This window comes from Catenulispora sp. GAS73 (assembly GCF_041262085.1).
In the GTDB taxonomy this organism is placed as follows: domain Bacteria; phylum Actinomycetota; class Actinomycetes; order Streptomycetales; family Catenulisporaceae; genus Catenulispora.
This window is the reverse complement of record NZ_JBGCCM010000037.1, coordinates 1-57,671: the sequence shown is the minus strand read 5'-3', so window position 1 is coordinate 57,671 and position 57,671 is coordinate 1. Positions and strand designations below refer to the sequence as shown.

The window sequence follows — 57,671 nt, the reverse complement described above, 5'->3', positions numbered from 1 at the left end:
CCACGGCGCCCAGCTCCGGGGCCGGCACCCCCACCTCCTCCTCGACCAAGCCCGGCTCCGCCGCGACCCCCGGCGCCCCGCAGCCGACCACCGCCCCGACCTCGCCGCAGCAGTCGGCACCGTCGAACCGGCCGTCTAGCGCCCCGTCGGGCACCACGGCCCCGCCGGTGAAGCCGACGCCGACCACCGCCCCGACGGGCACCACCGCGCCGCCCGACAAGGCCCCCACCACGGCCCCGTCCTCGGCGCCGACCACCACCCCGAGCCCGAGCTCCTCGGTCACCTGGTGGAACCCGCTGAGCTGGCTGGGCACCCAGGTCAACGACGTGTTCAACCCGCCGGCCTCGTCCACGACCAACTCCACGGTGAACAAGCTGGCCGCCGCCCCGGCCGCGGCCCCGAGCACGACCCCGACGACGTCCCCGACCCCGCTGCTGTCCATCGGCCTGGGCGACTCCTCGTCGAGCCCGTCGAGCCCGACCACGGCGCCGAGCTCGAAGCCGACCTCGGACCCGACCACGCCGGTGGTGCCGCAGCCGACGTCGAGCGGGTCGACGAAGCCTTCGGCGCCGAGCACGTCTTCGAGCTCAGCACCGTCGACGTCGAGTTCGAGCCCGTCGGGCGGGGCGACGACGGTCACGGTCGGTGGGAAGTCCTACGCACTGGCCCCCGCTTCCGGGACGGTTTGTGCCGCGGCTGCGGATCAGACCGCCATGCGCGAGGTGGAATGGCACTTGCACGCCTCGTCGCTGACTCTGAACAACCAGAAGTTCGAGGGCTTCCGGCAGATCAACACGGGGGACGGCAAGACGGTGACCGTCATGGTCATCCACGCCGACTCGATCGAGTTGACGGACATGGTGACCTACAACGAGGACGGTACCCACAAGGTCTACTCCAACGGCGGCGCGGGCAAGACGGTCACTTTGACCAATGTCACCCTGCACGTGCTTAAGCAGATGGGGACCATGGTCGCGCCGATCCCGTTCGGTCCGGTCACGCTGGGCCCTCAGGGAGAAGCCGGGACCGACCTCGCCAGCCAGACGGTGATGTTGCTGCTCCAGGCGAATCTGCCGCTTCCGTTCCCGACCATCTTCACGAATGTCGACGTCGACCAGTACACGCTGACGTCCGACACGCTCAACATCCCCGGCTTCAACATCTCGCAGGCCTCCTGAACCGTCTGCGCCCGTCGGGCGAAAGTGATCGTCGAGCCCGTGCCCGCCCTCCCGGCGGGCACGGGCGTCTGCTTTGATGAGAACTCCGACACCGCCGTCGGATCACCAGTCCGCACCCCGGGCTCGCGAGAAAGGGTCGGCGCCGAGATGGGCGAGTTCGTACGCGTGGAGACTGAGGGTGCGGTGGGCGTGATCCGCCTGGACCGCCCGAAGATGAACGCGCTGAACGTTCAGGTGCAGCGGGAGCTGCACGAGGCCGCCGATCAGGTGAGCGCCGACGAGGCCGTCCGGGCCGTGGTGATCTGGGGCGGCGAGCGGGTCTTCGCGGCCGGTGCGGACATCAAGGAGATGCAGGACATGTCCTACGCGGACATGGCGCGGCACTCCGTGCGGCTCCAGAACGCCTTCAAGGCGTTGGCGGGCATCCCCAAGCCGGTCATCGCCGCCATCACCGGCTACGCCCTGGGCGGCGGGTGCGAGCTGGCGCTGACCGCCGACTTCCGGGTCGCGGCCGAGGACGCCAAGCTCGGCCAGCCGGAGATCCTGCTCGGCCTGATCCCCGGCGCCGGGGGTACGCAGCGGCTCCCGCGCCTGGTCGGCCCGGCCAAGGCCAAGGACCTCATCTTCTCCGGGCGCCAGGTGGACGCCGCCGAGGCGCTGGCCATCGGGCTGGTGGACCGCGTGGTGCCGGCGGCCGAGGTGTACAAGACTGCTGTGGAGTGGGCGGGCACTTTCGCCGGGGGCCCGGCGTTGGCCCTGAAGGCGGCCAAGGAGGCCGTGGACCACGGGCTGGAGGTGGACTTGGACACCGGTCTGGAGATCGAGCGCCTGCAGTTCACCGGCACCTTCGCCACCGACGACCGGACCGAGGGCATGCGGGCTTTCGTCGCCAAGGAGAAGCCGGGCTTCGCCGGACGTTGAATGAGGGAGGGGCCCCGCCGGGGTCCCCGGTGAGCCAAGGAGGCGTCACGGCCATGGAACAGCTCCCGCAGGCGGCCCAGGCCCGGATGGACGAGATCCGGAGCTCCGGCACCTGGGGCTCGGCCCTGACCACCAACGAGTTCGCCGCCGTGCGCGCCGCCGGCTTCGAACCGGTGGGCCAGGTGCTCGGTTCGTGCGTGTACCACCTGGGCTACACCGGCGCCTACAACTGCCCCGGGGCGTGGATGGGCGGTGCGGGGTACACCTCGACCTCCACGGGCCGCTATTCGGCCTACGCGCCGCTGACACAGTCCCTGTACGAGGCGCGCCGGCTGGCCCTGGACCGGATGAGCACCGAGTGCACGATGCTCGGCGGCGACGGGGTGGTCGGCGTGCGGCTGACGATCCGGCGCTTCCCGGCCGGCGGGCTGGAGTTCTCGGCGATCGGCACCGCGGTGCGCGCCCCGAACAGCGCCGTGAAGCTGCGACACCCGTTCACCTCCCACGTCACCGGCCAGGAGTTCGCCAAGCTGGTGATGAACGGCTGGATCCCGGTGTCGCTGGTGCTCGGGATCGCCATCGGCACCCGGCACGACGACTGGTGGACCCGCATGTCATCCCGCCGCTGGGCCGGCAACCAGGAGGTGGCCGGCTACACGGACCTGGTGAACCAGACCCGCCACGCCTCCCGGGAGGAGCTGGCCCGGCACGTGCGCGGTGTGCACGCCGACGGCGTCGTGGTGTCCTCCGTGGAGCTGGAGATCCGGGAGCGCGAGTGCCCGGTCACCGACGGCCAGCGGGACCACATCTGCGAGGCGACCGCGATCGGCACCGCCATAGCGGCGTTCAAGACCAGCGGCCAGCCGGCCCGGACCGGCTCGCTGGCGATCATGTCGCTGGACCCGGAGCGGCGCGCGGCCGCCCGGCGCGAGACTTCTGTGCGATACCTGTGACTCCCTTCAACGAGGGCTGGAGAGGCAGAGATAATGGCTGACAAGATCGCCCACACCGCCGCCGGCGTGCCCGAGGACGCCATGCGGCGCCTGGCCGAGCTCAAGCCCGGGGCGCCCGGCTCGATCTTCACCTCGGACCTGTCGGTGAACGAGTTCCTGCTGGTCAAGGAGGCCGGCTTCCGGCCCCTGGGGCTGGTGCTGGGCTCCTCGATCTACCACGTGGGCCTGCAGGTCGCGCGCTGGGGCAAGAGCCAGGAGCTCGACGTCCTGAGCCAGGCCATGTACCACGCCCGCGAGCTGGCGATGACCCGGATGGAGGCCGAGGCGGACGCGCTCGGCGCGGACGGGATCGTGGGCGTCCGCCTGGAGGTGGAGTTCAAGGAGTTCGGCGCCGACGTCGCGGAGTTCATCGCGATCGGCACCGCGGTCAAGGACGACGGCACCGGCCAGCACGGGGACGTCACCTGGCGCAACAACAAGAACCAGCCCTTCACCTCGGACCTGTCCGGCCAGGACTTCTGGACCCTGATCCGCGCCGGCTACGCGCCGCTGGGGATGGTCATGGGCTCGTGCGTCTACCACATCGCGCACCAGCGCTTCGGCGCCGCGCTGGGCAACATCGGCAAGAACGTGGAGCTGGAGCAGTTCACCCAGGCCCTGTACGACGCCCGCGAGCTGGCCATGGCCCGCATGCAGGCCGAGGCGGAGGCGCTGCACGCGGAGGGCATCGTCGGCGTCCAGCTGCGCAACCACAGCCACACCTGGGGCTCGCACACCACGGAGTTCTTCGCCCTGGGCACCGCGGTCCGCCCGCTGCGCCCGGACCACCAGATCGAGCGCCCGACGATGGTGCTGAGCCTGGACTAGAGACCCGCAGACGCACCGAAAGAGTGGTTGAGTAAGCGCTATGACCACTGACAACCTCCCGGAGCCGGCGGCCGGCGACGAGAACGACGTCTCCGCCGAGCTGATCGCGGCCTCACTGCGCGCCGACACCGCGGACCTGGAGATCTACGCGCGCGTGCTGTCCACGAACCTGATCGACACCCTCCCGCCCGGCGCGGTGAAGCTGGAGCGCAAGCGCAGCCTGTCCGACCGCGCCGCCGGCCGCGAGGGGCGCGTGGAGTCGGTCGACGTGACGCTGGGCGAGCAGCGCATGACCCTGCGCCTGGGCAAGCACGGCCCGGTCGGCGAGGTGTGCAAGGAGGTCCGCGGCATCGTCCTGTCCCGCCAACAGGTCGCCATGGACGTCTGGATCCAGACGCTGTCCACGGCCATCGCCGAGACCGCGCGCTCGAACGCCCGCGCCCGCGAAGTGCTGCAACGCTTCGTCCTGGGGGAGTGAGACCCGAACCGCGAAGCCGGCGAGCGCGGCCCGGAACCTCTCAGCGAGATCACGAGTCGGCAACGGCGCGCCCTTCGAACTGGCGCGCCAACCCGCTGATTCGGCAAAGTGGCGAACCACGTGTGCCCGCCGGCAGCGTGAACCGCCCGCCACACGGAAGCACGGACCGCCCATGACAACGCCGCCCGACGCGGGGAGCGACCCCGACCGTCCCGGCGAACGGCGCGGCCTGGAGAGCTACCCGGAGTTCTTCGCCTACCCGATCGATCCCGACGTACACGAGACCGCGCTGATACCCCGCGTCCCGAACGGCGGGGCGCCGCCGTATCAGAAGCCTGGAACCGCGGGAACCCCGGAATCCGGGGCGGGCGAAGAGATCCGGCCCGGGGCCGGGTCAGCGGCCGTGTATCCGGAGACTTATATAGAGGACAAGGCCTCGGGCTACCCGGCGCCGGCTCCGCACGCGCAGAATCCGGCGCCGGCACCGAACGCACAGGCTCAGATTCCGCCGATGCGGGCGCCGGATGCGCCGCCGCCGCAGGTTTCCCACGAGCCGCGCGAGCCAGCTCGGCGCCCGCTCGCTGCGGCAACGGATTCGCTGGCTGGCTACGAGCCGACTCCGCAAGTATCGGCCCAGGCCCCGCCGCGCGCGCAAAGCCAGCCGGCGCCAACGCTTCCGCCGCCGCGCACGCCGACTTTGCCGCCGGACTCGCACGCGCCGGCCCACACTTCGCCGCCGGCTCCCTACGAGCCGCAGGGGTCGGCCCCAACTCCGCCGCCCGCGCAATCCCAGTCGGCGCCAACGCGCCCGCCTTTGTTCTCACGCACATCGGTACCGCCCCATCCGCCGTATGCGCAGACCCCGGCCTCCGCGCAGCCGACGCCGACGTCCTACGAGCCGCAGGGATCGCCCTCAACTCCGCCGCCGTACCCGCAAACCCAGTCGGCGCCAACCTTCCCGCCGCAGGCGTCGCCCTCAACGCCGCCGCGCGCGCAAACGCAGTCGGCCCCGACCTTCCCGCCGCCGCATGCGCAGACCCCGGCGCCCGCGCAGCCGACCCTCCCGCCGCAGGCGTCGCCCTCGACTCCGCCGCCGCGCGCGCAAACGCAGTCGGCGCCAACCCTTCCGCCGCCGTATGCGCACACCCTCGCGCCCGCGCAGCCCACGCTTCCGCCGCAGGCGTCCTACGAGCCGCTGGGGTCGCCCTCAACTCCGCCGCCGTACCCGCAAACGCAGTCGGCGCCAACCCTTCCGCCGCCGCACACGCCGCCCCCGCGCGACCCGGCCCAGCCCTCACCGCCGCCCAAACCCCGCCCCCGCAGCAGGGGGCGCCGCCGCGCCAAGCGCAGCCTCCTGGCGTCCCTCTGGCCGTTCCAGGCCTTCGCCCGTCCCGCCGCGTCCCCGAACTCCGGCCACATCCGTTCTCGCTCCACCACCGCGACCGTGTGGCGGAAGTTGCGTGCCGATCGTGCGGCGGTCGTCGGGGGCTGGACCGTCGTGCTGCTGGTGCTGCTGGCGGTGTTCGCGCCGGTGGTCACCGGGGCGTTCGGGGTGGGGCCGAACACGTTGCATCCCGAGCTCACCGATGCCACGTTCGGGCCGCACGGTTCGTTCGGGGGCATCAGTTGGGCGCATCCGCTCGGGGTGGATCAGCGGATGGGGCGCGACATCATGGCGCGGCTGTTGTTCGGCGCCCGCGTGAGTCTGCTCATCGCCGGGGGTGCGACGCTGCTCAGCGTCGCGCTCGGGGTGGGGCTCGGGGTGGTCTCCGGGTACCTCGGCGGGCTGGTGGACCTGATCGTCATGCGGGTCGCCGACGTCTTCCTGGCGTTCCCGCTGATGCTCTTCGCCCTCGGGCTCACCGGTGCCTTGTCCGATCAGGCCTTCGGCCTGTCCGGCAACTCGTTGCGCATCGCCATCATGATCTTCGTGATGGGGTTCTTCAACTGGCCCTACATCGCGCGCATCGTGCGTGCGGAGGTGCTCTCGCTGCGTGAGCGCGAGTTCGTCGACGCCGCTCGGGCGATGGGGGCCACCACCCGTTGGATCGTGTGGCGGGAGTTGATGCCCAATCTGCTCGCGCCGATCCTCGTCTACACCACGCTGCTCATTCCGGCGAACATCATCTTCGAAGCCGGATTGTCCGCGTTGGGCATAGGTCTGGACCCGCCCGCCGCCTCGTGGGGCCAGATGCTGACCGACGCGGTCTCGACCGTGTACACCGACCCGGAGTATCTGATCGTGCCAGGCATGGCAGTATTCATCACCGTGCTGGCGTTCAACCTGTTCGGCGACGGGTTGCGGAACGCCACCGATCCCACTGCGCAGTGACGCTCGCGGCACGACGCCGGCCCTCGCCGGCCATGAAGAAGGAAACCGCTGTGATACCTAAGTTCGCGATCCGCGCGGGGGCCCTTGCCGCGGCGCTCGCCCTGGCCCTGTCCGCCTGCGGCTCCAGCGGCGGCGGGGCCGGGGCCTCGGCCCTGGGACCGGGCTTCGACCTGGCGAGCAAGCAGGTGCTCAACCCGTCGACCAAGACCGGCGGCACCATCAACCTGATCTCCTCGCAGTCGTTCGACTCGATCGACCCCGGGGTCACCTACGCCGCGCAGACCTGGAACCTGTTCCGGCTGTTCGCCCGGCCGATGATGGCCTACGAGCACACCCCCGGCGGCAACCAGATCGTCGGCGACCTGGCCACCGGCCCCGGGCGGCAGAGCAACGGCGGCAAGACCTGGACCTACACCCTGCGCGACAACGCCACGTTCGAGGACGGCACGCCGATCACCTCCACCGACGTGCGCTGGGCGATCGAGCGCGCCAACTGGTCCTACCTGGTCGGCAACGGCCCGACCTACTTCCACAACATCCTCACTCCGCCGAACGACCCGCGGTTCACGAACCTGGACGTCTACAAGTCCGGGGACAAGATGTTCGACAAGATCATCGAGACGCCCAACGCGCAGACCATCACCTTCAACCTCCCGCAGGCCTTCGGCGAGTTCGACTACGTCATGACCCTGCTCCAGACCGCCCCGGTCGAGCACGCCCTGGACGCCAAGGACACCGGCGTGACCTACGGCAAGAAGCCGATCTCCACCGGCGCCTACAAGATCCTCAGCTATGACCCGGGCAAGGAGCTCAAGCTCGTCCCGAACCCGGCCTACAACCAGGTCTCCGACCCCAACAAGATGCACGTGGCCCTGGCCGACGTCGTCGACGTGCAGCTCGGCGTGGACTCCGCCGAGCGCGACCAGCGGCTGCTGGACGGCCAGGCCGACGCCGACGTCGGCTCGGCGCTGACCGTGGCCAACCACGCCAAGGTCCTGCAGGACAGCGTCCTGAAGTCGCAGACCGACGACGCCGCGGACTCCTCGATCGCCTACTCCTCGATCAACACCCAGCTGATCACGGACGTCTCCTGCCGGCAGGCGATCGAGTACGCGGTGGACAAGAACACCGTGCTGAACCAGCTCGGCGGCCAGTGGGGCGGCACCGTGGCCACCAACCTGCTCACCAGCGGCATCCCGGGCGCGGTCCAGTTCCCGTCGTACACCTACGACCCGGGCAAGGCGAAGAGCCTGCTGGCGCAGTGCAAGGCGAGCTCGCCGGGGCTGTTCGACAGCAGCGGCACGCTGAACTTCAAGATCGCCGCGCAGACGAACGCCCCCGACCTGCAGAACGCCGCGACCGCGATCCAGTCCTCGCTGGCCGGCGTGGGCATCAGCACCCAGGTCACGCTGTTCCCGTTCGGCCAGTACAGCCAGTACTGCGGCAACGAGGCCTACTCCAAGGCGCACCGGCTGGGCATGTGCCTGGCCAACTGGGGCCCGGACTGGCTCACCGGCTACGGCATGCTCGACCAGCTGGTCACCGCCAACGGCATCTCGGCCACCGGCAGCCAGAACTACGCGTTCCTGGACGACCCGGTGGTCAACTCCCTGGAGAAGGAAGCGCTGTCCAGCTTCGAGCCGAGCACCCAGCAGCAGGACTGGGTCAAGATCGACCATCGCGTGATGGACCTGGCCGCGGTGGTGCCGCTGATGGACCGGCACGTCATGCGCTTCCGCTCGGCCCGGCTGACCAACGTGATGATCAACCAGGCCGGCTCCGGCGGCTACGACCTGTCGGTCCTGGGCGTGAAGTCGTGAAATGACCTGCCCGAGTGTGAAACGACCTGCTCCGCGCGCCCAGGCGCCGACTGGCGCCTGCCCGGTACACCGGGGCCCCGGGCGCGCGGCGAAACCACAGTGAAACGAGGGGAGCGCGCGGCGGCATGACGACCTTCCTGATCCGCCGGGCCGTCACCGCCGTGATGCTCATGCTCGGCGTGGTCCTGGTGACCTTCCTGGTCTTCTACGTCGTACCCGGGCTGGGCGGGCGCACCACCGACCAGCTGGCCGCGCAGTTCGCCAGCCGCGACCCCTCGCCGGAGCAGCTGGCGCGCATCGAGCACCGGCTGGGCCTGGACCAGCCGCTGTACGTTCAGTTCTGGGACTATCTCAGGGCCCTGGTGGCCGGCGAGGATCTGCCGCCGGGATCGGGCGCCGCGCACTGCTCGGCGCCCTGTCTGGGCTACTCCTGGCGGCTGCACGAGTCGGTGCTGGCGCTGATCCTGGACCGGCTGCCGGTGACGGTCTCCATCGCGGTCGGCGCGGCGGTGCTGTGGCTGGTCCTCGGCGTCGCCTCCGGCGCCCTGGCGGCCGTGGCCCGCGGCGGTTTCGCCGACCGGGCGATCCGGGTGGCCGCGCTGCTCGGGGTCTGCATGCCGGTGGTGTTCATCGGTCCGCTGGCGCGGGCCAAACTCACCTGGCTGTTCCCCTCGGTGACCTACTATTCGTTCCTGCACAACCCTTTTGTGTGGGCCGACCACCTGGCCCTGCCGTGGGTGACGCTGTCGATGGGCTACTTCGCGCTCTACACGCGGCTCACCCGTTCGGGCATGATCGAGGCCTTGTCCGGCCAGTTCATCCGGACCGCGCAAGCCAAGGGCCTGAGCCGCCCGCGGGTGCTGTGGCAGGCGCTGCGGACCACGTTCCCGACCGTGGCGACCGTCTTCGCCATGGACCTGGGCCTGCTGCTGGGCGGCGCGGTGCTGGCCGAGAAGATCTACGGGCTGCACGGCATCGGGGACCTGGCGCAGAACGGCGTGGACGGCCAGGACCTGCCGGTGGTGCTGGGCGTCACGTTGTTCTCAGGGGTGTTCATCGTTGTCGCCAACTTCGTGGTCGACGCCGCCTATGCTGTCCTGGATCCGCGCGTCCGTCTGGACTGACGCCGGCGGCCCCGGGCAGGTCCGCGGCTACCTTAGGCGGGTGATCACTTCCCCTCTAAGGCACCGTCTGTCAAGGGGCAAACGCCTAAGGATGCGGTTTGTCGCGGGTAACACCCCGTTAACCGCAGGGGTGGTTACCGCCCACTCCCAAGGTGGCGATGGCGCCCTCTGATGCCCCGAAATGGCTCGGTGACCGGCCGATCCAGGATTGATCACAGTTCGGACAAGGCTGCCTCAACCCCCTAGCCAAGCCGGGCACCGAGGCGCCACTCTCCTGTGGAGGGCCCCGGCCCGACAGTGCAATGTGCAATACCACCGGCGTGACGTTAGCGCGGCCGCCGGGCGTGACGCGATCACGACTCCGCCCTGCCTGACTCTCCGGTGCGCTCACAAGGCCTTCCGAGTCAGACGACCACCGAGGATTCACATGACAACGCTGCCAGGGGACGCCTCCACCCTGCACGACGACTTCGGCGAACCGAGCACGCCGGAACCCGGAACTCCGGCGGCGAAGGCGATCGAGGGCCGTTCGCTCACGAAGATCGCCTGGACTCGGTTGAAGCGGGACAGGGTGGCCATGACGGCCGGTTGCGTCGTCGTCTTCATGTGCCTGCTGGGCCTGTTCTCCGCGCTCATCTACCCGCACCTGGGCGGCGGGCCCCAACTGCCGCACTCCGACCTCATCGACGGCAACACCACGCTCCCCACCGGCACCGCCGGCGGCGTCAGCGCCCAGCACTGGCTCGGCGTGGACCCGACCTTCGGCCGGGACATCGCCGCGCGCATCGTCGAGGGTGCCAAGTGGTCGCTGCTGATCTCCTTCGCCTCGACCGTGCTGACCGTGATCCTCGGCCTGGTCGCGGGCCTGCTGGCCGGTTACTTCGGCGGCTGGGTGGACAGTGCGGTGAACTGGCTGATGGCCGTGTTCCTGGCCTTCCCGGTCGTGCTGTTCGGTATCGCGCTGGTCTCCGGCATGCCGACCACGGCCTTCGGCCTGGACAACCTGTGGCTGCACGTGGTGCTGCTGATCCTGATCATCGGCGGATTCGGCTGGGCCTACTTCGGCCGCATCGTCCGCGGCCAGGTGCTCACGCTGCGCGAGAAGGAGTTCGTCGACGCCTCCCGGAGCCTGGGCGCCAGTGAGCTGCGGATCGTCTTCAAAGAGATCATGCCGAACCTGGTCGCCCCGATCCTGGTCTTCACCTCGCTGCAGATCCCGGCCAACATCCTGGCCGAGGCGGCGTTCTCCTTCCTCGGCGTCGGTATCCCGCTGCCGCACGCCTCCTGGGGCGGCATGCTCAACGACGCGCTCAACTACTACGAATACGACCCGGCATACCTGTTCATCCCAGGTATCGCGATCTTCGTCACCGTCCTGGCCTTCAACCTGTTCGGCGACGGCGTCCGCGACGCGTTCGACCCCAAGGCCGGCCGCTGAGCGACATCAAGCACGACCCAGCAACGCAAAGCAATTCATCCACGAAAGGGGATCAGCAACCGATGTCTAATCGGCGATCCAAGGTGGCATTCGCAGCCACCAGCGTTGTGCTGACGATAGCCGTCGCCGCTTGCGGTTCGTCCAGCAGCAGCCCGTCAAGCACGAAGACCAGCGGCGGGGTGGCTCCCACCACCGCCGGAGGCGACCAGGGCAACGTCGCGGCCGCGTTCAACGCCGCGACCAAGGGCGTCGTGAACGCCTCCACCACCAAGGGCGGCACGCTGAACCTGCTGGCCACGGCGGACTTCGACAACCTGGACCCCACGCGTACCTACTACGCGTACTCCTGGGACTTCCAGCGGTTCTTCACCCGCAGCCTGATGGGCTTCGACTCCAAGCCCGGCGCGGACGGCACGAAGGCCGTGCCGGACCTGGCGACCGGCAAGGGCGTGGTGAGCAACGGCGGCAAGACCATCACCTACACCCTCAAGGACGGCGTCAAGTTCCAGGACGGGACCGCGATCACGTCCAAGGACATCAAGTACGGCGTCGAGCGCAACTTCGCGCAGGACATCCTGCCGGGCGGCCCGACCTACCTGCACGACATGCTCGACGAGGGCCAGAACTACCCCGGCCCGTACAAGGACACCGACCCGAACAAGCTGGGTCTGAAGTCGGTCCAGACGCCGGACGACAAGACGATCGTCTTCAACCTGTCCGCGCCGTACTCGGACTGGGACTACATCATGACCCTGCCGTCCGCGGCCCCGGTCGAGGAGAAGTTCGACCAGGACCCGAACACCGGCGGCGCGAAGTACGCCAACCACGTGCAGTCGACCGGCCCGTACGAGATCCAGAGCTACGAGCCGAACAAGTCGCTGGTGCTGGTGCCGAACCCGAACTGGGACCCGAGCACCGACACCATCCACCACCAGCTGGTCAACAAGGTCGTGCTGACCGAGGGCCTGGACAGCGACGACATGGACAAGCGCCTGCTGTCCGGTCAGGGTGACATCGAGATCGAGTCCACCGGCGTGCAGTCGGCCGCGCAGACCCAGATCCTGCGCGACCCGACCCTGAAGAAGTCCTCGGACTCGCCGCTGACCGGCTTCACCCGCATGTTCGCGCTGGACCAGAACGTCCCCGAGCTGTCGAACCTGGACTGCCGCAAGGCCGTCGAGTACGCGACGAACAAGGTGGACCTGCAGACCGCGCGCGGCGGCCCCATCGGCGGCGGCGACATCGCCACCACCGTGGCGCCCCCGACCCTGCCGGGCTACCAGTCGTTCAACAACTACCCGGTCGGTTCGGACAACACCGGTGACCTGACCCAGGCCAAGGCGGAGCTGGCGAAGTGCGGCAAGCCGACCGGCTTCCACACCAACATCGCCACCACCAACAAGGGCAAGGGCCCCAAGGTCGCGCAGGCGCTGCAGGCCGCTCTGGCCCGCGTCGGCATCCAGGCGGACATCCAGCAGTTCGACTCGTCGAGCTACTACTCGACCGTGGTCGGCACCCCGAGCAACGTGCACAAGAAGGACCTGGGCATCATCGTCGCCGGCTGGGGCGCTGACTTCCCGACCGGCTTCGGCTACTTCTCGGCCATCGCCGACGGTCGCAAGATCCTGCAGTCCGGCGGTAACAGCAACTGGGCCGAGGTCAACGACCCGGCGATCAACGCCGCGCTGGACGACATGACCGCGACGACCGACGCCGCGCAGAAGGCCAAGGACGTCCAGACCATCGACCACGCTCTGATGGACGGCGCGTACTACCTGCCCTTCACCTACGACAAGGCACTGACCTACCACAACCCGCGCGTCACGAACGTCTACATCACGAACGCCTTCGGGATGTACGACTTCGACAGCATGGGTGTGAACGACGGTAAGTAAGCAGACCCCTTCTTCCTGGTAGAAAGCAGGTGAAGGCAAAAGAGGGCCGGCGGGTCGCACCCCGACTTGCCGGCCCTCGCCGCCGCCTCCCGTGATCGCATTTCTGATCCGCCGCATCATCCAAGCGGTGACTGTGCTGCTTGCCGTCAGCCTCATCACGTTCGGCCTGTTCTTCCTGGTCCCCAAGCTCACCGGGTCGGACCCGGCGGCGCTGTTCGCCGGCCGGGTGACCAACCCCGACGCGCTGAACGGGATCCGCATCAAGCTTGGGCTGAACCACCCGCTGCTGCAGCAGTACTGGGACTATCTCGGCGGCTTCTTCCACGCTCGCCACTTCGACGACGGTCCCGACAAGACGACCTGCTCCTGGCCGTGCCTGGGCTACTCGTTCAAGAACGACCTGTCGGTCGGGCACCTGATCGCCGACCGGTTCCCGGTCACCCTGTCCCTGGCCATCGGCGCCCCGATCATCTGGCTGGTCACCGGTGTGACCGTCGGCCGCATCTCGGCGCTGCGCCCCCGTTCCATGGCCGACCGCGCCTCGATGCTGGTCGCGCTGGCCGCCATCTCGCTGCCGGTGTACTTCACCGCCGCGGTGCTGCGCCTGTTCGTGGTCTACGACTGGCACTGGCTGCCGGACATCAACTACGTGGGCTTCACCCACGATCCGGTGCTGTGGGCGAAGAACCTGCTCCTGCCCTGGATCTCGCTGGCCACCCTGTACGCCGCCAGCTACGCGCGGTTCACCCGGGCCTCGATGCTCGACGTGCTCAACGAGGACTACATCCGCACGGCGCGGGCCAAGGGCCTGCCCGAGCGCACGGTCATCAACAGGCACGCGATGCGCCCGGTGGGCACCCTGATCATCACCCTGTTCGGGATGGACGTCGGCGCCCTGATGGGCGGCGCGATCCTCACCGAGTCCGTGTTCGGCCTCCCGGGGCTGGGCAAGCTCGGCTACGACGCCATCAGCCAGCACGACCTCCCGATCATCATGGGCGTGACGATCCTCGCGGCCTTCTTCATCGTCGTGGCGAACGTCGTCGTCGACATGCTCTACGCCGTCATCGACCCCCGGGTGAGGCTCTCGTGAGCACCTTTATCGAGACCGAAAGGACGGTGTGAACCGTGTCCACCACTGAGGAGACGACGCCGGTCTTGGAGAGCCCGGCCCCGTCGAAGTTCCTGGAAGTCCGCGACCTGACCGTGCACTTCCCGACCGACGACGGCGTCGTGAAGTCCGTCGACGGCCTGTCCTTCGGGCTGGAGCGCGGCCGGACCCTGGGGATCGTCGGCGAGTCCGGTTCGGGCAAGTCGGTGACCTCGCTGGCGCTGCTCGGTCTGCACCGCTCGGCCCAGAAGAAGAAGAACGCCGCGCGGATCACCGGCGAGATCTGGCTGGACGGCCAGGAGCTGGTGACCGCCAGCGACGCCGAGATCCGCAGGCTGCGCGGCCAGAAGATGGCGATGATCTTCCAGGACCCGCTGTCCTCGATGCATCCGTTCTTCACGGTCGGCGCGCAGATCATCGAGGCCTACCGGGTGCACAACCAGGTGACCAAGCAGGTCGCGCGCAAGCGGGCGATCGAGATGCTGGAACTGGTCGGCATCCCGCAGCCGAACACGCGGGTGGACGACTACCCGCACCAGTTCTCCGGCGGTATGCGCCAGCGCGCGATGATCGCCATGGCGCTGGTCTGCAACCCGTCGCTGCTGATCGCGGACGAGCCGACCACCGCTCTGGACGTGACCGTGCAGGCCCAGATCCTGGACCTGATGCGGGACCTGCAGCGCGAGTTCAACAGCGCCCTGATCATCATCACCCACGACCTGGGCGTGGTGGCGGAGCTGGCCGACGACATCATGGTGATGTACGGCGGCAAGGCCGTGGAGTACGGTCCGGCGCACGACCTGTTCAAGGCGCCGGAGCACCCGTACACCTGGGGCCTGCTGGGCTCGATGCCGCGGCTGGACCGCGCCCGCGCCGACCGGCTGACGCCGATCCAGGGCAACCCGCCGTCGCTGATCAACGTGCCCTCCGGCTGTGCCTTCCACCCCCGCTGCCCGTACACGGGCGAGACCGGCGGGCGCAGCGACACGGAGATCCCGCTGCTGGCCGAGACCAGCCCGGGACACCTCGTGCGCTGCCACATGGACCCGGCCCGGCGGCGGGAGATTTTCACCGAGCAGATTCGGGAGACCCTGTGAGCACCGAAACCACTCCCGAGAACCAGGTTGTGGCCGATCCCGAGGCGCTGCTGAGCGTCTCGGGCCTGAAGAAGCACTTCCCGATCAAGCGCGGCGCGTTGCAGCGCCAGGTCGGCGCGGTGCAGGCCGTGGACGGCATCGACTTCTCGGTCCGGTCCGGCGAGACGCTGGGCCTGGTCGGCGAGTCCGGCTGCGGCAAGACCACCACCGGCCGGCTGCTGGCCCGGCTGCTGGAGCCGACCGCGGGCTCGATCAAGTTCGAGGGCCGCGAGATCGCGCACCTGTCCAGCGGGCAGATGCGCCCTCTGCGGCGGGACATCCAGATGGTGTTCCAGGACCCGCAGTCCTCGCTGAACCCGCGGCACACGGTCGGCACCATCGTCGGCGCGCCGTTCCACATCCAGGGCATCGAGACGCCTAACGGGATCAAGCGCGCCGTGCAGGACCTGCTGCAGCTGGTCGGCCTGTCGCCGGAGCACTACAACCGCTACCCCCACGAGTTCTCCGGCGGCCAGCGGCAGCGCATCGGCATCGCCCGGGCGCTGGCCCTGCGGCCGAAGCTGATCGTCGCCGACGAGCCGGTCTCGGCCCTGGACGTGTCGATCCAGGCGCAGGTGGTGAACCTGCTGGAGGACCTGCAGGCGGAGCTGAACCTGGCGTACGTGTTCATCGCGCACGACCTGTCGGTGGTCCGCCACATCTCCGACCGCGTGGCCGTGATGTACCTGGGCAAGATCGTGGAGATCGCCGACCAGGCCGACATCTACGTCCGTCCGCACCACCCCTACACCACGGCCCTGATGTCCGCGGTCCCGATCCCGGACCCGGACCGCAAGGCCGGGACCGCCGAGGGGCAGGTCGACCGGATCCGGCTGACCGGCGACGTGCCCTCGCCGATCAACCCGCCGAAGGGCTGCCGCTTCAGCACCCGCTGCTGGAAGGCGCAGGAGATCTGCAAGTCCGACGAGCCGCCGCTGCTGCAGATCGGCTCGGTCTCCGAGGCCGGTGTCGCGCACCAGGTGGCGTGCCACTTCCCGGAGAACGTGTGACCAGCCGGTAGGCCACGAGCCCGGTGGGAGCTTCCGCTCCCGCCGGGCTTTCGGCATTGTGGGGCGGGTGTTCTCCACCGATGCCGGCTCGCACGCCGATGATTCGACAGCCGACTTGATATCCGGCCCGATAGCCGACGAGGTCTTTGCGGAGGCCGGGGAGGCTGGGGAGGGCGGCGAGGCCGGGGAGAACGGCGACGGGGCGGCCGGTGGTGGCGCGTATGCGCATGGCGGCTACTCGGCGGGTGCCTACGCGTATGCCGGCGACTCCGCCGGCGATGGTGCAGCGGGCAGCGACACGACCGGCGGCGGTTCGGCAGGCGACCATGCCGACGACGGTGCGCTGAGCGGCGACTCAACCGTGGGCTTGGCCGGTGATGGCGCGTATGCCGGCGGCTCGGCCGGCGACGACGCTTCGGCCGGCGACGAACCCTTCTTCGGTATGCAGAGCGAGGCGGCGGTCGTCACCGGCGTCGCGCTCGGTCCCGGTCTGCGGCGCGGAGCGCTGGTCTGTGTCGGTGCGTTGGTGGGCCTCGGGGTGCTGTTCTGGGCCGGGCTGGCGGTGTTCTACGTCTACCGGGTGTTCTTCGAGAGCGCGCATGCGAACCCTGACATGCCGCGCCTGCCCGACGGCCGCCCCTGGACCGCGTTCTATCTGGTCGGCGCGGTGTGGGCGATCGGCGTGGGCCTGTTCGGGCTGGTGTCGCGCTGGCACCCCCGGCTCCTGGTGTGGTGCTTCGCGTGCCTCGTCACGGCCTTCTTCTGGCCGGCCGGGATGGCCGCCTCGGCGATCGCGGTGGCTTGGCGCCGCCGCGACTTGGCCGCATCCCGTCGGCTCGCCCTGGCCGCGTTCGCCGTCCTCGTGGCCATCGCCGGCCCGGTGTGGCGTTTCGCGGCCCCCTCGTCCGCGGCCGAACCGACCTCCGTCGCCTCGGACAGCGACCTGCTCGGCACCTGGCACTCCCGCTCCGGGATGTCCGTGGCCCTCGACGGCGACGGCACGTACACCGCCGGCGCCCTGTCCGGCGGCGGCCTCGGCGCCGGCGACGGCGTACCGGCCTCGGCGGGCACGTGGGACTCCGAGAGCCCGGGCGGCCACTCCGGCGTCCGCCTCCAGATCGACGGCGACCTGTCCCACTCGGTCTGGTTCGACGTCTACAAGGCCGGCCCGGACCTTGTCCTGTGCGCCTCGGACGATCCCAGCAACCCCTGTCAGGTGGTGCTGCGGCGCTCCTAGCCAGTCAGAGTGCTGATGGCGTCCAACGCGGGAGTGGGCCGGCAGCCACGCGATCGCGCTCGCGTATCAGTACTCGGTCTCACTCAGCATCCGCTCCTTCAGCCGGGCCTGCACCGAGTCCACCGTCACCCCGCCGTCGGGATGCGGCTGCACCTTTCCGCGCCGCGCGAGGTCGTGCACGCCCTGCCGCGAGATCCCCAGCATCGCCGCCGCCACGGTGAACGACACCGCCTCGGCGCTCGGGTGGCCGGCGCGCAACAGCACGGCGCGGCCGAACGGCGTGCCCCACCAGTCGGTCGGCGGGTTGAACGGCTCGTCGGACGGGAACAGGGTGCTGATCAGCCGGATGGCGGTCATTTGGGCCGCGTCGTCATCGGGGCCCAGCAGTTCCTCGGTCCAGCCCAGCACTGATTCGAAGGCCCGTCGCCGCAGGTCCTTGTCGAGTCCGAACAACACGTCCACCGGCCCCAGGACCCGCGCCTCGATCAGCCGGTTCAGGTCCCTGGCCAGTTCTTCGTGGGCGGGACGCCATGTTTTCGCCAAGACCGACTCCCATCCTCGCTGCCATAACTGCGAATACTACTTGACGAGTAGCGTCCAGTACTTGCCATTCTGTGTCAAGTATTAGCTCGCCTCGCCGATCTCCTCCGCGTCTCCGGAGATCGTCCTCCTCATCTGCGATCCGAGGCTCCGCGGTCCATCCGCGCTGAGCGGAAGCCCCACCACCTGCCCGAGCAGCGCATCCGTGGCACCCTCCAGCCTGCGGAACACACTGCCCGCGCCGCTCAACTCGCCCAGCGTCCCCTGCGCCTGCCGCAAGGCCCGCAGCGCCCCGAGTCCCCGCGCCGCGCCGATCGCGTCCCGCGCGGCCTTCAGCTCCGCCAGCTCCGTCGCCAACTGCTCGACCAGCACCGCGAACTCCGCCGAGATCCGTTCGGCGCGGGCCACGAACCCCGCCAGCGTCGCCGATTCGGCCAGCGCGCCCCCGAGCGTGGCCAGTCCGAAGGTCAGCAGGTCGGCCACGGCGGTCGCCGCGAGCTCGGCCGCCGCCCACGCCGCGGCGTCGGTGACGATGCCGGTCACGGCGTCCTGCGCCGCCCCGGCCGCGACGCCGGCCCGGTTGAGCAGGTGCGCCGTCGCCGCCATGCCGGACGCGAGCCGGTCCAGCGCCGCCACGTAGACGTCCATCGTGGCCCCGAACGTGCGCGCGGCCTCCCCGCGCCAACTTCCCGCGACCGGCACGCAGTCCTGACGCAGCCGCGCCGATATGCCCTGAACCGCGATCGCCTGCTCCAGCCACAGCGTCGCGGCTCCGTGCAGCGCCTCCGCGTCGCCGGTCACGCGGTCCAGGATGTCCAGCAGTCCTACCTCGCGAAGGACCCATTCGACCCCTGACGCCAGCGCGCCCTCGATCCCGCTCGGCGCCGCCCGATGCACCGGCGTCAGGCTCGTGTCGAGCCTCGGCGGCTCCTCGACCGCCCACGCGTAGCCGGTGCCGAAGACATCCCCGTTCATCAGGGTGCCTCGTCATCCGAAGGGGAATCCGAGCAAGCCGCATCAGTGGCCGTGTCCGGCCCGGGTATCTCGATCCCCACGCCCAGCGCCGTCTCCACGGCTCCGGCGACCCCGGCCACCACCCGATCGGCCGCCGAATAGCGCCCCGCCGACTCGGCCAGCCCGCGCGTCGCCGCCGCCAGCCACCCGGCCAGATCCGCCACCTCGGCGAGCACGCCTTCCTGGTGTGCGCGATACCGGTCGGCCAGAAATCCCGATTGCGGGAGTTTGCCGAACCACCCGCGCTCCACCCGCACCGCCGCCACCGCCTCGCCGACGGCCGCCAGCTCCGCCGTGCGGGCATGCAGGGACTCGGCGTACGCGGTCAGCAACGGCGGCCGCACCTCGAAGGCGAACCCTGGACCGGTCATCGCCACCACCCCCCTGGTCAATGTGTTTCGATCATCCTAGCTGGCCACCATCTCTCCCAGTAGTCACTCGAACACCTTACGTATTCCCCCGTCCGGCCCATCCGAGACGTGACGCGCGTCGCTTCCTGTGGCACTACCAAGCGGTAACTTTGTCGGGATACGATCCCCTCGGACGGCACCGTCGGCTTCCGCCGGGCCGCACCGGAATATGTGGAAAGCCTCGCCGGCCTGCCCCCGTGTTCGGATGCTCTGTTTATTAAAATCAGGTCCGACCATGGCAAGCTGCGTCAGGAGAGACCGGAGAAGCCCTCAAGCAGGAGGTCGGACAGCGATCATGAAAATCGTCGTCTGTGTGAAGCAGGTGCCGGACACGGAGGCCGAGAAGCGGCTCCTCCCGGACACCCTGACCGTGGACCGGGAGAGCTCGAACCCGGTGCTCAACGAGATGGACGAGTTCGCCATCGAGGAGGCGCTCAAGCTCGTCGAGGCGCACGGCGGCGAGGTGGTCGTGCTGACCATGGGCCCCGACGGCGCCGACGCCGCGGTGCGCAAGGCGCTGTCCATGGGCGCGGACTCCGGCATCCTGCTCTCGGACCCGGCGCTGGCCGGCTCCGACGCCGTCGCCACCTCCTACGCGATCGCGCAGGCTCTGGGCACCACCGAGTACGACCTGGTGATCCTGGGCTCGGAGGCTTCCGACGCCCGCACCTCGCTGGTCCCGGCCATGCTGGCCGAGCGCCTGGGCGTGCCGCAGCTCACCTTCGCCTCGAAGGTGGAGGTCGACGGCACCGACATCACCGTGAACCGGCTCACCGACTACGGGCACGACGTGGTCAGGGCCACGCTGCCGGCGGTGGTGTCGGTGGTCGAGAAGATCAACGAGCCGCGCTACCCCTCCTTCAAGGGCATCATGGCGGCCAAGAAGAAGCCGATCGCGCAGCTCGACGTGGCCGCGGCCGGCATCGACGCGGCCCAGGTCGGCGCGGCCGGCGCCTGGACCGCGGTGGCCGACGCCGCCCAGCGCCCGCCGCGAAGCGCCGGCGTGAAGGTCGCCGACGAGGGCGACGGCGGCGTGAAGCTCGCCGAGTTCCTGTCCGCGCAGAAGTTCATCTAAGGGAGCTTGGAAAATGGCTGAGATCCTGGTCCTCGTCGACCACGCCGACGGCGCGGTCAAGAAGGTCACGCTGGAGCTGCTGACCAAGGCCCGCGCGCTGGGCGAGCCGAGCGCGGTGTTCATCGGCGCCGGTTACGACAAGGCCGCCGAGAAGCTGGCCGAGTACGGCGCCGCCAAGGTGTACGTGGCCGAGGACGCCGAGCTGGACGGCTACGTCACCGCCCCCAAGGCCGAGCTGCTGGCCAAGCTGGTCGCCGAGCACGCCCCGGCGGCCGTGCTGGTCCCGGCCACCGCCGAGGGCAAGGAGGTCGGCGCCCGCCTGGCGGTCAAGTCCGGCTCCGGCATCCTCACCGACGCCGTCGACGTCAGCGCCGAGCTGATCGCCGAGCAGAGCATCTTCGGCGGCTCGACCGTGGCGCACTCCAAGGTCACCCAGGGCACCCCGATCATCGCGATGCGCCCGAACGCCACCGCGCCCGAGGCGGCCCCGGCGGCCGCCGAGCGCGTGGACGTGAGCGTGGACCTGTCCGACTCGGCGAAGCTGGCCAAGATCGTGGAGAAGGTCGTGCTCCCCAAGGGCGACCGCCCCGAGCTCACCGAGGCCTCGATCGTGGTCTCCGGCGGCCGCGGCGTCGGCAGCGGCGAGAACTTCGCGATCATCGAGAAGCTGGCCGACGCCCTCGGCGCGGCCGTCGGCGCCTCCCGCGCCGCCGTGGACGCCGGCTGGTACCCGCACCAGGCGCAGGTCGGCCAGACCGGCAAGACGGTCTCCCCGCAGCTGTACATCGCCGCCGGCATCTCCGGCGCGATCCAGCACCGCGCCGGCATGCAGACCTCGAAGACCATCGTCGCCATCAACAAGGACGACGAGGCACCGATCTTCGAACTCGCCGACTACGGCGTCATCGGCGACCTGTTCAAGGTGGTCCCCCAGGTCACCGACGAGATCCTGAAGCGGAAGTAGTTCCCGCACGGCTCCCTAGGCCGCTTCGCCCACCCACCGGGGTGGGCGAAGCGGCCTGCTGCGTCACCGACGCGTCGGCCGAGCCGGTGCCCACCGGGCCCTGCGACGGCCCCGGAGCCCCGTGGCCGCCACCGGGGACGAGGAGGACACCGGCGGTGACGGCGGCGCCCAAGAGGGCTCCGAGGGCGGCATAGACCGGGAACCGGCGGCGGCGCGGGGCGCGGTGGTGGGTGAGGGGCTGCGGGGCGGGCGCGGGCGGGGGAACCGGCTCGGGACTTGAGTCGAGGAGGAACGCGGCGTAGGCGGCGCCGGGGGGTGTGGCGGGCGCGCCGGGTTCTGAGTGGGACGGAGCGTCGGCGAGGTCTGAGTGCGCGGTCGATGCGCGCGGGAGGCCGGGCTGGCGGATGCGGCCGGCCGGCGGGCCGGGCCGGTCGAGTGCGACCTCGGATTGCTCGTCGGGCGGCGCGGCGGCTGCGGTGCTCGGCGAGAAGTGCGGCAGTGCTGGCTGGCGCATGCGGTCGGCCGGCGAGTCGAGCCCTGCCGCGGGATCTCCTGCTTCAGGTCTCCGCCGCCGGTTGCCGATGCGCTTCGGCAGCGGCGTCGGCGTGTTCGCCACGTCGAGCGCGGTGGCGGCGACCGAGTCGAAAGCCGTCGTCTCCGCCACCGCCATGGTGCGTGGCGGATCGGCAGACGTGACCTCCAGCCACGCCGCGAGCTCGGCCTCGCGCCGGGCGATGTCGTCGAGCACCGCGTCGGGCAGCCAGGGGTCGGCTGGCGCGACCAGGGCCGCGATCTCCGGGGCCGTCGGTCGCTCGGCGGGGTCCTTCGCCAGGGCGGCGCTCAGTACCTCCGTCAGGTCGGGGGGCAGGCCGTCGAGCTTGGGCGGCTCGTGCACGACGCGGTAGAGCAGTGCGGCTCCGTCGCCGGCACCGAAGGGGCTTTGGCCGCGGGCGGCGTAGGCGACCACCGCGGCCAGGGCGAACACGTCCGAGCCGAAGGTCGCCGGCTCACCGACCGCCTGCTCCGGGGACAGGAAGCCGGGGGAGCCGATCAGGGCTCCGACCCTGGTCAGGCCGAGGTCGTCGATGGCGCGCGCGACGCCGAAGTCGATCAGCCGCGGTCCGTCGCGGGCCAGCAGCACGTTCGAGGGCTTCACGTCCCGGTGCACCACGCCCGCTGCGTGGACCTCCGACAGCGCCAGAGCCAGTCCGTGTGTCAGGGTGCGAAGGCCCGCGTCGCCGAGCGGCCCGAACTCCATCGCCGCGTCCGTCACCGACGGTCCCGGCACGTACTCCGACGCCAGCCACGGCAGCTCCGCGTCGGCGTCCGCCGCGACCACCGGGGCGATCAGCGCCGCGCCGCGGGTTCGGCTTCTGCCGGCCGAGCTAGCGTCCCTGCCGCCGGTAACAGCTGAGCCGTCGCCGGCCGAACTGCCGCCGTCGTCGCCATCGCCGCCATCGCCGGCCGCGTCACCGCCACCGCCGCCACCCACCTCCCGAGCCGTCTCCACCTCCCGCCGGAACCGGGCCCGGAACCGCGCGTCGGCCGCGAACTCCGGCCGCGCCACCTTCAGCGCCACCGCTTTCCGGTCCGGCCCCAGCGCCAGGTAGACGCGCCCCATCCCGCCCACGGCCAGCAGCGTCAGGACCCGGAAACCGCCCAGGTGGCGCGGGTCGTCCCCACTCAGCGGTGCCATACCGCACACGCTAAGAGCGATCTCGATCGCTGTGAAGACCGTGACCGTCGGTGTTCTGTTTCGTTAGATATTGCGACCGTTCCTGACGAAAAGGCCACCCGGGACAGCCGCCTTGATCTTCCCCACCGTGCAGTTCGCGCTCTTCTTCGCCGTCGTCCTGCCGCTGTCCTGGGCCCTGATGCCTCGTCAGCGCCTCTGGCGGCCGTTCATCCTCGCCGCCTCGTACTACTTCTACGCGGCCGCGGACTGGCACTACGTGTTCCTCCTGGCGGGCTCCACCGTCGTCAACCAACTCGCGGCCACCGTCATCACCCGTCAGGACTCGGAGAAGGTCCGCAAGACCGCGCTGATCACCGCGATCACCCTGGATCTCGGCACCCTCGGCGTCTTCAAATACCTCGACTTCTTCAGCGACTCCGTGAGCGGTTCCCTGGGGCTCTCCTTAGGGCTGCTGCACCTTGTCCTGCCTGTAGGAGTGTCCTTCTATACGTTCCAGGCCATCTCCTACGTCGTCGACGTCCACCGCGGCCGCACCCCGCTGGCCAAGCCCCTCGACTACGCCATCTACGCGTCCTTCTTCCCGCACCTCGTCGCGGGCCCGATCGTCCGCGCCTCGGAGTTCGTCCCGCAACTGTCCGGCCCGCGCGACCCGAACCGCATCCCCGCCGCGCGCGCCTTCGGCCTGATCGCCGGCGGCCTGGTGAAGAAGACGGTCGTGGCCGACATGATCGGCACGAAGCTCGTCGAGCCGGTCTTCGGAACGCCCGAGGCGCACAACGGCACCGAAACGCTTATGGCCGTCTATGGATACGCCGTCCAGATCTACTGTGACTTCTCCGCCTATACGGACATGGCGATCGGCCTGGCGCTGCTGTTGGGATTCCGCTTCCCCGACAACTTCGACCGCCCCTACACCGCGCGCTCTCTGCAGGACTTCTGGAGGCGCTGGCATATGACGCTCTCCAGATGGCTGCGCGACTACCTCTACATCCCCTTGGGAGGGAACCGCGGCGGGACCCCTAAGACGTATCGCAACCTGATGCTGACCATGCTCCTCGGCGGCTTATGGCACGGCGCCGCGTGGACGTTCGTCATCTGGGGCGGCATCCACGGCGTGGGCTTGGCGGTGGAACGTGCGTGGCCTGCGATGCCCTTCGCTATAAGGATTCCCCAGCTTGTGAAGGCCACAGCGGCGCGCATCCTCACCTTCCACGTGGTCTGCCTGGCGTGGGTCTTCTTCCGCGCCCCGGACCTCGGCACCGCCTTCGCAGTACTAGGACGCCTCTTCGCCGACGGCCCGAGCACCGGCATCGTCACACCGGCGATCGTCTTCATCATCGCTGCCGCACTCGCTGTGCAGTGGATCCCCAGAGGCACCGGCGCACGCCTGCGCGAAGCGTTCGTCACGCTCCCGGTCTACGCGCAGGGCGTCTCCCTCGGCGTGCTCCTCTTGGTGATCGCCGCGGTGAGCGGAGGACAAGGCGTGGCGCCCTTCATCTACTTCCGGTTCTAGGAGTACGCAGTGTCCGAGGAACCCCTCACCACAGCGCGCCAAGCCGGCCGCGTCATCCGCATCGCCCTGGCCACCGCGCTGCTGCTGAACACCGCCGGCGTCGTCCGCGCCGGGCTGGGCATGCAGCCCGGCCCGACCCGTGATGTCCTGCTGGCCTTCGCGCACCCCCTGGACACCATCGCCGGCGCCCTGGACCTGAACCGCCCGCGCACCTCCCTGGACGCCATGCTCGGTCACCCGGACAGCCTCACCGGCGACGGCCACCGCACTCACCTGGAGCAGGACGCGGACCGCCTCCAGCCGGTCGCGGAGCCACCGCCGACCACCCCCGGCGTCCCAGCCGCCAACACCTCCGCAACTGCCCCCACCACCGACTCCACCCCCGAGCCCCGCCTCGCCCCGGTCGGCGCCGCGGTCCGCCACGCCACCGCGGACGACCCGCTCCGCATCCTGGTCACCGGCGACTCGCTCTCCGACTTCGACGGCCTGCAGCTGGCCCGCCTGGTCGCCGCCGACCACCTCCCGGCCAAGGTCAGAGTCCAGGCGCGCACCGGCACCGGCCTCACCCAGCCGTCCGTGTTCGACTGGTCCGACGAGGCCGCGCAGGACGCCGCGGCCTTCGACCCGGACGTCGTGATCATGGTCCTCGGCGCGAACGACGGCTGGCCGCTGCACGGTGCCGACGTCGGCTCGAACGCCTGGAACGCGGAGTACTCACGCCGTGTCGAGGCCGTCTCCCGCGACTTCATCGCCGGCGACCCGCAGCGCCGCGTCTACTGGGTCGGCCCGCCGGTCCCGCGCTCGGCGCCCTGGATCCACATCTTCGCGCGCATCAACGACGCGGTGCGCGCGGCCGTGCCGAACGTCCCCGGGCTCCGCTATGTGGACGTCGCCGGGCCGACCTCCGACCACGGCCACTACACCGACTACCTCACCGACGCCGCCGGTCACCGGGTCCTCGCGCGCCAGCACGACGGAATCCACTTCAGCTTCCCCGGCTCGGTCTTCCCGGCGCGGATCATCCTGGCCGCGCTGCGCGGGGAATACACGCTGGGCTGACCGCCTTAGCGACTACGGCGGGCGGTAACAGACCCCCCGTTTCCGCGTGCCCTCCGGCCTCCGGGTGACCCCCGTGGACCAGGCGGTGCCGGGCACGACAACCGCCACAGTCAGCCAGCCCTTAGAATCGCAGCTAATCATGGCCGTATATCTGGATCACGCCGCGACGACCCCCATGCTCCCGGCCGCCGTCGACGCGATGACGGCTCAGCTGGGCCGCACCGGGAACGCCAACTCCCTGCACGCCGCCGGCCGCGCCGCCCGGCGCGTGGTCGAGGAGTCCCGGGAACAGATCGCCGAGGCCCTGGGGGCGCGTCCCTCCGAGGTGGTGTTCACCTCCGGCGGGACCGAGAGCGACAACCTGGCGGTCAAGGGGCTGTACTGGGCCCGCCGCGACGCCGCCCCCCGCCGCCGGCGCATCCTGGCCGCGAAGATCGAGCATCACGCCGTCCTGGACCCGCTGAGCTGGCTGGAAGAGCACGAGGGCGCCGAGCTCGACTGGCTCCCGGTGGACTCCCTGGGCCGGGTGCACCCCGAGACGCTGCGCGCGGCGATCGAGCGCGACCCGGACTCCGTGGCCCTGGCCACGGTGATGTGGGCGAACAACGAGGTAGGTACGGTCCAGCCGGTCCGCGACCTGGCCGCCGTCTGCCACGAGTACGGCATCCCGACGCACTCCGACGCCGTCCAGGCGGTCGGCGCGCTGGACGTGGACTGGAGCGCCAGCGGCCTGTCCGCGATGACCTTCACCGCGCACAAGATCGGCGGCCCGATCGGCGTCGGCGCCCTGCTCCTGGGCCGCAAGACCCAGGCGGTCCCAGTGCTGCACGGCGGCGGCCAGGAGCGCGACGTGCGCTCCGGCACCCTGGACACCCCGGCCATCGCGGGCTTCGCGGCCGCGGTGGTGGAGGCGGTCAAGGACCGCGAGGCCAAGGCCGAGACGCTGGCGGCGCTGCGCGACGACCTCATCGCCCGAGTCTGCGCCGAGGTGCCGGACGCGGTGGTGAACGGCGACCGCGGCGTCGGGACCGGCCTGCCCGGCATCGCCAACATGACCTTCCCGGGCTGCGAGGGCGACTCGCTGCTGATGCTGCTCGACGCCCGCGGCGTGGAGTGCTCGACCGGCTCGGCCTGCTCGGCCGGCGTCGCACAGCCCAGCCACGTGCTGCTGGCGATGGGGGTCGACGGCGAGCCGGCCCGCGGGTCGCTGCGCTTCTCGCTGGGGCACACATCGTCGAAGGCTGATGTGGACGCGCTGGCCGAGGCCATCGGCCCGGTGGTCTCCCGGGCGCGCGCCGCCGGACTCAGCTAGGGGTGGCTGTCCGTTTCAGGACACTCCATTGACAGCCGGCCTCGCGCGACAGGACTCTGAGTTCCCGTCGGGTCATGTCGGCGACGAATGGGGCATCATGCTTCGCACGCGTTCCATGCTCGCGCTTCTGGCGGGTGTGCTGCTGCTCTCCTGCGCGGCGCTGGCCGCCGATCCGGCGTCCGCCTCCGTCGACTCCGGGCAGAAGTGGGTCCAGGACTCCATCAAGGCCCAGCTCGCCCGCAAGTCCGGGGGAGTGGTGGACGGCGACTCGATCCACTACGCCAAGGAAGGCGTCACGCTCACCTACAAGCCGGCGACCGCTCCCGGCAGCGCCGTCGCCTACGACTTCGCCGGATGCAGCACCGGCGAAGTCTGCCTCTACACCACGTCCAACGTCATCGCCTCCGGCGTGCGCCTGAGCACCGGATCGCTATGGTGCCCGTGGGAGAACACCAACAGCCTGCTGGACCTGCGCGACTACGGCCTGTCCAACCAGATCCGCGCGGCCGACAACGAGGGCGGCTGGTGGGCCGAGGGGATCTGGTCGAACCTCGGGGTGCGTGGGGAGCAGTGGAAGATGGATCCGCACGGGATCCTCTACAACCTCAGCACCACCAACATCACGTTCCTGAACGTGTGCATCAACCAGGGCGATCTGGAGTACTAGCCCCCGCTCCCGGTCCTCCGGGAGAGCGGATTCCAGCTCACCGCGCGGCGACCTCCGCCAGCGGCACCGCCGGGTTCCGCAGCCGCGTCAGATCCACCGTGGCGCGGCCCAGAATCAGGTTCCGCACCTCGTCCACCACGTCCCACACGTTCGCGTTCATCCCGGCCAGCACCTTCCCGCCGGCCAGCCAGAACGCCATGTACGCCCCGGAAGCCGGGTCGCCCCGGAAAACCACCTCGTCGTACCCCGAGGCCGGGATGTGCCCGACGTACTCCATGCCGAGGTCGTACTGGTCGGTGTAGAAGTACGGCAGCCGGTCGTACTTCAGGTCCGTGACCCCCATCATCGACGCCGCCGCGACCTTCGGCTGGTTCAGCGCGTTGGCCCAGTGTTCGACCCGGATCGGCTCGTCGTAGAACGGGTGCCAGGCGCTGGCGACGTCGCCGGCGGCGAACACGTCCGGGTCCGCGGTCCGCAGCGTGGCATCCACCACGATTCCGTTCGAGACCTCCAGCCCGGCGGCCTCGGCCAGCCCGGTGTTCGGGGCGGCGCCGACCGCGACCAGGATGTGGTCGGCCTCGATCTCGGTCCCGTCGGCCAGCCGGACCCGGGTCGCCTGCTCGACGCCGTCCACGTCCTGCAGCGCGAAGGAGTCCACGCCGGCGCCCAGGCGCAGGTCCACGTCGTGTGCCCGGTGCAGCGCGGCGAACTGCGCGCCGACCTCCGGCCCGAGCACCCGCAGCAGCGGCTGCTCCAGCGCCTCCAGCACCGTCACCTCGACGTCCTTCTCGCGCGCCGCCGCCGCGACCTCCAGCCCGATCCAGCCGGCGCCGATGATGGTCAGCCGCGAGCCCGGGATCAGCTCGTCCTTGGTGCGCTCGCTGTCCTGCAGGGTGCGGAAGTAGCGCAGGTTCTTCGCGTCGCCGCCGAAGACGTTCAGCCGGCGCGGCGCCGAGCCGGTGGCCAGCAGCAGCTTGCCGTAGGCGACCTCGGTGCCGTCGTCGAGGCGCACCACGTGCCGCTCCCGGTCGATCGCCACGGCGGTGCGGCCCAGGCGCAGCCCGACCTGGTTCTCCACGTACCAGGCGCCGGATTCGTGGACGAAGACCTTGTCCCGCTCCTCCTTGCCCTGCAGGAAGCCCTTCGACAGCGGCGGGCGCTCGTAGGGCAGGTCGTGTTCGGCGCCGACCAGCTCGATCGGCCCGTCCCAGCCGTCCTCGCGCAGGGCCTGGGCGGCCTTGGCCCCGGCCAGGCTCGCACCGACGATGACCATGCTGCTGTCCGTGCCCTCAGCGCCGCTCATGGCGTCCTCCGCTCGTGGTAGCCGTCCCCCGCCCCTTATGACCCGCCTCACAGTCAACCATTCCACGTACCCTTGACCCATGCGTGTCTTGGCTGCGATGTCCGGTGGTGTCGATTCGGCGGTGGCTGCCGCCCGGGTCCGGGACGCGGGTCACGAGGTGACCGGCGTCCATCTCGCGCTGTCCCGCAACCGCCAAGCCCTGCGCGACGGCGCGCGCGGCTGCTGCACGATCGAGGACTCGCACGACGCCCGGCGCGCCGCCGACATGCTCGGCATCCCCTTCTACATCTGGGACATGTCCGACCGGTTCCACGAGGACGTGATCGACGACTTCGTGGCGGAGTACCAGGCCGGCCGCACCCCGAACCCCTGCCTGCGCTGCAACGAGAAGATCAAGTTCGCCGCGGTGCTGGACAAGGCGCGGGCGCTGGGCTTCGACGCGGTCGCCACCGGCCACTACGCGCGCCTGCTCGACGGCCCGCACGGCCCGGAGCTGCACCGCGCCGCGGACCCGGCCAAGGACCAGTCGTACGTCCTGGGCGTCCTGGACACCGACCAGATCGCGCACTCCCTGTTCCCGCTCGGCGACGACACCAAGACCGCGGTCCGCGCCGAGGCGGCCGAGCGCGGCCTGTACGTGGCCAAGAAGCCCGACAGCCACGACGTCTGCTTCATCCCTGACGGGGACACCAAGGCGTATCTGGCCAAGACGCTGGGCACCAGCAACGGCCCGATCGTGGACAGCGCCGGCCGCAAGGTCGGCGAGCACGACGGCGCCTGGGGCTTCACGATCGGCCAGCGCCGGGGCCTGCGGATCGGCGATCCGGCCGGGGACGGCCGGCCGCGCTACGTGCTGGACATCTCGCCGGTCAGCAACACCGTGACCGTCGGGACGGCCGAGGAGCTGGACGTCACCGGCCTGTCCGGGATCAAGCTGCGGTGGTGCGGTCCGGAGTTCACCGGCCGGATCGAGTGCCACGCGCAGCTGCGCGCGCACGGCGCGGGCGTGCCGGCCACCGCCGAGCGCACCGGTCCGGACGCCGTCGAAGTGGTGCTGCATGAGCCGGTTCGAGGCCTCGCACCGGGACAGGCTGCCGTCCTTTATGACGGGACTCGGGTCATCGGTTCCGCCACCGTGGCGCAGACCTCACGTTAAAAGGTCGGCCAAAGGCCAACCAATCAGGCCTCATGTGCGTCGGTTAGGGTCGTAGGCTGAAAAACCCGATCCGACAGTATGGGGAGGGACCCCGATGGGTTCACGACGCACGCTCCTGGCTATAGCCGCGATAGCGACCTCGCTCGCAGTCGTCACCGCCGGGTGTTCCGGCAGCTCCAAGCCCAAGCCGGCGGCGAACGGCGGTACCCAGACGACCACCTCCGCCGGCGCGAGCCCGACCGACACGGCCGCGGCGGCGTTCCTGGCGGCCTGGCAGTCCGGGGACTACACCAAGGCCGGGGCGCTGACCGACCTGCCGGACAAGGCGGGGCCGCGGCTGAAGTCCGTGATGGAATCCCTGGCGCCGAAGTCCATCGTGCTCAAGCTGGGCTCGCAGATGAACGCGCCGAGCAGCGCCGGCTCGGCGACCGGCTCCGCGTCGGGCTCGGGCTCGGCGACTCCGGGCGCCCCGAGCAGCCCGGCCACGCCGAACCCGCTGAACAACGCGGTCCACTACGACTTCAGCGTCACAGACACCTTCGAAGACGGCCTGACGTGGTCCTACAACTCCACGATGGCTGTGCTGCCGCCGACCGGGAACAACCCGGCGCTGGTGCACTGGGCCTCGGCGGTCATCAACCCGCAGCTGAGCGGGGCGTCGAACCTGAAGGCGGTGCCGCCCTCGGTGCCGGTCGCCGACCGCAACGGCGTCCCGCTGTCCGGCAAGGACCACCCGAGCATCGCCACCCTGCTGACCAAGCTGGCGGTCTCCAAGCCGCAGAACGGCGCCCAGGCCTCGCTGCAGATCCAGTTCGTCGACAACAACACCGGCCTGCAGATCCCCGGCTCGAACTCGATCCAGCTCGGCGCGCCGAACACCACCAGCGGCCTGCAGCTCGGCTCGACGTTCGACGCGAAGATCCAGACCGCCGCGGAGACCGCGCTCCAGGCGTACCCGAACTCCGGCATGGTGGTGATCAAGCCGTCCACCGGCGAGATCCTGGCCATCGCGACGAACAACAAGAACAACACGAAGATGGCCTACGCGGCCACACGCGCCCCGGGCTCGACGTTCAAGACGGTGACCTCCACGGCCCTGATGCTCGGCGGCATGCAGCTGACGGACCCCGCGGACTGCACGGCGACCGCCAAGGTGGGCACCGAGGTCTACCACAACGACGAGGGCCTGAAAGACGGCTTCACCGGCGCCAACCTGCTGCTGGCTTATGAGAAGTCCTGCAACACCTCGTTCGTGAACGCGACGATCGGGCACAACCTGGCGCTGGACAGCCTGTCCAAGACCGTCCACGACTACTACGGGCTGAACCAGCCCTGGGACATGGGCATCGGCCAGGCCACCTACTGCACTCCAGGCAACCTGCAGGTGCCGCCCGCCGACACCCACAGCCTGCTCGCCGCCTCGGCCTTCGGCCAGGGCAAGACCACGATGTGCCCGCTGACCATGGCCTCGATCGCCGCGACGGTGGCCACCGGCCAGTTCCACCAGCCGGTCCTGATCCCCGGCTTCCAGGGCCCGGCCAAGGCCCAGCCGCTGCCCGCGAACGTGGACCAGAACCTGCAGACGATGATGCGCGGCGTGATCACCGACGGTACCGCGACCTCGCTGCAGAACATCTCGCCGACCCTGGGCGCCAAGACCGGTTCGGCCGAGCCGAACGCCACGGACCCGACCGACTCCTGGATGATCGCCATGGACCCGCAGCACGACATCGCGGTCTCCGCGCTGGTGCTCAACGGCGGGTTCGGCAACGCGGCGGCCGGCCCGGCCATCGCCGCCATGATGAAGAACGCCGGCCTGAGCTGACGCGCGGCGGTGCCGGCCGGTCCGGCAGCGCTTTCTGACCAGTACTGCCCTCTGGTGCCCCGGATCTTCGCGGTCCGGGGCATTCGGCGTTCCGGGGCCGGGATCGCCGGCGTTTCCGATGGCGTCGCTCGGCGCCGGGTGTCAGTCTTCTGGGTCGTGGCCGCGGTCCTCCAGCGGGCCCAGCACCACGTCGCCGATCTCTCCCAGCACCCTGATCTGCTCCGGGGTGAGCCGGTCCATCAGATGCCGACGCACCGAGGCGACGTGCCCCGGCGCGGCCTGTTCGATCGTGCGGCGCCCCTGCGGTGTCAGGACCACGAACGAGCCTCTCGCGTCGCCGTCCACCTCCTCGCGGCGCACCAGACCGCGCTGTTCCATGCGCGTGATGTGGTGCGACAGCCGGCTCTTCGACCACTGCATGCGCGCGGCCAGCTCGCTGAGCCGGCGCCGGTCGTCCGTGGTGGTCAGGTTCGACAGCACGTCGTAGTCGGCCTCCGACAGCCCCGCGTCCTGGGCCAGGTCGCGGTTGATCTCGGCGCTGAGCAGCAGGCGCATGCGGCGGTACGCCAGCCAGGCGCGCATCTCGTCGTCGTTCAGCCAGCGGGGTCGGGCGCGGGGTTCGGGCGTGGTCACGGCCGCATTCTAGCGCTGTGGTTGACACGTCACCAACCTTGGCGCAGACTTGTTGACACGTCACCAACTGAACGGAAGGAGGGTCGCGATGACCAGGACCACGCCGGCGCCTCTGCCGCGCCGCCTGGCTCAGCTCTTCGCCGGGCTCGTACTGTTCGGCGCCAGCACGGCGCTGATGGTCGCCTCGGGGCTGGGCCTGGCCTCCTGGGACGTGCTGCACCAGGGCCTGGCCCGGCACACCGGCCTGCCGCTGGGGCGGGTCGTGATCGTCGTCGGCGCGCTGGTGCTGCTGGCCTGGATCCCGCTGCGGCAACGTCCCGGCTTCGGCACGGCGAGCAACGTCGTCGTGGTCGGCCTGGCCGCCGACGCCACCCTCGGCGTCCTGCCGGCGCCGCACGCGCTGACGCCCCGCGTCGCACTGCTCCTCGGCGGCATCGCGCTGAACGGCGTCGCCACCGGGCTCTACGTCGGCGCCGGGCTCGGCCCGGGCCCGCGCGACGGCCTGATGACCGGCCTGTCCGCGCGGGCCGGCAAGTCGCTGCGCCTGACGCGCACCGGCATCGAGGTCGCGGTGCTCGCCGCCGGCTGGCTGCTCGGCGGGACCGTCGGCGTCGGGACCGTGTTGTTCGCCGTCGCGATCGGGCCGCTCGCCCAATACTTCATCGCCCGCTTCGACCTGAATCCGACACCGAATCCGACCGGAGGCCACCATGCCCCGCCTGCTCATCATCACCAGCACGACCCGTCCGGGACGGATCGGCACCGCCGTCGCGGACTGGGTGCTCGACCTGGCCCGCGAACACGGCGGCTTCGACGTCGAAGTGGCCGACCTGGCCGAGATCGCCTTGCCGTTCCTCGACGAACCGGATCATCCGTCTGAGGGTGCGTACATCCACGACCACACCCGCCGGTGGAGCGCGATGGTGGACGCCGCCGACGCCTTCCTGATCCTCGCCGCGGAGTACAACCGCGGGATCACCGCGCCGCTGAAGAACGCCCTCGACGCCCTGTACGCGGAGTGGGCCGGCAAGCCTGTCGGCTACGTCAGCTACGGCATGTCGTCGGCGGGCCTGCGCGCCGTCGAGATGATCACGCCGGTCGCGGTGGCGCTGGGGATGACGCCGCTGCCGGACGTCGTGACACTCCCACTGCGCGAGGTGCTGGACCCCGACGGCCGCCTGAACCCCGGCGAACGCAGAGCGCGCGGCGTCCACCTTCTCCTCGAAGAACTGCTGCGCTACACCGAAGTACTGAGTCAGCTGTCGAAGCGCACGAACAGCTCCCGCTGATCCGCTCCCGCCAACAGCGCGAGCAACGACAGCGACCGGATCAGCTGCCCGCACCGATAGGCGTCCCAGCCGCCGTCCGCGGCCCCGTCGGCGGCCGCCCAGCGCTCCGCGAGCGCGTCGACGTCGTGGTCGCTCAGATGCGCCAGTCGCGAGCCCAGAGCGGCCCGCACGGGTAACAACACCGTGCCCCCGGCATCGTCAGGGCCCTCATGCGCCGGGGTGAGCACCGCCTCCCGCACCTCCGCCGGATCGTTGCCGGTGACCAGCAGATCCAGGTCGATCAGCTGCGCGGGATCCAGATCGCCGGCCGGAACGGTGTCCAGTGCGGCCAGCACCGCCGAGGTGTCGGCACGGGCCGCGGCGGCCGCCACCACCCGCAGCTCGGCGGGGCTCGCGGCGAAGAACACGGTCGACACGGGACGGGCTCCAGGAAGTCAAAACGGTCACCGGGGGGCGAGCGGGCTTGGGGAACAGGGCTGGTGGCGGGCTTTCACACGGTCTGGTGCTGGTCACAATAGCGGCGAGCAAGGCTCTCGGCTCGTGCATTCGACACCCCACCGGGTGATGTCGGGGCGCGCGCCACAGCCGCGAGACCGCGCGGTCCCGGCATGGGTCCGCACGCAGAGGACGTCGCGGCGGTCGCGAGGGTTGCCGAACAGGCCTCGGCCGTATTTTGGCTACGCTTCGTCCCATGCACCGACCCCCACGCGCCACCGGTATCGGCTCCCTGCCCGGCACCGACGCCGGAGCGGCCAACCGCCTGGTCTTCGACGAGTTGCCGGACCTGCCGCACCTTCCCGAACTCCCGGGGCGCGGGGTGGGCGCGGACATGATCGGCCGCGGCACCGCCTTCCTCGTGGAGCTCCACGCCGAGGTGCAGCCCAGCGGCTGGCGGCTCACCGAGCGGCCGGGCCGCGACGCCCGGCGCGCGGACTCGTTCCTGCGCCAGGATCTGGACCTGCTGGAGGAGAACGCCCAGGAGTTCACGCAGACGATGAAGGTCCAGGTCGTCGGCCCGTGGTCGCTGGCCGCGACCCTGGAACTGCGGCACGGGGACCGGATGCTGTCCGACCTCGGCGCCGTCCGCGACCTCGCCGAGTCCCTGACCGAGGGGCTGAAGCTGCACATCGCCGACGTGCGCAAGCGGGTTCCGCGGGCCGGGGCGCTGCTGGTGCAGCTGGACGAGCCGGCGCTGCCCGGCGTCCTGCGCGGAACCGTGCCCACCGCCAGCGGCTTCGGCCGGCTGCGCGCGGTCGAGGAGTCGGTGGCCCGGGAGACGCTGGCCGGCCTGGTCAAGGCCGTGCACGACGCCGGCGCCGAGGCCGCCGTGCACTGCTGCGCCCCGGACGTCCCGATCGAGCTGCTGCGCAGGGCGGGTGCCGACTACATCTCCTTCGACGCCACCACGATCGATGCCACCACGATCGACGCCACCGGGCCCGGCACCTCGCCGGCGCGCGACGAACAGTTCGGCGAGGCGATCGAGGCCGGGGTCGGCCTGATGCTCGGCGTGGTGCCGTCCGTGGACCCGGCCCGCGCCCCCGGCGTCAACCAGCTCCTCGACAAGGTGCTGTCCCTGACCCGCCTGGGCTTCTCGGCGGCGCAGCTGGCCGAGGCGACGACGATCACCCCGACCTGCGGCCTGGCCGGCGCCACCCCGCCGTGGGCCCGCCAGGCGCTCGTGCTGGCCCACCGCACGGCCGACGCGCTGGCGGACAAAGCTTCCTGAACTGCGGGACTGTCAGTGCCTGGCGGTAGATTCTTCAGTGTCGAAACGGCCCCTGACCAGTGAGGTGACGCGTTGTCCGCCACGGATGAGACCACCCCCGCTACCCCGGCGCAGCAGCACGCGGCCCTGGCCGAGGAGATCGAGGACGCGCGCTACCGCTACTACGTCCTGGACGCGCCGACGATCAGCGACGCCGAGTTCGACGTCAAGCTGCGGCAGCTGGAGGCGATCGAGGACGCGAACCCGGAGCTGCGCACCCCGGACTCGCCGACCCAGAAGGTGGCCGGCGCCTACGAGACCGAGTTCACCTCGGTCCCGCACCTGGAACGCATGCTCTCGCTGGACAACGCGTTCACCGCCGAGGAACTCCAGACCTGGGCCGACCGCATCGAGAAGGACCTCGGCGCGCTGCCGGACCTGCTGTGCGAGCTGAAGGTCGACGGCCTGGCGATCAACCTGCTCTACCAGAACGGCAAGCTCACCCGGGCCCTGACCCGCGGCGACGGCCGCACCGGCGAGGACATCACGCCGAACGCGAAGACCATCCAGAGCATCCCGCAGACTCTGACCGGCACCGCCGAGTTCCCGGTGCCGGAGCTGGTCGAGGTGCGCGGCGAGGTCTACTTCGCGGTCAAGGCGTTCGACGCGTGGAACGAGAAGATCCTCGCCGAGACCGGCCGCTCCTACGCCAACCCGCGCAACGCCGCCGCCGGCTCGCTGCGGCAGAAGGACCCGCGGATCACCGCGCAGCGGCCGCTGTCGATGGTGGTGCACGGCATCGGCGCCCGGCAGGGCTTCACCCCGACCTCGCAGTCCCACTCCTACGAGGCCCTCAAGGCCTGGGGCCTGCCGACCTCGGACCGGGTCAAGGTCGTCAAGACCCTGAAGGACGTCCAGAAGTACATCGACTACTACAACAAGCACCGCCACGACGTCGAGCACGAGATCGACGGCGTGGTGGTCAAGGTCGACGCCCTCGCCATCCAGGGCCGCCTGGGCAGTACCTCCCGCGCCCCGCGCTGGGCCATCGCCTTCAAGTACCCGCCGGAGGAGGTCACCACCAAGCTGCTGGACATCCGGGTCCAGGTCGGCCGCACCGGCCGGGTGACGCCGTACGCGGTGATGGAGCCGGTCACGGTCGCCGGCTCCACGGTCCAGAACGCCACGCTCCACAACCAGGAGATCGTGGTGAAGAAGGGCCTGAAGATCGGCGACACGGTGATCCTGCGCAAGGCCGGCGACGTGATCCCGGAGATCGTCGGCGCGGTGCAGGACCTGCGCGACGGCTCCGAGCGCGACTTCGTGATGCCGGAGAACTGCCCGGACTGCGGGACCAAGCTGGCCCCGCAGAAGGAGGGCGACATCGACCTGCGCTGCCCGAACTCGCAGTTCTGCCTCGGGCAGATCCGCGAGCGCATCGACTTCATGGGCAGCCGCAACGCGCTGGACATCGAGGCTCTCGGCTACGAGTCGGCGGTGGCGCTGACCCAGCCGGCCGGCGGCACCGCGCCGGTGCACGACGAGGGCGATCTGTTGAGCCTCAAGGTCGAGGACCTGGCCGAGCTCAAGATGCTGCAGGCCAAGCGCGGCGCGGACGCCCAGCCCGGCGAGATGGAGCTGGTGCCGTACTTCTACACCAAGGGCACGCCGAAGAAGCCCAGCGTTCCGACCGCGACCACCGAACTGCTGTTGCAGCAGTTGGAGCTGGTGAAGACCGACCGGCCGCTGTGGCGTTTCCTGGTCTCGCTGTCGATCCGGCACGTCGGTCCGACCGCGGCCCGGGTGCTGGCCCGCGAGTTCCCGTCCTTCGACGCTCTGGCCAACGCCACCGAGGACGAGCTGAAGGCCGCCGAGGGCATCGGCCCGACCATCGCCACCGCGATCGTCGAGTGGTTCGCCGTGGACTGGCACCGCGAGATCATCGGCAAGTGGCAGGCCGCCGGCGTGGTGCCTGTTGTGGAATCTCAGCCGGAAGGCCCGAGGCCTCTTGAGGGATTGAGCGTGGTCGTAACGGGCACATTGGCCGGTTTCACACGGGATGGCGCCGCCGAGGAACTCACCAGCCGGGGTGCGAAGGTGAGCGGTTCGGTCTCCAAGAAAACCTCATTCGTCGTCGTAGGGGATAACCCCGGCAGCAAGTATGACAAGGCCCTGAGCTTGGGGGTGAAGGTGCTCGACGAGGAGGGTTTCAAGGTCCTGTTGGGGGCCGGTCCCGAGGCGGCTGCCGCTACAGTGGCGGAAGCAGGGGCCTGACACCGACGCCCTGCTCGCCCGTCAAGACCAAGGCGAAACCTTTACGGTCCGTCTCTGGTCGGCGACGTTCTGATACGGCAATATGGCCGCGTCAGCCCGTTCGCTGACGCGCGCACCGACGCTGAAGTTGTTCAGAAGAGCTCCGGTACAGGAGGGTCCGCTCCATGCACCGACCATTCGAGCCGGACTACGGCCCGAAGGCCGATCCCGGACGTCTGTACGCCTTCGTAGCCTCCGTCAGCGCGGCCGGGATCACCATCCTGGCCGCGCTGTTGGTCTTGAACTGGCACGGTTCCGGACCCACCACCCAGTCGGTGCCCGCGCTCTTGATGACCATCTGCCTGGTCTTCCTCGGGGAACTGCGGCCCCTGATGAAGTTGCAGCACACCAACCGCGAGGCCGCCACCACGACGGTGTTCACCATCGCGCTGCTGATGCTCGCGGGCTGGCCGCTGGCCGCGATGGTGCAGGCCGCGGCCTCCCTGGTGGGCGGCGCGGCCGGGCGCCGGACCTGGTGGCGGATCCTGTTCAACGTCTCGCAGTTCACGCTGTCCCTGGGCGCGGCGTGCCTGGTGCTGCGATGTTTCGGCATAGTCCCGACCCCGGGGCGTCCGTGGGCCCCGAGCGTGACCTCGATGGCCGCGATCCTGCTGGCCGGCGTCGCGTACTTCGTGGTGAACCTGTTCTTCGTCTGGCAGGCCGTGGCGCTGTGGACCGGGGTCCGGCTGATCGGCATCGCCCGCCGTGAGTGGCGGGTCGAGCTGCAGGTGGTCGGCGCCTCGGTGGTGCTGGCGCCGCTGATCACCGTGGTGATGCGGCACGAGCCGTACCTCATCGTGCTGTTCATACCGGTGCTGCTGGTCTTCTACCGCAGCGCCCTGGCGTTCGACGAGAGCGAGTGGCAGTCGCTGCACGACCCGCTGACCGCGCTGCCCAACCGCAAGGCCCTGCGACGCCAGGCCGAGATCATGCTCGGCACCGTGCCGGCCACCGACGGCGACGGGCCGTCCTCGCTGTACTCCTCCGGCCGCACCCCGGCCGCGGTCGCCGTCCCGCACGGCAAGATCGGCCTGTTCCTGCTGGACCTGGACCGGTTCAAGGAAGTCAACGACACCCTCGGCCACGCCGCCGGTGACGAGCTGATCCGCGAGGTGGCCCAGCGCCTGTCGGCAGCGGTCCGCGCCGAGGACATGGTCGCCCGGCTCGGCGGCGACGAGTTCGCGGTCCTGCTCCCGGGCCTGCCGGACGTCGAGGCCGCGCAGCAGCTGGCGCAGCGGCTGCTGGACGCCGTCGCCGTCCCCTACCGCCTGCACGGCTTCAACCTCGATGTCGAGGCCTCCCTGGGCATCGCCCTGCACCCCGACGACGCCAGCCACTACGACGTCCTGCTGCGGCACGCGGACGTGGCGATGTACGAGGCCAAGCGCGGCAAGACCGGCTTCGTCCGCTACGACCCGGCGAAGGACCGCAACAGCCCGGACCGGCTGGCGCTCCTGAGCGACCTGCGCGAGGCCCTGGACGCCGGCCGCATCGAGGTCCACTACCAACCGCAGGCCTCCTTCAAGGACGGCCGCGTGGTCGGCGTCGAGGCGCTGGCCCGCTGGCGGCACGACGTGCGCGGCGCGATACCGCCGGAGACGTTCGTGAAGCTCGCCGAAAGCAGCGGCCTGATGGCGCGCCTGACGGAGTACATCCTCGACATCTCGCTGCGGCAAGCCGCCCTGTGGTGGCGCAACGGCTACGGCGTGCCGATCGCCGTCAACGTCTCGCTGCGCGACATCGAGAGCCCGCACTTCGTGGAGATGGTCGAACGCAAGCTGGCACAGCACCGCGTGCGGCCCGAGGCGCTGCGACTGGAAGTCGCCGAGCGCGTGCTGGTCGGCGACGCGCAGAGCGTCAGGGCGGCGCTGATCGGCTTGTCCAAGCTCGGCGTCCGGCTGTCGCTGGACAACTTCGGCACCGGCTACGCCTCGCTGCTGACCCTGCGCCGGCTGCCCTTCGACGAGATCAAGATAGACCGCTCCTTCGTCGGCGGCATCGGCTTCGACGCCGATGACGCGGCGATCGTCCGATCGACCATAGACCTGGCGCACTCGCTGGGGCTGCGCGTCGTCGCCGAAGGGGTCGAGGACCCCGCGACCTGGTCCACGCTGGAGGACTACGGCTGCGACGAGGCGCAGGGCTGGCTGGTGGCCAAGGCGCTGCCCGCGTCGGAGATCTGCGCGCTGCTGGCGCAGGGGGTGCCTTCGGCGGCGCCGAGTTCTTCCGCCAACGGGACGGCTCCGGATCAGCTTTCCGCGTAGGCGTGACACCCGAACCGCGGTCGAAGTCGTCTGTACTCATGGAAGGCGCAGTGCGCACCATCAGGTTATGGACGGGGGCTCGATGTCCACGGGGGCGAAACTGGCCGGCGGCTGTGCGGTGATCGTGGCTGTACCGCTGGTGTGGCTCGGGGTGTCGGTCTACTCGACCGAACAGAACATGGAGCCCGAGTCACAGCCCGACGTCGTGAAAGCGGCGCAGTCGGCCATAGCTCGGTCCGCGGATCAAGCGGTCAGCGCTCAGGTGGACAGCCGGATCGGCCAAGTCCGTGCCGCGTTGCCCTGGGCCGCTTACTTGGGAACGACGGTGGCGGACGTCTGCCGGACCGTCTACACCCCGAGTGCCTTCTTTGGGGCCCGTTCGACGTGGAGCCCCGTCACGTGCACCCGGACTGACACGGTCTACGAGGCCTTCGACGGTGATTTCAAGCAACGCCTCGCACAGCTCGACGGGGCTCTGGACGGGGCGGGGTGGCGTCCCCAAGGCCAGGTGGTCTTGCCGAAGCAGGAGCGGCCCGGCCTGGTCGCGGAACTCGACACCACGAGTCAGGTGCCCCGGGACGCCGACTCGTCGCAGATCGCGGCGGCGGCCCTGCGGTCGAACGTGGTCAAGCTGACGTACTACGTGCCGATCACGAACGACTTCACCCCGCCCACCGGTACGGCGGCGTACGCGGACAAGCCCTGCCAGGTCGAGGTGACGCGGGCTCCGCACCTTCCGGACCTCGACGACGGTACGTCCGACCATGACCGCGCCCTCAAGGACCCGTCGGCCGGCACCTCGTACTACCGCGCCTGGCAGCCCTACAGCCCCGCTCAGGTGGCCACGGCCTATCCCGCCCACAGCGGGGTCATCGCCATCACGCTCAGCGTGAGGTACGGGACGGGCGGGTAATCGAACCCTGAGACCGCTACGGTTTCTCGGGGGACGACACCGCCGCCGTCCTGTCGGCCACGGGAGGGGCGTCGATGTCGTCGCGGGTGCATGTGGTGTTCGTCCACGGGTTGTTCTCCGGCGCGGACACGTGGTCGCACTTCCAGGACCTGCTCGGCCGAGACCCTGACTCGGCCTTCGTTCGGACGCACACCATGCAGTACTTCACGCCGAAGGTGCGGTTGCGGCCTGATCGGCGGATCCCGGATTTCGCTGATCTGGCCGCGCAGTTGGCCACCCGGCTCAAGGCCGAGGATCTGCGCGAGGCCGGGTCGATCGTGCTCGTCGCGCACAGCCAGGGTGGGCTGGTGGTGCAGAAGTTCCTGGCCAGCGCGACGATTCGGGGGCAGGCGCGGGATCTGGTCCGTATCCGGCAGATCGTGCTCTACGCCTGCCCGACGCTGGGTTCGCCGTTCTTCGCCAAGACGCGGCGGCTGGCGTTCGGTGCGCGGCATCCGCAGGAGCGGCAGTTGCGGCTGCTGGACGGCGAGGTCTTCGAGGCGCATCAGCTGGTACTGCGCAACGTGGTCAACGCCGACGCCGTCACCGACTACACCTGCCCCATCCCGGTCACCGCGGTGGTCGGCGGTGAGGACAACATCGTCCCGCGCATCGAGGCCACCGGCTGGTTCCCGACCACCGAGACCGTCGCCGCCGACCACTTCTCGATCCTCAAGCCCGCCGATCACAGCGCCATGGAGTACCAGATCCTCAAGTCGGCGCTGCTGGCCGCGGCGGATCCGGAGCGGCCAGGCCCGGTCCTCGGCACCGGCGCGGACGCCGTCGAGCAGCAGGCGATCCAGTTCTCGGTGGAGCCGCCGGCCGGCCTCGGGCGGCTGCGCGGCCGGGACGCGCTCGTCAGTGCCCTGATGGCGCCGGGACGCGGCCGGGTCCACGTGCTGTCCGGCATGAGCGGCATCGGCAAGACCCACATCGCCTCCGAGGTGGCGGCCCGGCGCAAAGAGGAGGGCTGGAACGTGTGGTGGGTCTCGGTCCCGCAGCTGGCGCCCCGGATGCGGGAGGTGGCACATCTGCTCGGCCTGCCGCGTGGCGAGATCGACGAGGCGTGGCGCGGTGAGCGCAGCCAGACCGACCTGGTCTGGCGCGGCCTGGAGCACCACGACCGGCCCTGGCTCCTGGTCTTCGACGGCGCGACCGACCCGCAGCAGCTCGGCCGCGTCGCCTCCGACACCGGCCGCTACGACGGGACCGGCTGGGTCCGGGACGTGACGTCGGCCAAGGGCTCGGTCATCGTCACGGCGCGGGGCGGCCACAACGACGTGTGGGGCCCCTGGTGCCGCATCCACCGGGTGGAGCCGCTCAGCGAGTACGACGGCGCCGACGTACTCCTCGACATCGCAGGTCCCGACTGCGGGGGAGTGGAGCAGGCCCGGCAGCTCTCGCGTGCCCTCGGCGGGCTGCCGCTGGCGTTGCGGGCCGCCGCGAGCCGGGTCCGTTCGGTGTCCACCGGCGCGGTCTTCCTGTCTGAGCCGGGCCTGTCGGACTTCGCCGGCTACCTCGCCGAGTGGCGCACCCGCGAGCAGGCCGGCAACGGCGACCCCGCGGCCGAGTCCGGCCAGGAGGTGCTGGGCCTGAGCATCGTGCGCGAGTCGCTGCTGTTGTCGGCGCGCGGACTCACCACGGCCGCGACGCGCCTGCTGCACCTGTTCGCCTGCCTGTCCGACACCGCGGTGCCCTACCGGCTGCTGGCCCGGCCGGAGATGCTGACCGAGACCCCGCTGTTCGCCGGCGTCCCGATCGAGCAGATCCGGCTGGCCATCGGGCAGCTCGCCGAGGCGCACCTGATCCGCAAGCACGAACGCGGCGCGGACGACCCGGACCTGAGCGAGTTCCTGTCGCTGCACCCGATGGTCCACAACGTCTTCCGCGAGGACGACCAGGTCCAGGCGCACCGCGTCGACTACGGCCGCGCCATGCTCGACGTCCTCGCCGCCGCCACCGAGAACCGCACCGCCGACGACCCCGACAACTGGGCCGTGTGGGCCGCGCTGTTCCCGCACGCGCGCGACGCCGTGCTGTCCACCGTCACCTCGCCGGCCACCAGCGGCGAGCGCTTCCTCGTCGTCTCGGCCCTGAACCTGGCCCGCACCACCGCGCGCTACCTGCTGGCCTCCGGCCTGCTGGAGCCGGCCGGCACCCTGCTGGACGCGCTCATCGACGGCTGCGCCGGCTACCGCTTCGCCCCGACCGACACCAAGATCCTCGCCCTGCGCCACGAACGCGCCCGGCTCTCGATCGAGCTGGGCCGTTACGACCGCGCCGAAGCCGAGCTCACCGAGGTGATCGCCGGCCAGATCGCCGGCCACGGGCCCGACCACGCCAACACCTGGGCCAGCCGCCACCAGCTCGCCAAAGCCCTGCTGGAGCAGCAGCGCTGGATCGAGGCCGAGGCGATGCTGCGCGAGATCCTGCCCGCCGCGCGCCGGATCAACGGCTGGCGGCACCGCGACACCGTGACTGTCTGGCACACCTGGGCCCGCGCGCTGCTGCACGTGGAAGGCGCGAGCCAGGCCGAGACGATGTGCCGGGAGATCCTGGCGGCCTGCGACCAGCTGTGGACGCCGTCGTACCCGGAGACGCTCTACGCCTGGCAGACGCTCGGCCGCTCGCTGCTCTACCAACAGAAGCCCGACCTGGCCGAGTGGGAACTGCGGCGCGGCCTGAGCCGGGTCGCCGACACCGCCTCACCCGGCGCGCTGGGCATCCGGCACTTCCTCGGCATGGCCGTGCTGCAACAGGGACTCGTCAGCGAAGCCCGCGACGAACTCAGCACCCTGCTGGCCGACGAGGAGCGCGTCCTGGGCCCGCAACACCGCCTCACGGACAAGACCAGGCGCCTGATCGCGGAGATTACCGACCGGCTGCGTGGGGGAGGTTAGGTGATGCACCGCAGGACGACGGAGTCTGCTTGCCTGCACCGCGGCGCCGAGTTAGCGTCGGTGACGACGCGCTGGGAGAGGGCTGATCATGAAATGGTTCAGACGCGAGGCGAAGGCCCCTGACACGCTCGCCGACGCGGGCCCGCACCGGGTCGATCCGGCGGAGCTGGCGGCGGCGCGGGACATAGTGCGGCGCGCGCTCGACGCCGACGGGGCGGACGGCGAATCGGCGGGGCGGGATTTGTTCCGGCTCGGGACGGCCTGAGGTTCGGTTCGGAATGCCCTGAGGTTCGGGTCCACCCACCCCGAAGTGGATCTGCCATCCTGCCGCGCCAACGGGCTACGGTTCAGGCGTGGACATCCTTCGTTACACCGCCTTCAGCTCCGACCCGGCCGGCGGCAACCCGGCCGGCGTGGTCCTCGACGCCCGCGGCGCGGACGACGCCGCGATGCTCGCCGCGGCCGCCGAAGTCGGCTACTCCGAGACCGCGTTCCTCCTGCCGACCGACCGCGACCGGGTCATGGACGTGCGCTACTTCAGCCCGCTGGCCGAGGTCCCGTTCTGCGGCCACGCGACCATCGCCACCGCCGTCGCGTACGCCGAGCGGCACGGCCCCGGCGACCTGACGCTGAACACCCGCGCCGGGACCGTCCCGGTCCGCACCGTCGCCGCGGCCGACGGCACGCTCACCGCCACCCTGGTCAGCGTCCCGCCGAAGTCCGAGGACCTGCGCGGCCCGGTCCTGGCCGAACTGCTCGCCATCCTCGGCTGGACCGCGAGCGACCTGCACGACGCGTTTCCGCCCCGCATCGCCTTCGGCGGCGCCTGGCACCCGATCCTGGCCACGCCGAGCCGGGCCCGCCTCACCGAGCTCGACTACGACATGGACGCGCTGCGCGCCCTGATGCTGCGGCACGACTGGACCACCATCGACCTGGTCTGGCGCGAGTCGCCCGACGTCTTCCAGGTCCGCAACCCCTTCCCGGTCGGCGGCGTCTTCGAGGACCCGGCCACCGGCGCGGCGGCCGCGGCCTTCGGCGGCTACCTGCGCGAGCTGGACCTGGTCCCGGTGCCCGCGACGGTGATTTTGCATCAGGGTGTGGACATGGGACGGCCCAGCCTGCTGACCGTCGGCATCCCGGCCGGCGAGGGCGGGATCTCGGTCTCCGGGACGGCGGTCGCGCTGGCGTAGGTTCTCGCACGGGCCGATCCGGCGCGCCGTCCCCGGCCCGTGACGGAAAGTCACCTGACACCCCCGAAGTAGGATGGCTACGTTGTCCGCTACCGCCTTCTCAATCCAGGCAGAGTCCACACCGTAGGGATCCGCGCATATGCCCGCTATCACCCGTGAAGAGGTCGCCCACCTGGCGCTCCTGTCACGGCTCGACCTGTCCGAAGACGAGCTCGCGCACTACGCCGAGCAGCTCGACGTCATCCTCGGCTCGGTGGCCCGTGTCAGCGAGGCCGTGCAGAAGCTCGGTCAGGGCCAGGACATCCCGCCGACCTCGCACGCGCTTCCGCTGGTCAACGTCACCCGGCCGGACGTGGAGCAGCCGTGCCTGGACCCGGCCGACGTGCTGAGCCAGGCGCCGGCCGCGCAGGACCAGCGTTTCCGGGTACCGCGCATCCTCGGGGAGGACTGAGATGACTTTCGACGGCGATCTGCATCTGACCAAAGATCTGACGAGAAGCACGGCCGCCGCGCTCGCCGGCGCCATCAAGAGCGGCGACGTCACCTCCACCGAGGTCACGCAGGCGCACCTGGACCGCATCGCGAAGGTCGACGAGAAGGTCCACGCCTTCCTGCACGTCGACGCCGAGGGCGCGCTGGCCAAGGCCGCCGAGGTGGACGCCAAGCGGGCCCGCGGCGAGCAGCTCGGCCCGCTGGCCGGCGTGCCGCTGGCGCTCAAGGACGTCTTCACCACCAAGGGCGTGCCGACCACCTGCGGCTCCAAGATGCTGCAGGGCTGGCTGCCGCCCTACGACGCCACCGTCACCCGGCGGCTGCGCGAGGCCGACATCGTCATCCTCGGCAAGACCAACATGGACGAGTTCGCGATGGGCTCCTCCACCGAGAACTCCGCCTACGGCGTCACCCACAACCCGTGGGACCTGACCCGCATCCCCGGCGGCTCCGGCGGCGGCTCGTCGGCCTCGCTGGCCGCCTTCGAGGCGCCGCTGGCCATCGGGACCGACACCGGCGGCTCCATCCGCCAGCCGGCCTCGGTCACCGGCACCGTCGGCGTGAAGCCGACCTACGGCGGCGTCTCCCGCTACGGACTGGTCGCCTTCTCCTCCTCCCTGGACCAGGGCGGCCCCTGCGCGCGCACCGTCATGGACGCCGCGCTCCTGCACGCGGTGATCGCCGGCCACGACCCGATGGACTCCACCTCCATCGACCTGCCGGTCCCGGACGTCGTCGGCGCCGCGCAGCTGGCGAACGTCGAGGGCATGCGCATCGGCGTGGTGAAGCAGTTCGACGGCGAGGGCTACCAGGAGGGCGTCCGCCAGCGCTTCCACGAGGCCGTGCAGACGCTGCGCGACCTCGGCGCCACGGTCGTCGAAGTGGACTGCCCGTCCTTCGACTACGCGCTGCCGGCGTACTACCTCATCGCGCCCTCGGAGTGCTCCTCGAACCTGGCGCGCTTCGACGCCATGCGCTACGGCCTGCGCATCGGCGACGACGGCGTGAACGGCGTCGAGGAAGTCATGGCCCTGACCCGCGAGGCCGGCTTCGGCCCCGAGGTCAAGCGCCGCATCATGCTCGGCACCTACGCGCTGTCCTCCGGCTACTACGACGCCTACTACGGCTCGGCGCAGCAGGTCCGCACCCTGATCATGCGCGACTTCGACCGCGCCTTCGCCGACGTGGACGTGCTGGTCTCCCCGACCACCCCGACCACCGCCTTCAAGATCGGCGAGCGCGCCGACGACCCGATGGCGATGTACCTGGCCGACCTGTGCACCATCCCCACCAACATGGCCGGCAACGCCGGCATGTCGGTCCCGGTCGGCCTGGCCCCCGAGGACGGCCTGCCGGTCGGCCTGCAGATCATCGCCCCGGCCATGGCCGACGACCGCCTCTACCGGGTCGGCGCCGCGGTCGAGGCCGCGATGAACACCAAGTGGGGCCATCCGTTGATCGAGGAGGTGCCGTCGCTGTGAGCAAGAAGAAGAACAAGCCGCTCGGCACCTTCGGCACCCTGTTCGCCATCGGCAGCTCCGTGACCCTGGCCCCGGTCCTGCTGCGCCGCTTCAAGGAGGCCCGCGCCGACGGCGACAAGCTGGCGCTCGCCGACGCCGCGGTGTCGGGCGCGGCCCTGGCCGTCGGTGTGCTCCAGGTCCTGCGGGCCCGTAAGTCCTCCCGGAAGGCGGAATCCTGAGCATGAGTACGAACACTGTGAACCTGCCTTCGTACGAGGACGCCCTCGCCACCTACGACCCGGTCATGGGTCTGGAGGTGCACGTCGAGCTGGGCACCGTCACCAAGATGTTCTGCGGCTGCCCGACCGCCTTCGGCGCCGACCCGAACACCCAGACCTGTCCGACCTGCCTCGGCCTGCCCGGCTCGCTGCCGGTGGTGAACGCCAAGGCGATCGAGTCCGCGATCCGCATCGGCCTGGCGCTGAACTGCGAGATCGCCGAGTGGTGCCGGTTCGCGCGGAAGAACTACTTCTACCCGGACATGCCGAAGAACTTCCAGACCTCGCAGTACGACGAGCCGATCGCCTTCAACGGCTACCTCGACGTCGAGGCCGCCGGCAAGACCTGGCGGATCGAGATCGAGCGCGCGCACATGGAGGAGGACACCGGCAAGTCCACCCACGTCGGCGGCGCCACCGGCCGCATCCACGGCGCGGACTACTCGCTGGTCGACTACAACCGGGCCGGCATCCCGCTGATCGAGATCGTCACCAAGCCGATCACCGGCACCGGTGAGCACGCCCCGGAGGTCGCCAAGGCCTACGTCGCCGAGCTGCGCGAGCTGATCAGGGCGCTCGGCGTCTCCGAGGCCCGCATGGAGCTCGGCCAGATGCGCTGCGACGCCAACCTCTCGCTGCGCCCGATCGGCCGCGAGAAGTTCGGCACCCGCTCGGAGACGAAGAACGTCAACTCCCTGCGTTCGGTCGAGCGTGCGGTGAACTTCGAGATCCGCCGGCACGCCGCCGTCCTCAACGCCGGCGACACGGTGATCCAGGAGACCCGCCACTTCCACGAGAACGACGGCACCACCTCCCCGGGCCGCGTGAAGGAGGAGGCGGAGGACTACCGCTACTTCCCGGAGCCGGACCTGGTCCCGGTCGCCCCGGCCCGCGCCTGGGTCGACGAGCTGCGCGGGACGCTGCCGGAGCTGCCGAGCGTGCGCCGCAACCGGCTGCAGGCCGAGTGGGGCGTCACCGACCACGACATGCAGTCGATCCTGAACGCCGGCGCGGTGGACCTGATCGTCGAGACGGTGTCCCTGGGCGCCGCCGCCGACCAGGCCCGCAAGTGGTGGATGGGCGAGCTGGCCCGGCACGCCAACGAGACCGAGGTCGACCTCGGCGCCCTGGCCATCACCCCGGCGCAGGTCGCGGAGCTGGTCGGGCTGACCAGCGCGGGCACGCTGAACGACAAGCTGGCACGCCAGGTGATCGAGGGCGTCCTGGCCGGCGAGGGGTCCCCCTCGGAGGTCGTCGCGAAGCGCGGCCTGGCGGTCGTCAGCGACGACGGCGCCCTGCTCGCGGCGATCGACGGGGCCATCGCGCAGTTCCCGGACGCCGCCGAGAAGGTGCGCGGCGGCAACCAGGGCCCGGCCGGCCAGCTGATCGGCGCCGTGATGAAGGCGACGCGCGGCCAGGCCGACGCGGCGCGGGTGCGGGAGTTGCTGTTGGAGCGGCTTTCGGGCTGAGTGCCCGAGCTTCCTCAGTATCCCGACATAAGCGAGTACAGCGGGCCGTCTCCGAATCGACCGGGAGACGGCCCGCTGTACTCGTCCCGCTTCACCGCGTGCCTCAGCGCAGCATCTCGGCCTGGAGCATCGCGACCTGCTCGGTCGTCAGGTCCGAGACCTTGGCCGGCGCGGTGGTCGTGACGATCGCGACGACGTCCCCGCTCGCGAACACGACCCGCCGCTCCACCTGCCCCGGCAGCCCGTCGACCTGATCGAACTTGTGCACCGCGACGCTCTGCGCGAGGTCCCCGAACGACCGCACCGCCATCTGCGGCACGCCACCCTCCGGCTTGCCCGCCTTCGCCAACGAAGCGTTCTCCAGCATGCTCTCGACGTCCGACGCTGCCTCATGATCAGGGAACTGCAGCAACTCCACGACGGTGTGCTGCCCGTCCACCGCACTCCACCCGCGCCACGCGACGCGCCGCAAACCCGCGTCGTAGAGGTGGTCGGACACTTCGGACCCGGAGATAGAGGACTCGAAATCCGCGACGCGCTCCCAACCGTCCTCCTTCGGCGAAGCGCCAGTCGGCGCGGGCAACAGGTACTGCCGCAGATCGCCATAGTGAATCTGCCCGAGATTGCTGCCGTTGTTGGGCACCGGCTCCCCGGCCGGCGGCGCAGGCCGCACGGCAGCGGGGAACGTGTAGCGCCCGTCGCCCGGCGTGGCGAGGAACGGCACGTCGGTGCGCCGGGGGAGGCTCACGGCAAAGGCGGTACCCGCACCGATCGCAACGGCGAGACCGAGCGCCGAGGCGTAGCGGAGGACGAGCCGGCGCCGGCCGGCCTTCGGCTGCGGCGCGGACTCGGCTTGCAACTCGGCGAAGAAGGCTGCGGGGTCGAGGTACGGCTGATGCGGTTGGTGTGGCTGGTGTGGCTGGTTGGGAATCGCACTGGCGGGCTCTGGCTCTGGCTGTGATCTGGGCTCGCTCGCGCCGATCTGCCCCGCCAGTGCCGGTTCGCTGGCGGCGGTCGCGTCGGCCGCGCCTGCCTCGGTTTCCGCACCTGCCTCGGCCCGACCGCCACCGACCCGCTTCGCCGGCGGTGGTTCGCTGGCGTTGGCTGTGCTTGCCGTGGTTTCTGCGCCCGCGTCTGCCGGATCGCCGCCGACCTGCTGCTCGGGCGCCGAGGAATGTGCGAGCTCTGATGCCGGTTCGCTCGTGGCCGCACCGGCCGCGCCTGCCGCGTCTAGACCGCCGCCGACGGCCGCGCCTGCCCCGGTTTCCGCACTTGCCTCGGCTGGACCGTCGCCGACTTGCGCTGCCGGTGCCGTGCTGCCGGTGGCCGCATCGGCCGCGCCTGCCCCGGTTTCCGTGCTCGCTTCGGCTGGACCGTCGCCGACATATGCTGTCGGTGCCGCGCTACTGGTGGCCGCATCTGCCGCGCCTGCCCCGGTTTCCGCGCCTGCCTCGGCCTGCTCGCCGGCCTCTACTCCGGCCGTCTTCGTCTTCCTCGGCAGCTCCCCGAAAGCCGCCAGCACATCATCCTGCGCGCTCACGTCCCCAGCCCGCCCTTCAGCGTGTCCAACTGCTGCCCGAACAGCTCGGTCACGGCGTTCGTGTCCAGCGGCACCGTGCCCTCGGCGCGCACGATGGCGAAGGTGTCCTCGACCGTCGCCAGGCAGGTCATGGTGTCCAGCCGGTCGCCGACGTGCGTCACCGGCAGGACGCACAGCGCCTCCGGGTGGCCGGGGACCTTGGGGCCGTTGCGGAAGGCGTGCGACTGCTTCACCACGCGCTCGAACTGGCCCGCGCTCGCCGCCGCCTGGGCCGGGTTCAGGCGCAGCACCGTCACCGCGAGGTCCAGGGTCCCGGAGTCGTTCGCGTACGTGCGCACCGCGCCGTCGCTCATCCCGCCGTTGGCGATGGCGCCCTTCGCGCTGCTCATGTCGGAGGCCGGCAGCGTACCGAACAGCAGCGCGACCGTCGGGTCGGCCTGGTCCGGGGCGATCGTCGAGTCGTTGCCCAGTCCGCCCTCGTCCGGGCCCGGCACGTAGCCGGCCGGCATCGGGAGCAGGAAGTCCTTCACGCTGCCGTAGTGCGTGCCGTCCGGCCGCACGCCGGAGGTGACGCTCGGCTGCGGCGACGTCGGTGTGGCGGGCCCGGTCGTCGGCGACACCTGCCCGCTCGCCGTCGCAGAGTCCTTCGACGTCCCGGTCGCGGCCAGAATCCCGAACCCCGCGCCCGCCCCGACCGCCAGCGCCGACACCAGCCAGCCGGCCACGAACCACCCGGGGCGTCGCGCCGACTGCCGCTGTGGCTCCGGTACCAGCTCAGTCGCCGGCGCTTGCATCAGCACTGGCTCCGACACCGAACCCAACTCCGAAACCGAAACCGGCTCCGTCACCGGCTCCAAAACCCCATCACCGGACTCACTCACAGCAGCCCCGCCTGATCCTTGGTGACGGCCGCGACCTCGTCCGTCGACGGCGCACTCTTCGCCCGGCTCACGAACACCTGCTCCACCAACTCCCCGTGCCGCACCAGCCCGTAGGCCGTGTACAACCCGTCGGAGTCCTTCTGTCCCGGGCTGCTCACGGCCCCGGTCGCCGTCCCCGCGATCACGGGCGCGTTCGGGTCGACCGGGGTGTACGTCGACGCGGTGTACGACTTCGCCCCCGTCACTGTCCGGAACTGCACCAGATCGATCTCGACGCGCGTCCCGTCCGCCAGCGTCCACCCGGTCCGCACCGCGCGCCGGAAACCCTCCGCGTTCAGCAGCGTCAGCGTGTTGGACGAATCCCTGTAGTACTCCGCCAGATCCGCGATGCCGAACCACTCCCGCGGCGCGAAGTCCGTCGTGTCCTTCGCTCCCGCCGGCGTCGCCAGCAGCACCGCGCGCAGGTCGCCGTCGAGCTTCGTGCCGTCGTCCGTCGTCGCGTCGTGCGGGTCCGCGATCCCGGGCCCGGCCGCCGCCGCGAGCGTCCGCTGGAACGGCGGCAACGGCGTGGCCGGCCGCGCCTGCTGGATCAGGAAGCCGCCGACGGCGCCGCCGACCAGCCCGAGCACGACCGCCGAGGAGAACAGCAGTCCGGTCCGTCGTTTCACGCCCTCACCTCCCCGTGTCCAGCCGGTCGATCTGCTTGCGCACCCGGTCGATCAGCACCGCGTGGTCCACCGGCGGCTGGCCGTAGACGTTCACCTCGAAGAACACATCGCCCCGGAACCCGACCGCGCGCAGCCGCGCCTCGCCCAGCGACGCGTCGAGCGGGATGTCGTACGCCTTCTCGTCCGGATAGCCGGGGATGCTGAACGACGACCAGCCCGGCATCTCCTTATCGGCGTTGGCCCAGGCCCGGGCGACGTCCGCCGAGCCGAAACGCAGCAACCGCACGGTGACGTGATACTTCGCGTCCCCGGTCTGGTACGCGCGGGTCGCGCCGCCCTTGAAGCCCACCTGCCCCAACAACTTCAGGACTTCAGAGCTGTTCGAGTAGGGCGCCGCCGCAGCGGCCGCGGTCAGCGCGTCGCCGTCCGGCGTGCCGACCGCCGACGCGTCGGATGGGACCGGCAGTAGGAAGTAGCGGATGTCGCCGCTGTGCACACCGTTCGAGACGCTCCCGGTCACCGTCGAGGACGGCGACGGCGGGGCCGACGACGAAGACGACGAAGAGGATGAGGAGGAAGACGAAGCGACCGGCGACGAAGAAGACGAACTCGAAGAAGGACTCGGCGAAGCCTCAGGACTCGAAGGCGACGTCGCAGCAGGCTGCGAAACCGCGTCCGTCCGCGACGAATGGCCCCGCCCCACGGCCACCACGGCCCCGGCGGTCCCACCCGCGATCAGAACCCATCCGACAGAGAACGCCGCGATGGTCGCACGTCTGCGACCGGCGCCCGGACCACGCACTCCTGGCAACGCCCACCCCTGAAACTGACGAGAGAACGCCGAGACATCGACGAGACGAGGATCTTCCCAGTCGCGAAGATGTTCGGAAAACCTCATTTGAGATCACGGTTGGGCCACGATTTCCACCCGCAGGTCGGACGCCCGGAATCCGCTGTGGATTCCACCGATCGGCGGCCCGCGACACCGCCCGGGACCGCCGAACGATTGCGGCCCGAGCCGCGGCGGGTCAAGGTGGTCGAGATGGTCAAGATGGTCTCCGGCGTCGGTCCGCGACCCGGACCGATGCTGAGGCGTGCCTTGAGAAACGCCCGACGCAGCCCGAGCCCGATCCGCCTGACGCAGCCCGACCAAGCCCGACCCCGACCGCGATCAAGCCTGACGCGGCCCGAGCCCGACCGCGATCAAGCCCGATGCCCCCCGAGCCCGATCCGCCCGACGCGGCCCGAGCCCGACCGCGATCAAGCCCGACGCAGCCCGAGTCCGAGCCCGATCCCGACCCCGCCCGAGCGCGACCCCGACCCAGCCCGACCCAGCCCGACCAAGCCCGACCCGGAAGGCGGTCCCGCGATGAAGGCCCTCCAGTACCCCGCGGTCGGCGCCGCCCCGGTGGTCGTCGACGTCCCCGACCCCGAACCCGGCCCCGGCCAGGTCCTGCTGAAGGTCACCGCCGCCGGCGTGTGCCACTCCGACATCGCGGTGATGAGCATGCCCGCCGCCGCGCTCCGCTTCCCGCTGCCGCTCACCCTCGGCCACGAGGGCGCCGGCACCGTCGCGGCGCTCGGCGAGGGCGCGACCGGCTTCGCCGTCGGCGACAGCGTGGCCGTCTACGGGCCCTGGGGCTGCGGGATGTGCCACATGTGCGCGCAGGGGAAGGAGAACTACTGCCTGCGCGCCGCCGAGCTCCAGATCTTCCCGCCCGGGCTCGGCGCGCCCGGCGCGATCGCGCAGTACCTGCTCGTCGACTCCGCGCGGCACCTCGTCCCGCTCGGCGACCTGGACCCGGTGCGCAACGTCCCCCTCACCGACGCCGGCCTGACGCCGTACCACGCGATCAAGACCGCGCTGCCCAAACTGGTCGGCGGCAGCACGGCCGTGGTCATCGGCGCCGGCGGCCTCGGGCACGTCGCGATCCAGCTGCTGCGCGCCCTGAGCCCGGCCCGCGTCGTGGCGTTGGACGTGGCGCCGGAGAAGCTGGAACTGGCCCGGGAAGTCGGTGCGGACGCGGCGCTGATGTCGGACGAGAAGGCCCCGGCGGCGGTGCGGGAGCTGAGCGGCGGGCGCGGCGCCGAGGCGGTGTTCGACTTCGTCGGCGCGCCGCCGACCGTGGCGCTCGCCTCGGCCTGCGCCGGCGTGGAGTCCGACGTGACGATCGTCGGGATCGGCGGCGGCAGCGCGCAGGTCGGGTTCGGCGTGACGCCCTACGACGCGGCGTTCCGGGCGCCGTACTGGGGAACGCGGGCCGAGCTGATCGAAGTGCTCGACCTGGCGCGCGACGGATCGGTGTCGGTCCACGTCGAGACGTACAGCCTGGAGGAGGCGCCGAAGGCGTACGAAAGGCTGCACGCCGGCCAGGTCCGGGGGCGGGCCGTCATCGTGCCCGACGGCTGACGCATATTCTGCTGGGGTGACTGGCTCGATCATGGAATCCGGCGACCCCTTTTCGGCACCGACCACTCCCACCGCTGCCGTGCCCGGCACGCCCGCCGTCGCGGCGGCGACACATCCCACCGTGCCCGCCGTCGCCTCGGCCACCGAGGCCGAAGCAGCGGCGCGCGACGCGAACCCGCAATACGTCCTGCCGCTGGTCGTCCGCATCGAGCGCGCCATGCCTCCGCAGCGCACCGACGCGCTGGAGACGTCGGCGCGAGCCGTCCTCACCTTCCTGTCCGACCCCCGCTCCACCGAGCCCGACGGGGAGTGGACGCCGCTGGTCCGTGCCTGGACCGACGGCCGCATCCGCAAGGTCGTGCGCCGCGCCCGCGGCGCCGAGTGGACCCGCGCCGAAGCGCTGCCGGGCATCACGGTCGTCGGAACCGCGGAGAATGACCCGGCACAGGTCCGCGTCTACCCGCCGGTCCCGCTCGACGCCTGGCCGAAGGACCTCGCGCGCCTCCAGGTCTCCGGCACCGACCTGGAGGACGCCGAACCGCCCGCGCCGGTCGAGCCGGGTTCGCAGCCGGTGCTGTGGCTGAACCCCGAACTGGAGATGACCGCAGGCAAGGCGATGGCTCAGGTTGGCCACGCCGCGCAGATCGCGTGGTGGCGCTTGAGTGACGCGCAGCGCAAGGAGTGGGCCGACGCCGGGTTCCCGCTCGCCGTGCGGGTCGCGGCGAAGGACGCCTGGCCGGCGCTCGCCGACTCCGGACGGCCGCTGGTGCGCGATGCCGGCTTCACCGAGATCGCGCCGGGGTCGTGCACGGTGGTCGCCGATCTGCCGGTGCTCGGCGACGGCTGATCCGCTGTCGGCAACTCAGCAACTCAGCAACTCGGCAACTCGGCAACTCAGAATTCGAAGACCGGTTCGACCCGATCGGTCGGCATTCGCCGCTCCATAAAGCTCATCAGGGGTTTACAGCGGACACGCGGCTGGGAAAGGCTCCAAGCGTCCTGACCAACCTCTCAGGGAGCTGAAACATGCGGATATCCCGCCTCTCCAGCCGGTCCGGCCGCTTCGTCGCGGCGGCGGCCCTGCTGCTCGGCGTCAGCGTTGCCGCCGCGTCGGGCGCCGGAGCCACCGGTGGCGCCGCCCCGGTACGTCCGGGCCACGCCACCGTGGTCGCCGCTGACGCCGCCGCTCCGGCCGCCGTGGGGCACACCGCCGCCACGACCGCCGCCGACCCCTGCGGCTTCGTCCCGGCCGTGCCCGCCGACGACTTCAAGGGCATCCCGCAGTTCGACGCGAAGAAGGCGGCGCAGCCGTACTCGGTGGTGTTCCACACCAGCGAGGGCGACATCACCGTCAAGGCCCTGACCTCGGCCGCGCCGTGCACCACCTTCTCCTTCCGCTTCCTGATCGACCACGGCTACTACAACGGCACCCACTGCCACCGCCTCACCACGCAGCGCCTGTGGGTACTCCAGTGCGGCGACCCGACCGGCACCGGCAGCGGTGGCCCGGGGTACTCCTTCAACGACGAGAACCTGGCCGGCGCCACGTACCCGGCCGGCACCGTCGCCATGGCCAACGCCGGCCCGAACACCAACGGCAGCCAGTTCTTCTTCACGTGGAAGGACACCAAGCTGCGGCCGGACTACACGCCGTTCGGCGTCGTGACCAGCGGCATGGACGTGCTGCAGAAGATCGCCGCGGCCGGCGAGGACGACCAGAACGGGCCCGGCGACGGCTACCCGAACGATTACGTGTTGTTCCACCACGTGCGGATTCACTCGGACCGTTAGCGGTTCGCGGCGCTTCGTCGCGTGCGGGCCGGTCGACGACTTCAGTGCGGAGTCGGCCGGCCCGTTTTCGTCGGCGCGCCCGCGGACCCGCCGTCACGGTTCCTGTTGCCGGACCCCCGGCCGCCCCGCAGCATCGAACCATGGACAGTGATCTGAGTCCGCCGCAGAACCTGGCCGACGGCGAGGCGTCGACCATCGAGTCCGGTTCCGGCGTCGGCGACGACACCGCGGCGGCCATCGCGACCATCGACCTGGAGCCGGCCGGCATCGAGTTCGCCGACCTGACCGCCCTGGTCACCGGCGCGGCCTCGGGCATCGGCCTGGCGACCGCCCGCCGCCTGGCCGCCGGCGGCGCCGCGGTGGCGCTGGCCGACTACGACCTGGACGGCGCCGAGCGCGCCGCCACCGAACTCGCCGAATCCGGCGTCCCCGCGCTGGCTATCCGCCTGGACGTGACCGACCCCGCCTCCGTCGAGTCCGCCGTGGCGGCCGCCGTCGCGGGCCTGGGCCCCCTGCGCCTGGCGGTCAACAACGCGGGCATCGCCGGCCCCACCGCCCCCACCGGCGACTACCCGCTCGACGACTGGCGCCGCGTCCTCGCCACCAACCTCGACGGCGTCTTCTACTCCATGCGCTACGAGATCCCCGCGATGCTGGCAGCGGGCGGCGGCAGCATCGTCAACATGTCCTCCATCCTCGGCACCAACGGCTTCGCCGCAGCGCCCGCCTACAGCGCGGCCAAACACGGCGTCGTCGGCCTGACCAAGACCGCGGCCCTGGAGTACGCCGCCCACGGCATTCGGGTGAACTCCGTCGGCCCCGGCTTCATCGAGACCCCGCTGCTGTCGAACACGGACGCCGCGGAGCACGAACTGCTGGTGTCGCTGCATCCGATGGGGCGGCTGGGGCTCGCTGACGAGGTCGCGGAGCTTGTCGCGTTTTTGCTGTCGGATCGGGCGAGTTTTGTTACTGGGGGCTATCACCTTGTGGATGGGGGGTATGCGGCTCGGTAGGTGGGGGTGGGGGTGGGGGTGGGGGTGGAAGGTGGGGGTGGAAGGTGGAGGTGGAGGTGGGGCGCTGGGTGAGTTGCTTGGCTTGGTGGGTTGTGCGGGATCCGGTTTGCTCGTGGTTTTACAGGCGATTTTTACGGCTTCGCGCAGGGGTTGATGACCTCGCAGGGGGACGCAGTTCGGTTGTGCCCCGAAGGTTCCGCTGGCGGCTGGCGGTTTGCGCGTGCACGACCGCGCGGCGGTTCAGGCTTCTGCGGCAGTGCGCTGGCGGGTGGCGGTTTTCGCGTGCACGACCACGCGCCGGTCCGAGTCACTGCGCATGTCGTAGGCGGCAATCGTCGTGCGTGGTGGGCACCTTGAGGCCTCCGGCGGGCGCTCTACAGCGA

At 70.7% G+C, this 57,671-nt stretch carries 50 protein-coding genes and 1 pseudogene (1 of these 51 running past the window's edge); 40 read left to right on the top strand and 11 right to left on the bottom strand.

Annotated elements, in window-relative coordinates; genetic code table 11:
- From ABH935_RS40360 to ABH935_RS40295, 14 genes are all read left to right on the top strand, one after another.
- A protein-coding gene (locus ABH935_RS40360) for a hypothetical protein (protein ID WP_370383254.1) crosses the window boundary here: on the top strand, nt 1-1,178 show its 3' portion. 610 nt of this gene lie to the left of the window's left edge; only the last 1,178 of its 1,788 coding nucleotides appear in the window; the start codon falls outside the window, past its left edge; it ends in the stop codon at nt 1,176-1,178.
- Between the two features lie 147 nt (nt 1,179-1,325).
- The gene (locus ABH935_RS40355) at nt 1,326-2,099 is read left to right on the top strand and encodes an enoyl-CoA hydratase/isomerase family protein (RefSeq protein ID WP_370383308.1); all 774 of its coding nucleotides are present in this window, start codon (nt 1,326-1,328) and stop codon (nt 2,097-2,099) included.
- 53 nt (nt 2,100-2,152) lie between these two features.
- Nucleotides 2,153-3,052 (top strand): YbjQ family protein, encoded by a 900-nt coding sequence (locus ABH935_RS40350; protein ID WP_370383253.1) that lies wholly within the window; start codon nt 2,153-2,155, stop codon nt 3,050-3,052.
- A gap of 33 nt (nt 3,053-3,085) precedes the next feature.
- Complete coding sequence (locus ABH935_RS40345; RefSeq protein ID WP_370383252.1) at nt 3,086-3,919, top strand: heavy metal-binding domain-containing protein; 834 nt, start codon at nt 3,086-3,088, stop codon at nt 3,917-3,919.
- A 40-nt stretch (nt 3,920-3,959) separates the two neighbouring features.
- Nucleotides 3,960-4,397: a hypothetical protein gene (locus tag ABH935_RS40340; RefSeq protein ID WP_370383251.1), complete on the top strand. Its 438-nt coding sequence runs from the start codon at nt 3,960-3,962 to the stop codon at nt 4,395-4,397.
- Nucleotides 4,398-5,814: 1,417 nt separating this feature from the next.
- A complete protein-coding gene (locus tag ABH935_RS40335) occupies nt 5,815-6,729 on the top strand; it encodes an ABC transporter permease (protein ID WP_370383307.1) in 915 nt (304 codons plus the stop codon).
- Between the two features lie 50 nt (nt 6,730-6,779).
- Complete coding sequence (locus tag ABH935_RS40330) at nt 6,780-8,549, top strand: ABC transporter substrate-binding protein (RefSeq protein ID WP_370383250.1); 1,770 nt, start codon at nt 6,780-6,782, stop codon at nt 8,547-8,549.
- Nucleotides 8,550-8,674: 125 nt separating this feature from the next.
- Nucleotides 8,675-9,673, top strand: a complete 999-nt coding sequence (locus ABH935_RS40325) for an ABC transporter permease (RefSeq protein WP_370383249.1) — start codon at nt 8,675-8,677, stop codon at nt 9,671-9,673.
- 427 nt (nt 9,674-10,100) lie between these two features.
- On the top strand, nt 10,101-11,111 hold the full coding sequence (locus ABH935_RS40320; protein ID WP_370383248.1) for an ABC transporter permease: 1,011 nt from the start codon (nt 10,101-10,103) through the stop codon (nt 11,109-11,111).
- Between the two features lie 179 nt (nt 11,112-11,290).
- On the top strand, nt 11,291-13,006 hold the full coding sequence (locus ABH935_RS40315; RefSeq protein ID WP_370383247.1) for an ABC transporter substrate-binding protein: 1,716 nt from the start codon (nt 11,291-11,293) through the stop codon (nt 13,004-13,006).
- Between the two features lie 91 nt (nt 13,007-13,097).
- Entirely contained in the window at nt 13,098-14,099 is a 1,002-nt protein-coding gene (locus tag ABH935_RS40310; RefSeq protein WP_370383246.1) for an ABC transporter permease, read from the top strand.
- Between the two features lie 35 nt (nt 14,100-14,134).
- Nucleotides 14,135-15,214, top strand: a complete 1,080-nt coding sequence (locus ABH935_RS40305; RefSeq protein WP_370383245.1) for an ABC transporter ATP-binding protein — start codon at nt 14,135-14,137, stop codon at nt 15,212-15,214.
- Complete coding sequence (locus tag ABH935_RS40300) at nt 15,211-16,263, top strand: ABC transporter ATP-binding protein (protein WP_370383244.1); 1,053 nt, start codon at nt 15,211-15,213, stop codon at nt 16,261-16,263. The genes ABH935_RS40305 and ABH935_RS40300 overlap by 4 nt, the downstream gene beginning before the upstream one ends.
- Before the next feature lie 67 nt (nt 16,264-16,330).
- Nucleotides 16,331-17,500: a hypothetical protein gene (locus tag ABH935_RS40295; RefSeq protein ID WP_370383243.1), complete on the top strand. Its 1,170-nt coding sequence runs from the start codon at nt 16,331-16,333 to the stop codon at nt 17,498-17,500.
- Between the two features lie 66 nt (nt 17,501-17,566).
- On the opposite strand, the gene ABH935_RS40290 is transcribed toward ABH935_RS40295, so the two are convergent.
- The 3 genes from ABH935_RS40290 to ABH935_RS40280 all read right to left on the bottom strand — a co-directional run bounded on the left by ABH935_RS40290 (nt 17,567) and on the right by ABH935_RS40280 (nt 19,425).
- Nucleotides 17,567-18,043 carry a hypothetical protein gene (locus ABH935_RS40290; RefSeq protein ID WP_370383242.1) on the bottom strand — a complete coding sequence of 159 codons (477 nt, stop codon included), beginning with the start codon at nt 18,041-18,043 and terminating at the stop codon, nt 17,567-17,569.
- 81 nt (nt 18,044-18,124) lie between these two features.
- Entirely contained in the window at nt 18,125-19,015 is an 891-nt protein-coding gene (locus ABH935_RS40285) for a WXG100 family type VII secretion target (RefSeq protein ID WP_370383241.1), read from the bottom strand.
- Nucleotides 19,015-19,425 carry a hypothetical protein gene (locus ABH935_RS40280; RefSeq protein WP_370383240.1) on the bottom strand — a complete coding sequence of 137 codons (411 nt, stop codon included), beginning with the start codon at nt 19,423-19,425 and terminating at the stop codon, nt 19,015-19,017. The genes ABH935_RS40285 and ABH935_RS40280 overlap by 1 nt, the downstream gene beginning before the upstream one ends.
- Before the next feature lie 334 nt (nt 19,426-19,759).
- Between ABH935_RS40280 and ABH935_RS40275 the strand changes: the two genes are divergently transcribed.
- Both ABH935_RS40275 and ABH935_RS40270 read left to right on the top strand, forming a co-directional pair.
- Entirely contained in the window at nt 19,760-20,539 is a 780-nt protein-coding gene (locus ABH935_RS40275) for an electron transfer flavoprotein subunit beta (protein ID WP_370383239.1), read from the top strand.
- 13 nt (nt 20,540-20,552) lie between these two features.
- Entirely contained in the window at nt 20,553-21,503 is a 951-nt protein-coding gene (locus tag ABH935_RS40270) for an electron transfer flavoprotein subunit alpha/FixB family protein (RefSeq protein ID WP_370383238.1), read from the top strand.
- On the opposite strand, the gene ABH935_RS40265 is transcribed toward ABH935_RS40270, so the two are convergent.
- Nucleotides 21,475-23,199 (bottom strand): protein kinase, encoded by a 1,725-nt coding sequence (locus ABH935_RS40265; protein WP_370383237.1) that lies wholly within the window; start codon nt 23,197-23,199, stop codon nt 21,475-21,477. The two genes, ABH935_RS40270 and ABH935_RS40265, sit on opposite strands and share 29 nt — an antisense overlap.
- Nucleotides 23,200-23,326: 127 nt before the next feature.
- Here ABH935_RS40265 and ABH935_RS40260 point away from each other — a divergent pair, with 127 nt between their 5' ends.
- From ABH935_RS40260 to ABH935_RS40245, 4 genes are all read left to right on the top strand, one after another.
- A complete protein-coding gene (locus ABH935_RS40260) occupies nt 23,327-24,712 on the top strand; it encodes an MBOAT family protein (protein ID WP_370383236.1) in 1,386 nt (461 codons plus the stop codon).
- A gap of 9 nt (nt 24,713-24,721) precedes the next feature.
- Nucleotides 24,722-25,771, top strand: coding sequence for a GDSL-type esterase/lipase family protein (locus tag ABH935_RS40255; protein WP_370383235.1), 1,050 nt, complete (start codon nt 24,722-24,724; stop codon nt 25,769-25,771).
- Nucleotides 25,772-25,910: 139 nt separating this feature from the next.
- Nucleotides 25,911-27,083: a cysteine desulfurase family protein gene (locus ABH935_RS40250; RefSeq protein WP_370383234.1), complete on the top strand. Its 1,173-nt coding sequence runs from the start codon at nt 25,911-25,913 to the stop codon at nt 27,081-27,083.
- A gap of 97 nt (nt 27,084-27,180) precedes the next feature.
- Nucleotides 27,181-27,750 carry a hypothetical protein gene (locus ABH935_RS40245; RefSeq protein WP_370383233.1) on the top strand — a complete coding sequence of 190 codons (570 nt, stop codon included), beginning with the start codon at nt 27,181-27,183 and terminating at the stop codon, nt 27,748-27,750.
- A 37-nt stretch (nt 27,751-27,787) separates the two neighbouring features.
- Here ABH935_RS40245 and ABH935_RS40240 read toward each other — a convergent pair whose 3' ends face one another.
- Complete coding sequence (locus ABH935_RS40240; RefSeq protein WP_370383232.1) at nt 27,788-29,053, bottom strand: NAD(P)/FAD-dependent oxidoreductase; 1,266 nt, start codon at nt 29,051-29,053, stop codon at nt 27,788-27,790.
- Nucleotides 29,054-29,132: 79 nt separating this feature from the next.
- On the opposite strand from ABH935_RS40240, the gene mnmA reads away from it, so the two are divergent.
- Entirely contained in the window at nt 29,133-30,209 is a 1,077-nt protein-coding gene (mnmA, locus tag ABH935_RS40235) for a tRNA 2-thiouridine(34) synthase MnmA (RefSeq protein ID WP_370383231.1), read from the top strand.
- 94 nt (nt 30,210-30,303) lie between these two features.
- On the top strand, nt 30,304-32,034 hold the full coding sequence (locus ABH935_RS40230) for a penicillin-binding transpeptidase domain-containing protein (RefSeq protein ID WP_370383230.1): 1,731 nt from the start codon (nt 30,304-30,306) through the stop codon (nt 32,032-32,034).
- Between the two features lie 141 nt (nt 32,035-32,175).
- Here ABH935_RS40230 and ABH935_RS40225 read toward each other — a convergent pair whose 3' ends face one another.
- Nucleotides 32,176-32,616 (bottom strand): MarR family winged helix-turn-helix transcriptional regulator, encoded by a 441-nt coding sequence (locus ABH935_RS40225; protein WP_370383306.1) that lies wholly within the window; start codon nt 32,614-32,616, stop codon nt 32,176-32,178.
- A gap of 139 nt (nt 32,617-32,755) precedes the next feature.
- Here ABH935_RS40225 and ABH935_RS40220 point away from each other — a divergent pair.
- Both ABH935_RS40220 and ABH935_RS40215 read left to right on the top strand, forming a co-directional pair.
- Nucleotides 32,756-33,352 (top strand): annotated as a pseudogene (locus tag ABH935_RS40220) (YitT family protein); the annotation flags it as partial.
- A 25-nt stretch (nt 33,353-33,377) separates the two neighbouring features.
- The gene (locus tag ABH935_RS40215) at nt 33,378-33,956 is read left to right on the top strand and encodes an NADPH-dependent FMN reductase (protein ID WP_370383229.1); all 579 of its coding nucleotides are present in this window, start codon (nt 33,378-33,380) and stop codon (nt 33,954-33,956) included.
- Here ABH935_RS40215 and ABH935_RS40210 read toward each other — a convergent pair.
- Entirely contained in the window at nt 33,923-34,372 is a 450-nt protein-coding gene (locus ABH935_RS40210) for a hypothetical protein (protein ID WP_370383228.1), read from the bottom strand. The two genes, ABH935_RS40215 and ABH935_RS40210, sit on opposite strands and share 34 nt — an antisense overlap.
- Before the next feature lie 275 nt (nt 34,373-34,647).
- Between ABH935_RS40210 and ABH935_RS40205 the strand changes: the two genes are divergently transcribed.
- The 11 genes from ABH935_RS40205 (at nt 34,648) to gatB (ending at nt 48,985) form a co-directional block, all read left to right on the top strand.
- Nucleotides 34,648-35,685 carry a methionine synthase gene (locus tag ABH935_RS40205; protein ID WP_370383227.1) on the top strand — a complete coding sequence of 346 codons (1,038 nt, stop codon included), beginning with the start codon at nt 34,648-34,650 and terminating at the stop codon, nt 35,683-35,685.
- Between the two features lie 72 nt (nt 35,686-35,757).
- Nucleotides 35,758-37,938, top strand: a complete 2,181-nt coding sequence (gene ligA, locus ABH935_RS40200; protein ID WP_370383226.1) for an NAD-dependent DNA ligase LigA — start codon at nt 35,758-35,760, stop codon at nt 37,936-37,938.
- Nucleotides 37,939-38,102: 164 nt separating this feature from the next.
- The gene (locus ABH935_RS40195; RefSeq protein ID WP_370383225.1) at nt 38,103-40,241 is read left to right on the top strand and encodes a putative bifunctional diguanylate cyclase/phosphodiesterase; all 2,139 of its coding nucleotides are present in this window, start codon (nt 38,103-38,105) and stop codon (nt 40,239-40,241) included.
- A 67-nt stretch (nt 40,242-40,308) separates the two neighbouring features.
- The gene (locus ABH935_RS40190; protein ID WP_370383224.1) at nt 40,309-41,154 is read left to right on the top strand and encodes a hypothetical protein; all 846 of its coding nucleotides are present in this window, start codon (nt 40,309-40,311) and stop codon (nt 41,152-41,154) included.
- A 74-nt stretch (nt 41,155-41,228) separates the two neighbouring features.
- Nucleotides 41,229-44,093: an alpha/beta fold hydrolase gene (locus tag ABH935_RS40185; RefSeq protein ID WP_370383223.1), complete on the top strand. Its 2,865-nt coding sequence runs from the start codon at nt 41,229-41,231 to the stop codon at nt 44,091-44,093.
- 88 nt (nt 44,094-44,181) lie between these two features.
- Entirely contained in the window at nt 44,182-44,358 is a 177-nt protein-coding gene (locus tag ABH935_RS40180; RefSeq protein ID WP_370383222.1) for a hypothetical protein, read from the top strand.
- An 88-nt stretch (nt 44,359-44,446) separates the two neighbouring features.
- Complete coding sequence (locus ABH935_RS40175; RefSeq protein ID WP_370383221.1) at nt 44,447-45,286, top strand: PhzF family phenazine biosynthesis protein; 840 nt, start codon at nt 44,447-44,449, stop codon at nt 45,284-45,286.
- A gap of 139 nt (nt 45,287-45,425) precedes the next feature.
- The gene (gatC, locus tag ABH935_RS40170) at nt 45,426-45,737 is read left to right on the top strand and encodes an Asp-tRNA(Asn)/Glu-tRNA(Gln) amidotransferase subunit GatC (RefSeq protein ID WP_370351737.1); all 312 of its coding nucleotides are present in this window, start codon (nt 45,426-45,428) and stop codon (nt 45,735-45,737) included.
- A gap of 1 nt (nt 45,738) precedes the next feature.
- Nucleotides 45,739-47,259, top strand: coding sequence for an Asp-tRNA(Asn)/Glu-tRNA(Gln) amidotransferase subunit GatA (gatA, locus tag ABH935_RS40165; RefSeq protein ID WP_370383220.1), 1,521 nt, complete (start codon nt 45,739-45,741; stop codon nt 47,257-47,259).
- Nucleotides 47,256-47,477: a hypothetical protein gene (locus tag ABH935_RS40160; RefSeq protein ID WP_370351735.1), complete on the top strand. Its 222-nt coding sequence runs from the start codon at nt 47,256-47,258 to the stop codon at nt 47,475-47,477. Before gatA ends, ABH935_RS40160 begins: the two co-directional genes overlap by 4 nt.
- 2 nt (nt 47,478-47,479) lie before the next feature.
- Nucleotides 47,480-48,985, top strand: a complete 1,506-nt coding sequence (gene gatB / locus ABH935_RS40155) for an Asp-tRNA(Asn)/Glu-tRNA(Gln) amidotransferase subunit GatB (RefSeq protein WP_370383219.1) — start codon at nt 47,480-47,482, stop codon at nt 48,983-48,985.
- A 103-nt stretch (nt 48,986-49,088) separates the two neighbouring features.
- On the opposite strand, the gene ABH935_RS40150 is transcribed toward gatB, so the two are convergent.
- The 4 genes from ABH935_RS40150 to ABH935_RS40135 all read right to left on the bottom strand — a co-directional run bounded on the left by ABH935_RS40150 (nt 49,089) and on the right by ABH935_RS40135 (nt 52,570).
- Nucleotides 49,089-50,525 (bottom strand): hypothetical protein, encoded by a 1,437-nt coding sequence (locus ABH935_RS40150; protein WP_370383218.1) that lies wholly within the window; start codon nt 50,523-50,525, stop codon nt 49,089-49,091.
- Complete coding sequence (locus ABH935_RS40145; RefSeq protein ID WP_370383217.1) at nt 50,522-51,319, bottom strand: hypothetical protein; 798 nt, start codon at nt 51,317-51,319, stop codon at nt 50,522-50,524. Before ABH935_RS40145 ends, ABH935_RS40150 begins: the two co-directional genes overlap by 4 nt.
- An 83-nt stretch (nt 51,320-51,402) precedes the next feature.
- The gene (locus ABH935_RS40140; RefSeq protein WP_370383216.1) at nt 51,403-52,074 is read right to left on the bottom strand and encodes a hypothetical protein; all 672 of its coding nucleotides are present in this window, start codon (nt 52,072-52,074) and stop codon (nt 51,403-51,405) included.
- A gap of 4 nt (nt 52,075-52,078) precedes the next feature.
- A complete protein-coding gene (locus ABH935_RS40135) occupies nt 52,079-52,570 on the bottom strand; it encodes a hypothetical protein (RefSeq protein ID WP_370383215.1) in 492 nt (163 codons plus the stop codon).
- Between ABH935_RS40135 and ABH935_RS40130 the strand changes: the two genes are divergently transcribed.
- From ABH935_RS40130 to ABH935_RS40110, 5 genes are all read left to right on the top strand, one after another.
- Entirely contained in the window at nt 52,554-52,898 is a 345-nt protein-coding gene (locus tag ABH935_RS40130) for a hypothetical protein (protein WP_370383214.1), read from the top strand. The genes ABH935_RS40135 and ABH935_RS40130 overlap by 17 nt on opposite strands.
- Before the next feature lie 545 nt (nt 52,899-53,443).
- Nucleotides 53,444-54,484 carry an NAD(P)-dependent alcohol dehydrogenase gene (locus ABH935_RS40125; RefSeq protein WP_370383213.1) on the top strand — a complete coding sequence of 347 codons (1,041 nt, stop codon included), beginning with the start codon at nt 53,444-53,446 and terminating at the stop codon, nt 54,482-54,484.
- Nucleotides 54,485-54,515: 31 nt separating this feature from the next.
- On the top strand, nt 54,516-55,331 hold the full coding sequence (locus ABH935_RS40120) for a peptidyl-tRNA hydrolase (RefSeq protein ID WP_370383305.1): 816 nt from the start codon (nt 54,516-54,518) through the stop codon (nt 55,329-55,331).
- Nucleotides 55,332-55,510: 179 nt separating this feature from the next.
- Nucleotides 55,511-56,275: a peptidylprolyl isomerase gene (locus ABH935_RS40115; protein ID WP_370383212.1), complete on the top strand. Its 765-nt coding sequence runs from the start codon at nt 55,511-55,513 to the stop codon at nt 56,273-56,275.
- Nucleotides 56,276-56,415: 140 nt separating this feature from the next.
- The gene (locus ABH935_RS40110) at nt 56,416-57,288 is read left to right on the top strand and encodes an SDR family NAD(P)-dependent oxidoreductase (RefSeq protein ID WP_370383211.1); all 873 of its coding nucleotides are present in this window, start codon (nt 56,416-56,418) and stop codon (nt 57,286-57,288) included.
- Nucleotides 57,289-57,671 lie beyond the last annotated feature (383 nt).

Excerpts from the sequence above, each read along its gene's own strand:
- ABH935_RS40355 (WP_370383308.1), top strand. The coding sequence starts at position 1,326 with ATGGGCGAGTTCGTACGCGTGGAGACTGAGGGTGCGGTGGGCGTGATC.
- ABH935_RS40350 (WP_370383253.1), top strand. The coding sequence starts at position 2,153 with ATGGAACAGCTCCCGCAGGCGGCCCAGGCCCGGATGGACGAGATCCGG.
- ABH935_RS40345 (WP_370383252.1), top strand. The coding sequence starts at position 3,086 with ATGGCTGACAAGATCGCCCACACCGCCGCCGGCGTGCCCGAGGACGCC.
- ABH935_RS40340 (WP_370383251.1), top strand. The coding sequence starts at position 3,960 with ATGACCACTGACAACCTCCCGGAGCCGGCGGCCGGCGACGAGAACGAC.
- ABH935_RS40325 (WP_370383249.1), top strand. The coding sequence starts at position 8,675 with ATGACGACCTTCCTGATCCGCCGGGCCGTCACCGCCGTGATGCTCATG.
- ABH935_RS40320 (WP_370383248.1), top strand. The coding sequence starts at position 10,101 with ATGACAACGCTGCCAGGGGACGCCTCCACCCTGCACGACGACTTCGGC.
- ABH935_RS40285 (WP_370383241.1), bottom strand. The coding sequence starts at position 19,015 with ATGAACGGGGATGTCTTCGGCACCGGCTACGCGTGGGCGGTCGAGGAG.
- ABH935_RS40280 (WP_370383240.1), bottom strand. The coding sequence starts at position 19,425 with ATGACCGGTCCAGGGTTCGCCTTCGAGGTGCGGCCGCCGTTGCTGACC.
- ABH935_RS40275 (WP_370383239.1), top strand. The coding sequence starts at position 19,760 with ATGAAAATCGTCGTCTGTGTGAAGCAGGTGCCGGACACGGAGGCCGAG.
- ABH935_RS40270 (WP_370383238.1), top strand. The coding sequence starts at position 20,553 with ATGGCTGAGATCCTGGTCCTCGTCGACCACGCCGACGGCGCGGTCAAG.
- ABH935_RS40265 (WP_370383237.1), bottom strand. The coding sequence starts at position 23,199 with ATGGCACCGCTGAGTGGGGACGACCCGCGCCACCTGGGCGGTTTCCGG.
- ABH935_RS40250 (WP_370383234.1), top strand. The coding sequence starts at position 25,911 with ATGGCCGTATATCTGGATCACGCCGCGACGACCCCCATGCTCCCGGCC.
- ABH935_RS40245 (WP_370383233.1), top strand. The coding sequence starts at position 27,181 with ATGCTTCGCACGCGTTCCATGCTCGCGCTTCTGGCGGGTGTGCTGCTG.
- ABH935_RS40240 (WP_370383232.1), bottom strand. The coding sequence starts at position 29,053 with ATGAGCGGCGCTGAGGGCACGGACAGCAGCATGGTCATCGTCGGTGCG.
- mnmA (WP_370383231.1), top strand. The coding sequence starts at position 29,133 with ATGCGTGTCTTGGCTGCGATGTCCGGTGGTGTCGATTCGGCGGTGGCT.
- ABH935_RS40230 (WP_370383230.1), top strand. The coding sequence starts at position 30,304 with ATGGGTTCACGACGCACGCTCCTGGCTATAGCCGCGATAGCGACCTCG.
- ABH935_RS40225 (WP_370383306.1), bottom strand. The coding sequence starts at position 32,616 with ATGCGCGCCTGGCTGGCGTACCGCCGCATGCGCCTGCTGCTCAGCGCC.
- ABH935_RS40215 (WP_370383229.1), top strand. The coding sequence starts at position 33,378 with ATGCCCCGCCTGCTCATCATCACCAGCACGACCCGTCCGGGACGGATC.
- ABH935_RS40205 (WP_370383227.1), top strand. The coding sequence starts at position 34,648 with ATGCACCGACCCCCACGCGCCACCGGTATCGGCTCCCTGCCCGGCACC.
- ABH935_RS40195 (WP_370383225.1), top strand. The coding sequence starts at position 38,103 with ATGCACCGACCATTCGAGCCGGACTACGGCCCGAAGGCCGATCCCGGA.
- ABH935_RS40190 (WP_370383224.1), top strand. The coding sequence starts at position 40,309 with ATGGACGGGGGCTCGATGTCCACGGGGGCGAAACTGGCCGGCGGCTGT.
- ABH935_RS40185 (WP_370383223.1), top strand. The coding sequence starts at position 41,229 with ATGTCGTCGCGGGTGCATGTGGTGTTCGTCCACGGGTTGTTCTCCGGC.
- ABH935_RS40180 (WP_370383222.1), top strand. The coding sequence starts at position 44,182 with ATGAAATGGTTCAGACGCGAGGCGAAGGCCCCTGACACGCTCGCCGAC.
- gatC (WP_370351737.1), top strand. The coding sequence starts at position 45,426 with ATGCCCGCTATCACCCGTGAAGAGGTCGCCCACCTGGCGCTCCTGTCA.
- gatA (WP_370383220.1), top strand. The coding sequence starts at position 45,739 with ATGACTTTCGACGGCGATCTGCATCTGACCAAAGATCTGACGAGAAGC.
- gatB (WP_370383219.1), top strand. The coding sequence starts at position 47,480 with ATGAGTACGAACACTGTGAACCTGCCTTCGTACGAGGACGCCCTCGCC.
- ABH935_RS40145 (WP_370383217.1), bottom strand. The coding sequence starts at position 51,319 with ATGCAAGCGCCGGCGACTGAGCTGGTACCGGAGCCACAGCGGCAGTCG.
- ABH935_RS40130 (WP_370383214.1), top strand. The coding sequence starts at position 52,554 with ATGTCGCCGCTGTGCACACCGTTCGAGACGCTCCCGGTCACCGTCGAG.
- ABH935_RS40125 (WP_370383213.1), top strand. The coding sequence starts at position 53,444 with ATGAAGGCCCTCCAGTACCCCGCGGTCGGCGCCGCCCCGGTGGTCGTC.
- ABH935_RS40120 (WP_370383305.1), top strand. The coding sequence starts at position 54,516 with ATGGAATCCGGCGACCCCTTTTCGGCACCGACCACTCCCACCGCTGCC.
- ABH935_RS40115 (WP_370383212.1), top strand. The coding sequence starts at position 55,511 with ATGCGGATATCCCGCCTCTCCAGCCGGTCCGGCCGCTTCGTCGCGGCG.
- ABH935_RS40110 (WP_370383211.1), top strand. The coding sequence starts at position 56,416 with ATGGACAGTGATCTGAGTCCGCCGCAGAACCTGGCCGACGGCGAGGCG.